This is a genomic window from Pseudonocardia sp. McavD-2-B (assembly GCF_024124365.1).
Lineage (GTDB): Bacteria > Actinomycetota > Actinomycetes > Mycobacteriales > Pseudonocardiaceae > Pseudonocardia > Pseudonocardia alni.
Map to the genome: position 1 here is coordinate 1 of NZ_JAMXSG010000006.1, position 56,543 is coordinate 56,543.

37 protein-coding genes are annotated in these 56,543 nt (G+C 71.7%); 16 read left to right on the plus strand and 21 right to left on the minus strand.

Annotated features, from left to right (window positions below):
- Both NH602_RS02030 and NH602_RS02035 read right to left on the minus strand, forming a co-directional pair.
- Positions 1–1,176, minus strand: a 1,176-nt coding sequence (locus tag NH602_RS02030) for an MFS transporter (RefSeq protein WP_253066833.1), incomplete at its 3' end; no start/stop codon positions are given.
- Positions 1,173–1,808 (minus strand): DUF3159 domain-containing protein, encoded by a 636-nt coding sequence (locus tag NH602_RS02035; protein ID WP_145983051.1) that lies wholly within the window; start codon positions 1,806–1,808, stop codon positions 1,173–1,175. The genes NH602_RS02035 and NH602_RS02030, both read right to left, overlap by 4 nt.
- A gap of 138 nt (positions 1,809–1,946) precedes the next feature.
- Between NH602_RS02035 and NH602_RS02040 the strand changes: the two genes are divergently transcribed.
- Genes NH602_RS02040 through NH602_RS31735 form a run of 3 tightly spaced genes read left to right on the plus strand, consistent with a single transcriptional unit; the run spans position 1,947 to position 4,091 of the window.
- On the plus strand, positions 1,947–2,672 hold the full coding sequence (locus tag NH602_RS02040) for a MerR family transcriptional regulator (RefSeq protein ID WP_100878274.1): 726 nt from the start codon (positions 1,947–1,949) through the stop codon (positions 2,670–2,672).
- A gap of 27 nt (positions 2,673–2,699) precedes the next feature.
- Positions 2,700–2,882: a DUF4177 domain-containing protein gene (locus NH602_RS02045; protein WP_073577255.1), complete on the plus strand. Its 183-nt coding sequence runs from the start codon at positions 2,700–2,702 to the stop codon at positions 2,880–2,882.
- Between the two features lie 45 nt (positions 2,883–2,927).
- The gene (locus NH602_RS31735; RefSeq protein WP_253066834.1) at positions 2,928–4,091 is read left to right on the plus strand and encodes a DUF1990 family protein; all 1,164 of its coding nucleotides are present in this window, start codon (positions 2,928–2,930) and stop codon (positions 4,089–4,091) included.
- Between the two features lie 148 nt (positions 4,092–4,239).
- Here the strand turns inward: NH602_RS31735 and NH602_RS02055 are convergent, their stop codons facing one another.
- The 9 genes from NH602_RS02055 to drmD form a co-directional block, all read right to left on the minus strand.
- Entirely contained in the window at positions 4,240–6,150 is a 1,911-nt protein-coding gene (locus NH602_RS02055) for an AAA family ATPase (protein WP_253066835.1), read from the minus strand.
- Positions 6,151–6,230: 80 nt separating this feature from the next.
- Positions 6,231–9,620, minus strand: coding sequence for a helicase-related protein (locus NH602_RS02060; protein ID WP_308292799.1), 3,390 nt, complete (start codon positions 9,618–9,620; stop codon positions 6,231–6,233).
- A gap of 141 nt (positions 9,621–9,761) precedes the next feature.
- Positions 9,762–11,309 (minus strand): serine/threonine-protein kinase, encoded by a 1,548-nt coding sequence (locus tag NH602_RS31740; RefSeq protein WP_308292800.1) that lies wholly within the window; start codon positions 11,307–11,309, stop codon positions 9,762–9,764.
- Positions 11,306–13,144, minus strand: coding sequence for an N-6 DNA methylase (locus tag NH602_RS02070; RefSeq protein WP_253066836.1), 1,839 nt, complete (start codon positions 13,142–13,144; stop codon positions 11,306–11,308). The genes NH602_RS31740 and NH602_RS02070 overlap by 4 nt, the downstream gene beginning before the upstream one ends.
- Positions 13,141–13,911, minus strand: a complete 771-nt coding sequence (drmC, locus tag NH602_RS02075; RefSeq protein WP_253066837.1) for a DISARM system phospholipase D-like protein DrmC — start codon at positions 13,909–13,911, stop codon at positions 13,141–13,143. Before drmC ends, NH602_RS02070 begins: the two co-directional genes overlap by 4 nt.
- Positions 13,908–15,812 carry a DUF1998 domain-containing protein gene (drmB, locus tag NH602_RS02080; protein WP_253066838.1) on the minus strand — a complete coding sequence of 635 codons (1,905 nt, stop codon included), beginning with the start codon at positions 15,810–15,812 and terminating at the stop codon, positions 13,908–13,910. The genes drmC and drmB overlap by 4 nt, the downstream gene beginning before the upstream one ends.
- Entirely contained in the window at positions 15,809–19,582 is a 3,774-nt protein-coding gene (gene drmA, locus NH602_RS02085) for a DISARM system helicase DrmA (RefSeq protein WP_253066839.1), read from the minus strand. Before drmA ends, drmB begins: the two co-directional genes overlap by 4 nt.
- A gap of 25 nt (positions 19,583–19,607) precedes the next feature.
- Positions 19,608–23,654, minus strand: a complete 4,047-nt coding sequence (locus NH602_RS02090) for an Eco57I restriction-modification methylase domain-containing protein (protein ID WP_253066840.1) — start codon at positions 23,652–23,654, stop codon at positions 19,608–19,610.
- Positions 23,651–26,794 (minus strand): DISARM system SNF2-like helicase DrmD, encoded by a 3,144-nt coding sequence (gene drmD, locus NH602_RS02095; protein WP_253066859.1) that lies wholly within the window; start codon positions 26,792–26,794, stop codon positions 23,651–23,653. Before drmD ends, NH602_RS02090 begins: the two co-directional genes overlap by 4 nt.
- 314 nt (positions 26,795–27,108) lie before the next feature.
- Here drmD and NH602_RS31745 point away from each other — a divergent pair, with 314 nt between their 5' ends.
- Genes NH602_RS31745 through NH602_RS02115 form a run of 4 tightly spaced genes read left to right on the plus strand, consistent with a single transcriptional unit; the run spans position 27,109 to position 30,674 of the window.
- Entirely contained in the window at positions 27,109–27,267 is a 159-nt protein-coding gene (locus tag NH602_RS31745) for a hypothetical protein (RefSeq protein ID WP_253066841.1), read from the plus strand.
- Positions 27,264–27,962 (plus strand): DUF6218 family protein, encoded by a 699-nt coding sequence (locus tag NH602_RS02105; protein WP_253066842.1) that lies wholly within the window; start codon positions 27,264–27,266, stop codon positions 27,960–27,962. The genes NH602_RS31745 and NH602_RS02105 overlap by 4 nt, the downstream gene beginning before the upstream one ends.
- Positions 27,959–28,504, plus strand: coding sequence for an exonuclease domain-containing protein (locus NH602_RS02110; RefSeq protein ID WP_253066843.1), 546 nt, complete (start codon positions 27,959–27,961; stop codon positions 28,502–28,504). The genes NH602_RS02105 and NH602_RS02110 overlap by 4 nt, the downstream gene beginning before the upstream one ends.
- 55 nt (positions 28,505–28,559) lie before the next feature.
- Positions 28,560–30,674 (plus strand): UvrD-helicase domain-containing protein, encoded by a 2,115-nt coding sequence (locus tag NH602_RS02115; RefSeq protein ID WP_253066844.1) that lies wholly within the window; start codon positions 28,560–28,562, stop codon positions 30,672–30,674.
- Here NH602_RS02115 and NH602_RS02120 read toward each other — a convergent pair.
- Positions 30,661–32,943: a DUF262 domain-containing protein gene (locus NH602_RS02120; RefSeq protein ID WP_253066845.1), complete on the minus strand. Its 2,283-nt coding sequence runs from the start codon at positions 32,941–32,943 to the stop codon at positions 30,661–30,663. The genes NH602_RS02115 and NH602_RS02120 overlap by 14 nt on opposite strands.
- 271 nt (positions 32,944–33,214) lie before the next feature.
- Here NH602_RS02120 and NH602_RS02125 point away from each other — a divergent pair, with 271 nt between their 5' ends.
- From NH602_RS02125 to NH602_RS02135, 3 genes are read left to right on the plus strand one after another with little or no spacing between them, the layout of a single operon-like run.
- Entirely contained in the window at positions 33,215–35,134 is a 1,920-nt protein-coding gene (locus tag NH602_RS02125; protein ID WP_253066846.1) for a hypothetical protein, read from the plus strand.
- A complete protein-coding gene (locus tag NH602_RS02130; RefSeq protein WP_253066847.1) occupies positions 35,131–36,066 on the plus strand; it encodes a hypothetical protein in 936 nt (311 codons plus the stop codon). The genes NH602_RS02125 and NH602_RS02130 overlap by 4 nt, the downstream gene beginning before the upstream one ends.
- Before the next feature lies 1 nt (position 36,067).
- Positions 36,068–36,883 carry a DUF6339 family protein gene (locus NH602_RS02135; protein ID WP_253066848.1) on the plus strand — a complete coding sequence of 272 codons (816 nt, stop codon included), beginning with the start codon at positions 36,068–36,070 and terminating at the stop codon, positions 36,881–36,883.
- A gap of 42 nt (positions 36,884–36,925) precedes the next feature.
- Here the strand turns inward: NH602_RS02135 and NH602_RS02140 are convergent, their stop codons facing one another.
- Genes NH602_RS02140 through NH602_RS02165 form a run of 6 tightly spaced genes read right to left on the minus strand, consistent with a single transcriptional unit; the run spans position 36,926 to position 50,038 of the window.
- Positions 36,926–38,071 carry a DNA cytosine methyltransferase gene (locus NH602_RS02140; RefSeq protein ID WP_253066849.1) on the minus strand — a complete coding sequence of 382 codons (1,146 nt, stop codon included), beginning with the start codon at positions 38,069–38,071 and terminating at the stop codon, positions 36,926–36,928.
- Positions 38,072–38,112: 41 nt separating this feature from the next.
- The gene (gene vsr, locus NH602_RS02145) at positions 38,113–38,514 is read right to left on the minus strand and encodes a DNA mismatch endonuclease Vsr (RefSeq protein ID WP_253066850.1); all 402 of its coding nucleotides are present in this window, start codon (positions 38,512–38,514) and stop codon (positions 38,113–38,115) included.
- A gap of 46 nt (positions 38,515–38,560) precedes the next feature.
- Positions 38,561–40,387 carry a DUF1998 domain-containing protein gene (locus NH602_RS02150; protein WP_308292801.1) on the minus strand — a complete coding sequence of 609 codons (1,827 nt, stop codon included), beginning with the start codon at positions 40,385–40,387 and terminating at the stop codon, positions 38,561–38,563.
- Positions 40,388–40,389: 2 nt separating this feature from the next.
- Positions 40,390–43,575, minus strand: coding sequence for a helicase-related protein (locus NH602_RS02155; RefSeq protein WP_253066852.1), 3,186 nt, complete (start codon positions 43,573–43,575; stop codon positions 40,390–40,392).
- A complete protein-coding gene (locus NH602_RS02160) occupies positions 43,572–45,407 on the minus strand; it encodes a UvrD-helicase domain-containing protein (protein WP_253066853.1) in 1,836 nt (611 codons plus the stop codon). Before NH602_RS02160 ends, NH602_RS02155 begins: the two co-directional genes overlap by 4 nt.
- An 8-nt stretch (positions 45,408–45,415) precedes the next feature.
- Entirely contained in the window at positions 45,416–50,038 is a 4,623-nt protein-coding gene (locus NH602_RS02165) for a DEAD/DEAH box helicase (protein ID WP_253066854.1), read from the minus strand.
- A gap of 408 nt (positions 50,039–50,446) precedes the next feature.
- Here NH602_RS02165 and NH602_RS32125 point away from each other — a divergent pair, with 408 nt between their 5' ends.
- Together NH602_RS32125 and NH602_RS02170 are read left to right on the plus strand one after the other, a co-directional pair.
- Positions 50,447–50,797, plus strand: a complete 351-nt coding sequence (locus tag NH602_RS32125; protein WP_374210115.1) for a DUF1275 family protein — start codon at positions 50,447–50,449, stop codon at positions 50,795–50,797.
- Positions 50,794–52,146, plus strand: coding sequence for an MFS transporter (locus tag NH602_RS02170; RefSeq protein ID WP_253066855.1), 1,353 nt, complete (start codon positions 50,794–50,796; stop codon positions 52,144–52,146). The genes NH602_RS32125 and NH602_RS02170 overlap by 4 nt, the downstream gene beginning before the upstream one ends.
- Positions 52,147–52,155: 9 nt before the next feature.
- On the opposite strand, the gene NH602_RS02175 is transcribed toward NH602_RS02170, so the two are convergent.
- On the minus strand, positions 52,156–52,752 hold the full coding sequence (locus NH602_RS02175) for a hypothetical protein (protein ID WP_073577260.1): 597 nt from the start codon (positions 52,750–52,752) through the stop codon (positions 52,156–52,158).
- 116 nt (positions 52,753–52,868) lie between these two features.
- A complete protein-coding gene (locus NH602_RS02180) occupies positions 52,869–53,303 on the minus strand; it encodes a MarR family transcriptional regulator (RefSeq protein WP_073577261.1) in 435 nt (144 codons plus the stop codon).
- 58 nt (positions 53,304–53,361) lie between these two features.
- Here NH602_RS02180 and NH602_RS02185 point away from each other — a divergent pair, with 58 nt between their 5' ends.
- The 4 genes from NH602_RS02185 (at position 53,362) to NH602_RS02200 (ending at position 55,793) form a co-directional block, all read left to right on the plus strand.
- A complete protein-coding gene (locus NH602_RS02185) occupies positions 53,362–53,883 on the plus strand; it encodes a phenolic acid decarboxylase (RefSeq protein WP_253066856.1) in 522 nt (173 codons plus the stop codon).
- A complete protein-coding gene (locus tag NH602_RS02190) occupies positions 53,880–54,755 on the plus strand; it encodes an alpha/beta hydrolase fold domain-containing protein (RefSeq protein ID WP_218899369.1) in 876 nt (291 codons plus the stop codon). Before NH602_RS02185 ends, NH602_RS02190 begins: the two co-directional genes overlap by 4 nt.
- Positions 54,756–54,765: 10 nt before the next feature.
- Positions 54,766–55,209, plus strand: a complete 444-nt coding sequence (locus tag NH602_RS02195; RefSeq protein ID WP_179762230.1) for a hypothetical protein — start codon at positions 54,766–54,768, stop codon at positions 55,207–55,209.
- Between the two features lie 92 nt (positions 55,210–55,301).
- The gene (locus tag NH602_RS02200) at positions 55,302–55,793 is read left to right on the plus strand and encodes an inorganic diphosphatase (RefSeq protein ID WP_062396543.1); all 492 of its coding nucleotides are present in this window, start codon (positions 55,302–55,304) and stop codon (positions 55,791–55,793) included.
- A 37-nt stretch (positions 55,794–55,830) separates the two neighbouring features.
- Here NH602_RS02200 and NH602_RS02205 read toward each other — a convergent pair.
- Positions 55,831–56,543 (minus strand): MmpS family transport accessory protein (locus NH602_RS02205; protein WP_253066857.1); only part of this gene is annotated, 713 nt, incomplete at its 5' end.

Sequence of the window (56,543 nt, forward strand, 5' to 3'; positions counted from 1 at the left end):
GACCGCGACCGCGGCGAGCGCGATCCCGGCGGCGCCGAGGCCGACCGCGGAGGCCAGCGCCGCGACCGGCGCCGCGGTCAGTGCGGGCGCGGCGAGCAGCAGGGTGTTCTGCGCCCCGAGGACGCGGCCGCGCAGGGCGTCCGGGGTGGCCTCGATGGTCAGCACACCGAGCACCGCGCCGACCGGGGCGTTGGTGAACCCCACGAGCGCGGCGGCGCCGAGCACCACCCACGGCGAGGCCAGGCTCCCGACCAGCGCGAAGCCGGCGCCGAAGCCGAGCATCCCGACCACGAACCAGGTCCGGCGCCGCACCCGGTTCACCAGCGCCGCGTACAGCACGGAGCCGGCCAGCCCGCCCGCGGCGAGCGCGCTCAGCGTCAGCCCGGCGAGCGCGGGAAGGCCCAGCGCCGTGAAGTAGGCGGGCATCAACGTCGTCTGCAGGGCCGCGATGACAGCGACCAGCACCGCCGACACCAGCGTCGCCCCGAGCACCAGCCGCTGCCCGGCGAGGAACACCCACGACACCGCGAGATCCCGTACGGCCCTGCGCACCACACCCCCCGGAGCGGTGCGCAGAACCCCCTCGACCCGCCCGGCCCGCGGGTCCAGCAGCGCCGCGGTCAGCGCCGCGAGCAGGCTCGTCGACGCGGTCACCACCAGCACCGTCGACGCCGGGCCGGCCAGCGCGACCAGCAGCCCGCCGATCGCCGGGCCGGCCAGCAGCAGCACGTTGGACAGGTTCTCCCGCAGCGCGATCAGCCGGTCGAGGCGGCCCGGCCGCGGGTCGAGCCGGATAAGCGCCGGGAGCAGGACCTCCTGCGCGGTCATCGCGGGCACCCGCACGACCGCGCCCAGCACGCCGAGCACCAGGAAGGCGGTCATGCCCAGCCCCCACAGCGCGTCGACGACCGGCAGCGCCGCGACCACCGCGGCCCCCAGGACCCCGGCGACGACGGTCACCAGCCTGCGGTCGATGCGGTCGACGACCAGCCCCGAGACCAGCCCGGTCAGCGCGGACGCCGTGGTCGTCACCGTCGCCAGCACGCCCGCGGCCAGCACGTCCCCGGTGCGCTGCAGGACCAGCAGCGGCAGGACCGCCGCCATGATCCCGCCGCCGAGCAGGGTCAGCCCGTAGGCGGCGAGCCACAGCGCCGGGCTGCGTCGCAGCGTGCTCACCGGACCAGGGCCTTGGTGCTGCGCCGGAACGCCCAGACGACCACCAGCGCGGCCAGCACGGTCAGCGGGGTGCCCATGGCGACCCGGGCGATGCCCAGCCCGCCGGTCGCCTCGGCGACGTAGAGCCACTGCTGGATCCCGAACCGCGCGCCGAGCACCAGCGCCGCGGCACCGGTGGCGAGGTCGTGGGCGCGCAGGACCGCGGGCGTCGAGCGCCAGGGGTGCGTGCCCCCGTGGACGGCGTTCCAGATCACGCCGGTGATCGGTCGGCGGGCCAGCAGCGACCCGGCCGTGACGACGAACCCGGCCAAGGAGGCCCAGATGCCGATCACGAAGAAGTCGCGCGCCGACCCGGTCCACGCGACGATCCCGGCCGCCAGCGCGACGCCGAGCAGGCTGCCGACCGCCGAGCTGAACCTCTCCCGCTGCAGCAGCCGGTACCCGAACAGGGCCAGGCCGGTCGCGACGGCGATGCCGATGGTCAGCGGCAGGGACAGGAAGGCGTTCGCCGTCACGAACACGATCACCGGGATCGTCGAGTAGACGAACCCCGCGGTCCCGCCCATCTGGTCGAGCAGGCTCGGGGTGGCGCGGTCGCGGGTCCGGTCGTGCTGCGGCTCGGTCATGGTCATGCCGTCCTCCCTCGTCGTGATGTGCTGCAACGAGGGAAGGCCGTGCCGCCACGGCACACTCAAGCCCGAGGGCCCGTCGTGTGGTCCAGGTCACTGTCGGCTTGACCGTGCCGCGACGGCACGGTGTGGGCTCGCCCCATGACGTGGAGCACCCGGGAGATCGCCGAGCTGGCCGGCACCAGCCTGCGGGCGGTGCGGCACTACCACGAGGTGGGGCTGCTGGCCGAGCCCGCACGACGGGCGAACGGGTACAAGCAGTACGGGGTCGAGCACCTCGTGCGGCTGCTGCGGATCAAGCGGCTGGCCGACCTCGGGTTCTCGCTGCCGCAGATCGCCGACACCCTCGACGACCGCAACCACCCCGAGCAGGCGCTGCGCACGCTCGACGCCGAGCTCGCCGCCACGATCGAACGGCTGCAGCGGGCCCGCCTCGAGCTCGCCACGATCATCGACCGACGTGCTCCGGCGGACCTGCCGGTGGCCATGGCGCCGGCGCAGGCGGCCGCGCTGACCGAGTCCGACCGGTCGGTGATGCTGCTCATGAGCCGGTTCATGGGGCCGCGCAAGCTGACCGCCTACGGCGAGCTGCTGCGTGACCTGCCGGCCGACCCGACCGACGGCGAGTTCGACCGCCTGCCCGCCGACTCCGGTGAGGAGGTCCGCGCCGGCCTCGCCGAGCGGATGGCGCCGCACGTGCGCCGGATACGGGAGGCCCATCCGGGCCTGGTCGGCCCGGACGACGACGCCCCGCGCGGAGCACAGGTCCTCGCGGAGACGACGAGCGCGGCGATGCGGGAGCTCTACAACCCGGCCCAGGTGGACGTCCTCGTCCGCCTCGCAGCGCTGCTGCGGGCCCCCCACTGACCACCCGTTCACGGAGAGGAACGACCGATGTTCGAACACAAGGTGCTGCAGTACAAGCTCGGCTGGAAGGGCTTCGACTACCCGGGGATGGAGAAGGAGCTCAACGAGCTCGGCGCGCAGGGGTGGGAGACGGTCGGCACGATCGTGCCCGCGGTCGGCGCGGGCCAGACCATCGAGATCGGGGTGATCCTCAAGCGGGCGCGGGGGTGACCTCGGCGGCCCGCGTCGAGCCGCGCGCACCGGGTACCCGCGGGCGTGCCCGACTTCGCCGCGTCGCCACGACGCCACCCGTTCGACCTCGACCCGCGCTTCGGCGCGGTGCTGCTGCCGTTCGGGGTGTGCGATCCCACCGACGCCCACGTCGACCTCGACGACGACGGCCTGCGGGTCCGCTTCGGCCACTTCTCGCTGGTCACGCCGGTCCGCAACCTCGCGGGCGCCCAGGTCACCGGCCCGTTCCGGGCGGCGAAGGCCCTCGGTGCGCGGCTGTCGCTCGCCGACCGGGGCGTGACCTTCGGCAGCACCACCGAGCGTGGGGCGTGCATCCGGTTCCACCGCCCCGTCCCGGCGCTCGACCCCCTCGGTGCGCTGCGCCACCCCGGGGTCACCGTGACCGTCGCCGAGCCGGAGCGGCTGGTCGCTGCGGTGGAGCACTACGCCACGCAGACCCGGCTCACCACCGCGCGGCGCTCGGAGCCGACCCCCCAGCCGGGCCCGGTGGCCCGCGCCGGGGCCGTACTCCGCTACCCCGCGGGCCTCGCACTCACCGCCACCCGCTACCTGCGACGCCTCCCGCACGTCGACCGCGCCGAGGACACCGGTGACGCCTCCGATCTCCCGCCGCCGCTGCCGGAGGAGTTCGTCGACGCGCACCTCAAGACCGTCGGCGAGGGCTCGGGTCCCCTGCTGCACCGCATCTTCACCGTCGACGTCCGGGACAGCGGCCTCGACGCCGCCGCGCTGATGGACCGGGTGTGCGCCGATCTCGACCGTGCCGCCCCGTCGGAGGTGGTGACCTTCCGCAAGAAGCGCGGGCGGCTCGGCGAGGTCGCGGTCGGTGACGAGTACGTCGTGCACATGCCGGCGCCGTGGAACGGGCCGGTACGGGTGGTGCACCGCGACGCGACGTCGTTCCGGTTCGCGACACTGGCCGGGCACCTGGAGGCCGGGCAGATCGAGTTCTCCGCCCACGACACCGGTCGGGGCGTCGCGTTCCGGATCGAGACGTGGTCGCGGCCCGGGGACCGGCCCTCGGCGCTGGTGTTCGACGTGCTGCGGGTCGGGAAGGAGGTCCAGCTGCACATGTGGACCCACTTCTGCCTGCGCGCGGGGGATCTGTCGGGCGGCCGGGTCACCGACGGGGTGCGGGTGCGGACGCGGCGGGCGTCGTGGCCGTTGCGGGTGGGGCGACGCTCGTGAACGGAACGACCCGGCCGAGCGCAGCCGGGTCGGCACCGTCGTCGGGTGGTCCGACGCCGCACCTGGACTGGCCACGGACACCGCGAATGCCTCACCGGCAACCGGATGATCGGTCCACGCATCCGGACGGACGCAACCCGTCACCAGCTCACCTGACGGTGCCCCGCCCACACAACTCGGTCGGCAGCCCCTTCGAGTGGACGACTGTCAGGGCTCTGTTCGCACGGGTGAGAGAGGTGTAGAGAAGGCCGTGGCGATCCTGCCGTGGGGGGAACGCACCGGGCTCGACGACGACCACACCGTCGAACTCCAGGCCCCGCGCCTGGTGGGGATGGAGGACCCGGATCTCCCTTCCCGCCTTGCGCACCCGGTCCGGATGGCGGCTGTCGGCGAGGAATCCGCGGTTCCGCAGAGCCACCGTGATGTCCGACGGCCGCATCCCTATGATCGCGACCGTCCCGTTCGGATGCGCCTCGAGAAGATCCTCCGCCTCGCGGACGACGTTCACCGGGAGGGTCCGGGAAGCACAGCGCACCTGTCTCGGACGGCTTCCGTCCCTCTGCAGGGACTGCACCTGCCGTTCCGCGACCGGGAGCAGCCGCGATGCGTAGGACATGATCTGCATGGTGGTCCGGTAACCGACAGTCAGGGTCTCCAGCCCGGCGGTGGGCACCTCGATCGCGTCGCGGACGTCCGCCCAGGTCGGGCAGCTGTAGTCGGACCGCCGCTGCGCACCGTCCCCGAGCAGGGTCCAACCACCCGCGCTCAGCCGACGGAGGAGCGCCCACTCCAGTCCGGTGACGTCCTGGGCCTCGTCGACGACGATGTGTTGATAGCGACCGACGACGACACCACGGACGGCGACGGCGCACGCGGCGAGCACGCCCAGCAGACGCCGCGCGGCCACAGCGCTACCGAACGCGGGCAACTGGCTCAGGTACAGCTCCCACGCCAGGACCGACACGATCGGTTGTCCGGCGACATCGTTGGCCCGGAGCGACTCGTAGATGCGCTCGACGGCGTCGGCGTGCGCGATGCTCTCCGGCAGCTGCGCCGCCTCCCGCAGCATATGCTCGGCTCGTTCGGCGAGCACCAGGATGTCGGGGTCGACATCGCCCTTCTCCTCGGCGAGAGTGTCGTCGACCGGCACGTCGATGCCGCGCAGGTAGAGCATGATCGTGTCGAGCGAGGCCGTGCGCACGGTTCTCACGTCCGCCACCAGCTCGGCGATGGCATGGTGCACATGTTCGATGTACTGGCGGGTGGGGCCGACCACGAGGACCCGGCGACACGCCCGAAATCGCTTCCCCTCGTCGTCGTCGACGAGAAAGGCCGCACGGTGGGCGGCGACGATCGTCTTTCCGGTCCCGGGCGGCCCCTGGACGATCGACGACGCGTCCGGAGCGGCCGTCACGATCCGGTACTGGTCGGACTGCAGAGTGGCGAGCACACTGCTCAGGTGCCTGCGGCGGGGAGCAGCCATCGCGGCGCGTACGGCCGCCTCGGCGCGCAGCACGACCGGTGCCGACCCGCTTGTCGGAGAGGAGGCCGGCCGCCGTTCCGGGAACCGGGACGCGTTGTACGCCCGGGGACGTACCGGTTCGGGCGTCGAGCGTGTCGGCCCGCCGATCGCAGGAACCGGGGGCTCGGTCGAGGCTCGGGGGGAAGGAAGCGCACGTCGTCGTGATCCCGCCACCCGCAGACCGGGACCGGTGAATCCGGCCGTACCCCCGATGATGGGCTCGTCGTCGCAGGCGACGATCTTCCCGGCATCGCGGCGCAGGGTACGACGGATCGCCACGTGGTCGCAGTGCTCGTGGTGTCGGGTCCCCTGGTAGAAGGTGCAGGCGATCTCGGTGGTCCAGCTGAAGACCACCAGCCCCGCCTCGTCGCAGTACCGGTGTCCGATGTAGAACTCGGTGCCGTTCACCAAGTCGCTGAAGCGGTCCAGCTTGACCCGGCCGATCAACTCGTCGCCGTTCCTCCCGCGCCCTCCGCGGGACTGCCGACCACGGCCGTGGGCCACCGGCAGCCGATGGGCGTCGTCACGGTGCAGCACACGACGGTAGGTCTCCTCCGCCGCCCGTTCGTCGGCGACGCCGGTTCCGTCGGTTCTCCCGGGACCCACCACGGAGGCGCTCATCGCACGATCTCCAGGTAGCAGACGGCGAGCGCCGTGAGTCGCAGGTCCGACGCCCCGGTCCGGTCGAGGGCGCGGAGGGCCTCCTCGTGTCGCTCACGGGCACGACGCCGCTGGCCCTCGAAGAGTTGGCGGCCGCCGCGGCCGCGCTGCAGCGCCGTCTCCATCCGCCGTTCGATCACACCGAGCTTGCGGTCGAGCTGCTCCTGCAGACTGACCCGTCGGGCGTCGGCGAATGCGGCACTCTCCCGAACACGACGCTCGCGCTCGGCGCCGTGCCGCTGTTCCAACAGGTCGGTCGCCAGCTCGACCGGCCCCTCGAGGGCATCCGCATCGAACGCTTGTTCAGCAGGCAGGAGACGGCCCTGGGCGAGACCCGCCAGCAGCACGTCGACGACCTCCGGCGGCGCCTCCCGACCTCCCATGTCGACGGCGGCTCCCCAGATCTCCCGCGACGCACGCTCCCCGGTCCCCTCGGCCTGGACCACCACGACCGCGAACCGTCCTTCGCCGGCGGTGCTCTCGGAGTCGACGACCCGGACCGCTGCGAACCGGGCCTGGCGGTGCTCGGGAACGTGCACCGCCGCGAGGACGAGCGGATGCGTCGCCGTAAGGAGGGTCCCACCCCCGATCCGTGCCTGCTCCTGGTCGAGGAGCAGCTCGATCTCGTCCTCCTCCCGCAGCGCGTGGACGAGGTCTCGGACCTCGTGGTGGCTGCGTCGACCACGTTGGACGACCTGGTTGACCTGCTCGGCGAGGACCCCGTTGCCCCGTACCCGGATCCGGTCGGCACCGATGGTCCGCGCCCCCGGGGATCCGCTCGCGACGGCCCAGTCGTGTACCAGATGCGCGAGTTCGCGCTGTCCCACGTAACGCCCGCCGCGAACCAGATCCCGTTCCAGTCCGGAGATGTCGACGTCGCCACTGACCAGTAGGTCCGGGGCTGCGCCGGCCAGGCGCTCGGCCTCTGTCCGCTGCATCTCGATCGCGGTCGCGATCTGGTCGGTCTTCGCCTCGCGTTCGGCTCGGCTGAGAGTGAAGTCGAACGCTGCCTTCTCCAGGTCGACCAGTTGCGCCTGGACGATCGGCTCGAGGGCACCGAGAGCGCGCTCGAAGACGCCGATACGGTCGAGCACGCGCTTCAGGATCCGCTCGTCGATCGACTCCTCGTTGTAGAAGTTGACGACATGGATCTTCTCCTCCCGCTGTCCGATCCGGTCGATCCGCCCGATGCGTTGCTCGATCTCCATCGGATTCCACGGCAGGTCGTAGTTGACGACTGCGGAACAGAACTCGAAGTCGAGCCCCTCGCTCGCCACACGGTTGGCGAGCACCATGTCGTAGTCCCCTGCCCGGAACGCGGCCATGATCCGGTTGCGTTCGTCGTGCGGGACCCCGCCGTGCAGGACTGCCACACGTGCGCGCCCGGCCAGGCGGCGGTGCAGGTAGGCCAGGGTGGGTCGGGAGAACGTGAAGAGCAGGATCTGCTTGTTCAGGGCAAGCAGTTCGTCGACGGCTGTGTGCAGGAGGTCGAACTTCGAGTCGACCGTGTCGCCGAGCGCGGCCGCGGCCGCGATCAGTTCGGCGTGCGGCGGCAGGGTCGACTCCGGGATCTCGTCGTCGCCCGGGTGATCCTCGTCCCGTGGGACCCGGGTGTCCGCGGAGAGCACGGCGGCCCGGGCCATCGGGAGGCAGGCACTGGCCAGACGCAGCGGCATCTGCATGCAGAAGTGGACCGGCATGCCGATGTCGTCGGCCCGCCGCCGGCACCATTCGACGAACTGCTCGTAGAAGGCGCTCTCCGCGTTCGTCCAGACGACGGATCGGGTCCGGGGATGGCGAACGGCCTTGCCGTCGTCGATCTCGGCCTTGCGGGTGCGTGTGATCACCGACGAGAGCGCATTGAGCTCGGCCAGGTGCCGACGGGCGGCGACCACCTGCTTCGGGCTGAGGACGTCGTTCGTCAGGATGCCCCGCAGGGCTGTCGCATCGGGGCGACCCAGCAGGGGCCGCCCGAAACGCATCGTCCTCATCTCCTCGAGGATCGACAGTCGTTGCGCGCCGGTGGCCGTGCGGTCGAGCAGCGTGCGCTCGATCCGGTGCAGCACGTCGTTCGGTTCCAGACGCAGCGCAAGCACATGGGGATCGTCGAAGTCCTCCGGCGCGAGCAGTTCCAGCATGCTGGAGAGGTCGTCGTGCCCCAGGTTGACCGGCGTTGCCGTCAGGAAGACCCGTGCGTCCGCCCAGTCGCCCAGCTGGGCACCGAGCGCATGGCTCCGGGTACCCGGATTCCGCATCTGGTGTGCCTCGTCGACGATCACGAGATCGAGCTGCGGAGGGGACTCCTCCAGCACGTCGAGACCGTTCCAGGAGCGCAGGCGTTCCAGGCTCGTCACGTAGCCGAAGCGACGGGGCAGTCGGTCCTGGGTGTGCTGCTCGAGGAATCGTCGCAGGCCTGCCGAGTCCAGTTCGGTCAGCTCGAACCCGAACCGTTCCTGCATCTCCCGCTGCCACTTGCCGACCAGGGACGACGGCGCGACGACGAGCACCCGGTCGGCCGTGTGCCGGGCTTCCAACTCGGTCCAGATGAGACCGGCCTCGATCGTCTTGCCGAGTCCGACCTCGTCGGCGATCAGGATGCGGGTCGCCCCGGTCTGCAGAAGACGCAGGACAGGCTTGAACTGGTAGGGCCTGAAGACGGTACGGGTCGCACGGAAGGAGAAGACGGTGTCGGTGAGGGACGAGTGCAGCTTCGCCCGGGTCAAGGTCGCACCGAATCGCTCCACCGTCGCCGGCTCGAGATGGATCCAGTCCCCCGGGCTGCCGCCGTCGGGAACGTGGTCCAGGTCCGGCTCGACCAGAGTGATGTTGCGGTGATCGAGCCGCACCTCGTAGCGCCAGTGGCCGTGTCCGAACTTCCGGGACGTGATGCGGGTGTCCCTGCCGTCCGAGCGGGTCACGACACCGTCGCCGACACCGAAGCGAGGTGCCGGCACGACGACGGCCGACTCCCACAGGTCCTCCGCCCGGTCCCAGGCGATACCGAGGGAGTCCGACTCCTGCAGCTCGACGAGGGGGACGGCGACCCCGGCGACCGTCTCGGCACCGATGTTGACGGCGACAGCGAGCGGTTGGTCGAAGCCGGCGAACCAGTACAGCCCACGTGGGAGATCGGTGTCGACGTTCGTGCTGCGCACGGAGTCCGCGAGGTCGCAGAGGTCGGGCACACTGCCTCCCACGACGAGCAGTCGGGGGAACCGCACGATCTGGACCAACCCGGCCAGGTCCCTCGGATTCGGGTGGTAGCCGAACGAGCCCCGGACCTCCTCGGCCTCCCGCACGAATGTCCCCACCGATCCCCCTGACACCGTCGTCCCCGCTGCGCGCACTCACCGGTTCGTCACCGTCTGCGTACGTGCGGGAGATCGACAGGAGGGAGCGGGATGCGACAGCGCTCGAGTCGATCTCAACACTTCTGATGATCGACGACGCCTTCCTACGGGCGTGACCGGTGAGCGCGGACGAGCCGCTCAGCTGTCCTTACGAGCGCTGCCCGCTGCCTGCCGCAGCTTCTCCACGGTTCGGGCCTCGGCGGCATCGTGTCCGTGTGTCTCTCGAACGTCCGCGAGCAGGTCGGCGAAGGTCTCCTCCGCGGCTGTGGCGTCTCCGTGACCGAGTTGGAGGAGTCCTAGCTGCTTGCGGAGGTCGAGGACACGGTCGTCGCCGGAGCTGTGGTCGGCACGTTCGTCGTCGAGCAGCGAGGTGAGGCGGGTGAGCGCGGTGGCCGTGTCGCCGCTCAGGGCGAGACAGGTCGCCTCCTGTCGCCGCCAGCGACGGCCCTCGACGGTGGCGACCGCGCGGATGCCTGCGTCGACGAGTTCGCTGTAGGCGTGTGCGGCATGTCCGAAGTCGCCCTGGTCGAAGAGCAGGTCGGCCATCCTGGTGCGCAGACTGATGACGTCGGGGTCGGCGCCGCCGAAAGCTTGCGCGGCCGGGGGAACACCGGCGGCCAGGAGTTCGACAGCAGCCTCCCGTCGGGACTTCGCCACGAGGGAATCAACCTGTTCGCGCAGTCGTCGAAGATCCGTGCGTCGGGCCGTCTGCGGTGTCCTCGACGAGCGGCGTGGCACAGGCGCCGGGGGCGGATCCGGTGCCGGCGTGTCCGGAGGAGCGAGAACGGTGGCGAGCGCCATCGCGTACATCCGTGTCGGGGAGGGCCCCACATCGGGGACGGCCCCGGGGAGAGCTGCCAGATCGCGCACGTGGGGGGTGAGCGACGCGAAGGCTTCGGCAGCCGACGGGGGTCGGTCGTCGGGTGACTTGGCCATCAGGGACCGGACGAGCGCGGCGAGTTCCGCGGGTACGTCCGGTCGAAGGGCACGGACATCCGGGATGCGGCCGTCGACCTGCTGGTGCATCACCGCGTAGGCGGTGCCCCCGGTGAAGGGACGGCGCCCGGTGAGCATCTCGTGGAGTGTGCAACCCAGCGCGTAGAGGTCGGTGCGCGGATCGGTCAGGCCTGCCATCACCAGCTCGGGTGCCATGTAGGCCGGCGTGCCGAGGGCCTCGCCGGTGCGGGTGATGCGGCTGTCCCCCGAGGCGAGCGCGACGGCGAGTCCGAAGTCGAGCACCCGTACGGTCCCGTCCGGGCCCAGCATGAGATTGCCGGGTTTGAGGTCCCGGTGCACGAGGGCGCGGTCGTGGGCGGCGGCCAGGACGGCGCAGGCCTGGGCGGCGATCCCCGTGGCCCAGCCGACCGGCAGCGGCCCGTGTTCGGCGACGAGATCGGCGACACTCAGGCCGTCCACGCGCTGCATGACCATGTACGGCGTGTCCCCGTCGGTACCGACGTCGTAGACGGCCGGGACACCGGGATGCTCCAGCCCGGCCGTGATGCGGGACTCCCGCACGAAACGTCGGACGAGCTCGTCCCGCTGGTCGTCGTCGGGGAACCGGACGAACTTGACGGCCACCGCACGGTCCAGGCGGACATCACGGCCGAGCCACACCTCCCCCATCCCGCCGCGCCCGGCGGGCAGGGGTTCGAGCCGGTACCGGTCGGCGAGGACACGGTTCATCCGCTGGCCTCCAGGGTGCCCGCACCCAGTCCCTGCACGGCCCCTCGGACCAGGGCCTCCCCCGACTCCCGTACCTCGCGCAGCGCCGTCTCCAGTTCCGCGAGCGTGCGGAACGCCGATCCGATCTCTCGTTGACGCTCCATCGGCGGGACCGGCACGACGAGACGACGCACGTCGCTGCGCCCGGTCGTCCGGGTCTCGCCGGCGGCCGCCGCCCACAGGAGCCCGGCGAGGTAGTGCGGGTCGAGCCGGTCGGGGTCGGTGCGCAGCAACTGGGTCCGGGGTCCGAGGACGGCGCCGCCCTCGGCCACGACGACCGCTCCCGCACCCCGGGCCGCCGGGAGCGGGACGACGACATCGCCCGGGCGGAGCGGCACGTGGCCTGGTGTGGTGGCCGCGGTGCGTCCGGTCGGCCCCCGACGGGCGTGCACGTCGTGCACCGTCAGCACGGGCACGGAGGCGCGGGGAGAGGTGGCCTCGTCATGTCGGATCGGCCCCTGGTGCACGGACACGACCCCCGCCTTGACGAGGTCGCCGATCGTCGTGACGGCGTGCGCGGACCGGTCTCCGGCCGCTTTCAGGCGGGGGGCGCGGGGCAGCGCGGCCAGTGCCGCGCGGAACCGGGCGTCCGCCGCGGCCACGTCCGGAAGGTCGGGCTCGAGACGGACGTGGCGCTCCGGCGAGAGGTCGACCTCGTCGTCGAGCAGGTCCAGGATGGGGACGGCTCGCGCTCCCTCACCCGCCGGTGCCCCGTCCCGGTGTCGTCGCCAGATCGCCGGAAGGTCCTCCACCGCCGTCGCGAGCGCGATCAGCAGGTGTTGGGGAGGACCGCTGCCGGGTTCCGGCCGGTGCAGGACCCAGACGTCGGTGGGCAGCGCGCCGTCCCGTGGGAGGCCGACGACCGCGTCGAGCGCCCCCGCTCGGAGCAGCTCGTTGCGGATCCGTCGGCCCGATCGTCGGAAGGCGACGCCCGACGGGAGCTGGACGACGACCCGACCGCCGGGAGCGACGTGGGCCAGGCAGTGCTGGACCCACGCCAGCTCCGATTCCAGCTTCGGGGGGAGCCCGAAGAGCCAGCGCGGGTCGCCCGCGAGTTCCTCGAAGCCCCAGTTGCGGTCCGCGACGGGGGGTACCGACACCACCGCGTCCACGAGGCGTCCGTTCCAGGCGTCCTCCCGGAGTGCGTCACCCACTGCGACGTCACCGTCGGCGCGCGGTGCGAGTCCCACCCGGTGTGCCGCGATCTCGGCGGCCACGGGGTCGCGTTCCTGGCCGAGCGCGAGATCGGCACCGGCGCGCACCGCAGCGCGCAGCAGACCCCCCGTACCGCAGGCGGGGTCGAGGACGCCGCCGCCCACGACGACGGCCACGGTCGCCATGGCGGTCGCCAGCTCCTCGGGGACGACCGCGAGCCGCCGGGACAGGGCGCCGAGGTACTGGCCGACGACGAACTCGTGCACCACATCCGGGCCGTCGTCCTCGGCGGCGAGGAGCAGCAGGTCACGGACGTCCGGGGCGAGTCGGGACTCGTCCCTGCCGAGGAGCACCGCGCCCGTGGCGGCGACCGCGGACCCGAGATCGAGGTCGGAGGCCCCGGCCCGCAGCGCCTGCCAGGCGCGTTCCACCGGCGGCACCGTGGCCAGTCGCTCGTGGGCGGTCAGCCAGCGTTCCACCTCGTCGAGCCGGTACAGCGGGCTGGCCGCCGAGCCGCCGACGGGTTCGGGGAAGTCGGTGAACCGGCGTCGCCAGTTGCTGACCGCTGCCCGTCCCACCCCGGCGAGGCGGGCGATGTCACCGGCGGCGACGGTCGGGGAGGCACCCGGATCCGCGCTCATCGCCACTCCCCCGTGCTCAACCGTTCCAGCTCACCCTCGGCGACGAGACGGTCGATGTGCTCGACGGTGCGACGCGGGGCGGTGCCACCGCGCACCAGGATGCCGGACTCGATGTTGTGCTCGATCCCGGACCGGGTCAGGTTGGTGCTCGACACGAGCAGGATCGAGGCGTCGGCGACGGCGATCTTCGCGTGCATCCGCGCCGACGGGTTCGGACGTCGACCGGTCGGCCAGTGCCAGAGCTGGACACCGGGGATGTCACGGAAGGCCGCCGCCGGTTGGACGTCGGCGAGTGCGCTGCCCGCCCCCTGCAGCGTCTCGACGACCGCCCTGATCCGGACGTTGCGTTCGCGGGCACGGTGCAGAGCCGCCTGAACCGGTGGGTGGGGGCGGGCGGAGTAGGTGGTCAGCAGCAGGTCGTCGTGTGCCGCGTCGATCAGTCCGACGAGCACCGCGGCGGTGCTGCGGACCGGGACCGTGTGGTGCCTCGGGCCGCTCCACACGGTCTCGACCCGCTCACGCGCGGAACCGCGTTCGTGCCCGTCGGCGACGCCGCGCAGATACGTCGCGGCCGATCGTTCGTCGACCTCGTCCGTACGCTGGGCCGCGCGGATCGTGGTGACCGCGTCGGCGAATCCGGAGCGGCTGCTCAGGGCGCGCAACGCCGTGTCGCCCAGCCCGTCGTCGAGCCCGCCGGCGAGCAGGCGGACGGGCTCCGGGCCGAGCTCGTCGACGGCGCGTCCCGCCGCCTCGGCGAGGAGTCTCACGGCAGGTCCGGGAACAGGGCGGGGGTGGTCGGGTCGATCGGTACGACGAAGCGACGGTCGAGGAACCGGTTGCCGCGCTCGCAGGTCGTCTCCGACACGAACAGGCAGACGTGGCAGGCCGCGCCGTGCAGGAAGTCGGCGGTGTGGGCGGGCAACCGCTCCGCGCAGAGCGGGTCGGACGAGCAGCGCAGGGCGTCCCGCAGGGCACGGCGCACCAGCCGGGTCAGGTCGCGTTCCTCGCCGAGGGAGACGAGCCCACCGAGCGTGCCCTCGGCGTCCGGCACCGCCGTGTAGATCAGGATGCCGCTGCGGGGGTCGTCGGGGTCGCTGCTCGCGTAGATCCGTTCGGAGAGGCTCGCCGAGGAGTAGCCGCACTCGATCGAGATGGCCCGCACCATGAGGTGGGCGAAGGTGTGCATGGCGAGGTAGCGCGCGCCGGGCCAGAACGCCATGGGATCGAACGGGCCGCTCAACCGGCTCGACCGACGCTTCTCCCGGAACAGCCCGTACGCCCGCTCGTGGGCCTTCAGCGCCTCGGACTCCGCGACCTCCGCCTCCCACGCCCGCAGGCGCTCCTCCGGAAGACGCAGGAACAGCCCCTCACCACGCACCTCGGAGGCGGGGACCCACGAGGGGAGCTCGTCCCGGCTCAGTCGCACCGGGGTGACGAGGTTCGGGTCGTCCGGGTCGGGGGCGTCGAGACGGGTGAACCCGACCAGTGCACGGACCTCCCGCAGCCGCTCGGCCTGCACGACGTCGTCGAGGATCGGCCCGAGCACCTCGGGGACACCGGGCCGGTGCAGGGTGAAGTCGGTCGACGGCGGCGGAGCCTGCTCGGCGGAGAAGATCTCCCACTCCGCGGTGTGCAGGTCGGGGTAGCCCTCCTCCTGCTCCTCCTCGACCTCGGCCGCCTCGATCGCGCGCTGCGCCTCGATCGCCGCCCACAGCTCGTCGTCGTCGAACGCCTGGAACTCGGCGAGTGCCGGGACGTTGGCGCGCGCGTAGGGCAGCATCGCCTGCGGCAGTCCTTCGAGCGAGGTCCAGTTCCTCTCGACCTTCGCCGCCAGCTCGCTCGCCCCGGTCCGGGGCACGGCGAGTGCGGACAGGGTGCGCGCGAACCACTGGTTCGACGCGCCGACGACCAGGATCTGGGTCTCGCGGTCGCACCCGGCGTCGTAGGTGGTCAGGTGCGGGTGCCGTCCACGGCAGCGCGGCAGGTTCTGCTTGCCGCGCGGTCCCATCGCCTCGCGGATGTTGCGGGGCTTCACATCGCAGTGCAGGCAGGCGATGGCGACGTTGGCTCCGAGGTTCCCGCCCCGGTCCTGCATCCGCAGACGGGGGTGGCGGGTCTTCTCGCACTGCGCGCCGTGGTGCACGAAGTGCCGGTACGGGAAGTCGTCGAGGTGTCCGTCGCCGCAGGCGAGCACGAAGCGCGCCGCGACGGCGAGGGGGCGGCGCCCGCTCTTCTTGCGCGGACACTCGGCGTGGAAGAAGCGTGCGTCGTGCGGTCGGCTCGGCACGTCGTTCTCGAATCCGAACACGGTGCCGCCCGCCGGCGCCAGCTCGTCGCAGACCGTGCAGCGCAGCCAACCGGGGAACGGCACCACGGGGACACCGACGCGGGCCGCAGGCCCTCTGGGGTCGGAGTCGAGGCCGTCCGCCCAGGGTGCCGGGCGGAGCTCCTCGACGCTGCGCATGTCGCGCAGCCGGCGGATACCGGCGAGCAGCCGGGGCTCGGCGATCGTGGTGACCTCGGCGTTCTCGTGGCTCCAGTCGTCGATGCCGCGGACCAGGACCGAGAAGTTGGGGAGGTCGACCAGCGCGCCGACGCCGCTGGTGAACATGAGGTGGCTGGGGCGGACCGCGCCCACGCGGCGCCGGTGCTGTCCGGTCGTGCTCATCGCCGGGCCCTCCCGATCGGGGTGCTGTCGCCGAGCTCGTCGCCCGGCGGGTCGGTCTCGTCGTCGCCGGGGTCCTCACCGGGGGGGTCGAAGGACCAGTCGGGTCCGCCCGCGTCGCCTGCCATCAGGTCGGCCCCGACGAGCAGGTTGATCTCGTTCTCGGTCTCGCGCATGGACATCGCGATGGTGCGTTCCCCCCACGGCCCGCTCCCGGCGCGGCGCAGCAGGCCCTCGAGCGGTTCGCCCTTCTTGCGTTCCTCGTAGCCGAGCCGTTGGGTGTCGTCGTCCACGAGCCGGCCCCAGGTGTCGCGGAACGTGTTGATCCGCTCCTCCAGGTAGCCGCGGGCACGGCTCGACCCGACGTGTTCCGCCCGCGTCAACATCCGCGCGATCACGGCCTCGGCGTCCGGGCCGTGCAGCTCCACGTCCTGGGCGTCACGGTTGCGCGACCAGTCGTCGCGCCGGTGCCGGATCGCCGCGACCAGTGCGCCCGCGGTCGTGCGGTCCAGGGACCGTCGGGTGTAGGGGGTGACCGACAGCGGTTCGACCTGCCGGTAGAAGGTCGCGTGGTAGTGCTCGAAGTCCTCGAAGTGTGCGAGGTCCCGCGGGCGGGTCCAGTTGTAGAGCGTCACGACCAGGCCGGGACGACGCGGGTCACGGCCGACGCGCGACGACGCCTGGATGTACTCGGCGGTGTTCTTCGGCTGGCCGTTGACCAGCATGAGTCCGAACCGGGACACGTCGACACCGACCTGCAGCATCGAGGTGGCGAGCACGGCGTCGACCGGGGTCTCGGGGTCGCGCTCCCGGAACCTGCGCGCGAGCGGGTGGGGGTCGACGCCCTCCTTGTAGGACTGGGCGAGGTTGCGGCCGACCGCGGTCCGCCGGGCGGACGTGTCCAGCTCGGGGTCGAACCGGGTCTCCAGCCGGGTGAGCGCCTCACTGATGTCGGTCGAGGAGATGCGGGAGGTGAGCTCGGCGATGCGCAGCATCATCGTCGCGCTGTGCAGCCGGTTCGACATGCCCTTGCGGGTGCCGTGGCGGCGCAGGCGGACGGCGACGTCGTCGTCGAGGTAGCGGCGCATCCCGGCCAGCTCACGGGTGGCGTTGTAGTAGCCGACCATCGTCAGGTAAGGGTCGGCGGCGACGCCGTGCCGGTCGAGCAGTGTCTGTCCGGCGAGCAGGAGGATCTCCGCGACCCGGATCTGTGCGGACTTCTGCCGCACCCCGTGAGCGCACAGACCGAGGTACCGGCGCCCCGGGACCTCCGTCGTGGGCTGCTGGGCCGAGAACCAGTTGTCGGCGACGTCGAGGACCTGCGGCGGGAAGATCGCCAGCTCCCGGGCGAACACCCCGCACACCTGCTCGCGTGCGCGCTTGGTCGTCGCCGTCGAGGCGACGATCTTCGGTCCGACCTCGCCGCCGCGGGGACTGCGCCAGGTGCAGAGTTCGTCGACCGCGGACTCGAACAGACCGACCGTGGTACCGAGCGCACCGGAGATGAGGTGCAGCTCGTCCTGGATGATCAGGTCCGGTGGCCGCAGCCGGACGACGGGGCGAGCGGTGACCGCGGGGAGCCTGCCCTTCGCGGTGTGCCGGGAGGCGCACCCGACACGCTGGTCGAGGTCGGGGTGGCGGTAGCCGTGGCGCGGGCACTGCTCGGTGACCCGCCCGAAGAGCGATCCGGCCATGCCCCGCCACGGGAGCTGGGCCAGCTTGTCGACGGTGGCGATGACCAGGGCGGGGGTGTAGCGGTAGATCTCCTCGTCGATGGTGAGGACGGGGACCCCTTCGTCACGTCCCTCCCCCGCCGACCCGTTGCGGGAGAACGGGCACGGGGCGGTGCCCTCGCCACGCGAGCAGTAGAGCCGGGCCCGGCGCAGGGTCTCGTTCGCGTCGAGGTCGCGGTGGCCGGCAAGTCCGGTGCCGCACCACGGGCAGGTCAGGGTCTGCAGGACGTTCACCCGGCGCCCGCGGCCCGCCTCGCGCGCCTCGGTGATCTGCTCGGAGGCCTCGTCGAACCAGTTCGGCGAGACGCCGCCCCCGACCCACAGTCCGATGCGGAACGGCGTGTCCCCCCAGGTCGCGGGGTCCTCGCGGCGCACCACCTCGGCGGCGCAGACGAGCGCGGCAGCGCGTTGGAACTGCTGTGCTGTCAGCAGCCGCAGGGTGTAGCGCATGAGGACGGCGACGCCGTCGCCGCCGTTGCGGGCGTCCGCGCCCTCCCCCACGAGTCCCTGGAGCCGCCGGATCGCGAAGGTGTAGGCGGCCAGACCGAGGTAGGCCTCGGTCTTCCCGCCACCGGTGGGGAAGAACAGCAGGTCGACGAGTGCGCTGGGGTCGGCGGCACGTTCGGGGTGGTCCGGGTCGGTGAGCGACGGCAGGTTCAGCAGGACGAAGGCCAGCTGGAACGGCCGCCAGGTCGCTGCGGCGGGGTCCTGCACACGGGCGAGGGCCTCGTCGTAGTCGAGGCCCTCGGTGTCGCGCAGGCCGGCGAGCGCGGTGTGGCGGCGCTGCAGCGCCATGACCCGGTTCGCGAACCGGAACGCGGTGAGGGCATCGGCGTGCCCCTCCCGCCTCGGGTCGGTGAGGAGGTCGACTCCTGCCCGGATGCGGGTCGCGGCGATCCCGGCGGTGTGCACGGCGTGCGATCCCCGATGGGCCAGTGCCGGCGGCAGGTCGTGGCACGCCAGCGCCCGACGCTCCAACCAGCGGCTGTAGCCGTCGACGAGCGGGCGCAGCCCCCGGTCCAGGTCGTCGGCCCCGGCGACGGCCAGTGCGTCCATTCCCAGCTCGGCGCCGTCGACCGACGCCGACGCGGTGGTCGCCGGGACGTCGAACGTCGGGACCCAGGTGGTCTCCAGCCGGTGGGCACGCTCCTCGTCGTCACGCCGGTGGGCGTGGACGGCGACGTTGTGTCCCGACGCGAACCGTCGCTCGTGCCGGTAGAGCAGGCGCAGGTGCAGCTCCTCGTCGTCGACGTCCGGTCCGACGTCGCCGGCCGGGTCGTCGACGGGCTCGAAGACGGAGCGGTCGCCGTCGGCCGCGGCGACGGCGATCCGGGACTGGAAGATCCAGGCCGTGTCCTTGCTCTGCTCGGACTGGATGCGGGCGTTGACCAGAACGATCCGCACGACCCGTCGGCCCAGGCGTTCGCGCACGTCGACGGCGAGGTAGGCGCCCGGCGCCCGCGGGTCCTCGGACTCGAGCGGGATGCGGTGTCCGGGCTCCACGTCGAGCGGGACGGTGATCGTGCGGGCGACGGGCTCGCGGACCCAGATGCGGGTGGCCCGTTCGGTGTCGGCGTCGATCTCCTCCTGGCGGCGGTAGTCGCCCCAGGAGACGTCGACGGCGAGAGACACCTCGTCGCGGCCGACGGTGAACGACAGACCCATCGACGACGCCCACATCCGGCCCGCCGCCTGCGGGGTGAGGATCTCGGGCAGTTCGGCCTCGCCGACGTCGTGCGCGCCGGAGTCGGTGTCGAGCGGCAGCTCCGCGTCGTCGGCGCTCTCCAGCGGCGACGGCCGCGGGCCGAGCAGCCCGACGAGATAGCGCTCGCGGGGGCCCATCGCCCGCGGGGCGAACCGTTCGCGGTCGCCGTCCCACGGTCCGAGCAGGTCGGCCCGGATCAGCCGCTCCAGCTCGTCGCGGACCTCCGGGCTCGACCGCTCGGTGATGTCCTGCACCGCGTCGAGGACGTGAGCGGGGTCGGGGAACTGCTGTTGTTCGCCGTTCGGGTTCGCGAACAGGCCCTGTGCGCGGATCATCGACGCGCCACCTCTCGTGCTCGGGTCACTCGTCGTCCTCAGGACGGGGGCGGCGCTTCTTCCCCTCGTGCAGGCCGCGGGCGACCTCGTCGGCGTAGCGCTCGTGGTTCAGCTCCAGGAGGCGGTCGAGCACCTCGCGCTGCGCGGTCGGGCCGATCGTGTACCGCAGGTCCCGGCCGGCGGGGTGGAAGCCGTGTTCGGGGTCGATGTCGCCCCACCCGTAGGCGGCCAGGACCGCCAGGTCGATGTCGCGGTGGATGCGGCGGAGCTCGACGAGGTCGGCGTCGTTCTCCTCGGGGTCGAACACGAGGTTGTAGGTCTTGGTCAGTCCGGTGCGGCGGGACTGCATGACCGAGCGACGGTGGGTGTCGAGTTCGTCGCCCAGCTCGCGCATGCGGGTGGTCGGCTCGGGACGGGGGAAGGTCTCGAACACGTCGGACGGGGTGTAGCGGAGATCGGCCTTCATCGACGAGGCGCGGGCGACCGTCCACCAGTAGTGCGGGGCGCTCGACAGCAGCGCCAGCGTGTCGGTGGCGTCGGTGGCGAAGACGCCAAGCATGTGGGAAAAAACTTGCCCGGTCGGGACCAGGGCGGGCATCACGGTCTTGCTGACCAGTGTGAGCGCGATGGCCTGCTTCAGCCCGGCGATCGCGTCGTACAGCTCCGGGGCAGGTCGCGTAAAGCGCCACCAGATCTCGCGACGGCGACGATCGTTGTTCCTCTCGCGCTCCGGCTTCACCAGCTCCCGGACCTGCCGGTAGGGCTCCGGGTACTGCCGCGCGCGCCCCTCCGACCAGTCGTGGAAGTTGATCACCCAGCGGCTCGCGGCACAGTCCGGATCGGAGTTGAGGTCCTGCCCGTTCAGGTAGGGGAACAACACATCGGCGTTGCGCGGGGCGGCATCGATCAGCTCCCGGGCCCGCTCCGGCTCCATCGTGAACCCGAGCCCGAGGATGTTCGATCCTTGGAAGGCCAGCCCGGTGTTGGCCACCAGCCGGTGCGGGTTGCCGACGACCCGTGCCTGCGCCTCCAGCGACGCGGTCACCCCGGACACGGGCAGCCCGTCGGCGTACCGGGAGACGGCAGCGTCCACGACGGCCCGACTGGTCCAGACCGCCGCGTACTCCAGGACCGCGCTCCTGGACGGCCACGGCTCGCTCTTCACCGCCCGCCGGATCGTCGTGCCCTCGGCGACCAGCCGGTCCAGCCCGACCTCGCGCGTGTCGCCCTGGGCGAGCGTGTTCGTGGCAAGCAGCCCGGTCTGCCCGTTCGGGGTCAACAACCGGTGCGCTTGCAGCACGAAGTAGGCGACCAGGTCGGCGCTCCCCCGCGTCCCGCCGCCGAGCCCGCTCACCAGCAGCTCGCGGTAGGCCGTCCCGAGCGAACCGGTGAGCTTCTGGCCACCGAGGAAGGGAGGATTCCCGATGACGGCGTCGAAGCCGCCCCGCTCGACCACCTCGGGGAACACCAGCGGCCAGTGCAGCGGCGACCGAGCGAACGCATCGGCCGGACGCCCGGTGTCCAGCCACTCCCGCGCCCGCTCCCGGGCCGTCATCTCCCCCTCCCCCGCGGCGACCTTGTCGGCGAGGATCTCGGCGTCGCTGACCAGCGACTCGCGCTCGGAGTTCCTCAGCCCCTTCCGGCTCGCCGCCAGCGCCGCACCGACGACGAGGTCGGCGAACAACCTCTGCTGGCTGGTCTGCAGTTCGGCGTCGGCGAGCAGTGCACGCTTCGTCTCCAGTGCATCGAGGGCGTCCTCGGCACCACCGTCGACCGCGACGTCCCGCAACCGGCGCCGGATCTCGGCCGCCTCCGACACCACCGACCGGGCGCCCGTGGAGAAGTCGAGAGTTCCCTCGCGCTTCTTCCGTGCCGCTACCGGATCGAGGTGCAGGTATTCCAACTGCTCGGTGCTCGTGATCCCGAGCAACGAGTCCCCCGCGACCAGCCGGTCGTCCAGAAAGGTGAACGGCCGGCGCGGGTCCAGCGAGACCAGCCACAGCGACAGCTTGGCCATCTCCACGGCCATGGGGTTGATGTCCACCCCGTAGAGGCAGTGCTCGATGACCTCCCGCCGCGCCCGCACGGTCAGCTCGTCGTCCTCAGAGTCGGGAGCACGGTGCTCGTCGACGGCGGGCGCGGCGGCCCTGCCCTCGCGCACCCACGCATCGACCAAGGCCGCCCCGAGGTAGCGGGCGGCGGCCACGAGGAACGCCGCCGATCCCATCGCGATGTCGGCGACCGACAGCTCCAGCAGCTCGGCCGACGACCTCGGGACCCATCTGGTGCTGTCCTCGGTCTGCAGCGGCCCGTTCTCGTGATGGTAGAGCAGCGGGTGCAGGGCGTGCCGCACGACCTCCTCGGCGAGCTTGCGCGGGGTGTAGTGCGTGCCGGTGCTGCCCCGCAGCGACGACTCCGTGACGTAGAGGGCCCCGGGGAGGATGACCACGGGGAGGTCCCGGAGGTCCTCGCGCACCAGCCCGTGGAAGGGCAGCAGCCGCTCCACCAGCGCGGCATCGCCCTCGGTGACGGCCAGCAGCTTGCGGCGGCGCTCCTCCTGTCCGGCCGCGTCGGGCTCGGTGAGCCGGCGCTCGATCGCCCTCGCCGACCCGATACCGGTCCCCTTGTACTGCTCGGCGATCGCCGCGGCCAGCAGGGGTCGACCGCGATGGCGCCGGGCGAGGTCCTCCAGCGCCGACAGCGGGACCTCGGCCTCGGTGCCGACCTTCCCGACCAGCCCGAGCACGACGTCGCCCGCCCGCAACCCCTCGAAGGACAGCAGACCCTCGTAGACGTAGCCGATCTGCTCGACGTCGAGCTGGCGGAAGGACAGCGTGCGACGCTCCCGGTTGCGGCCGGTACCGACCTCCACGTGCTGCACCGCGCGCAACATGTGCAGCACGGTGCGGTCGTCGACCCCGAGCGGCATCCACGGGTAGGTCTCCGGGTCGAACAGCGACCCGTCGTGGGCGTGCAGGTGCAGCCGCGGGTGGTCGACCCCGCCGTGGACGGCGGTGAACAGGGCGAGCAGCCGGTGCCAGGCGGCGGTCGAGTTCTCCAGCTCGTCCTCGGAGCCCTCCTGCGCGCGCCGCTCCAGCTCCGCGCACAGCCGCCCCGCCGAGTAGACGCTCGCGTACAGATCGTTGTCCGACGGCAGCAGCCCGCGTTCCTCGGCGTAGAGCAGGAAGACGACCCGCATCATCACCGACACCGCACCGCGGTAGACCTCGTGCGCGTCGACGCCGGCCAGGCCCGGTCCGCCCGCGGCGCGCTCGGCGACGTCCGCCCGCCCGATCTGCGCGACGAGCAGCTCCACGGCCCGACGGACCTGGACACCGAGCGCCTCGGTGATCTCCTCCTGGCTGCTCTCCGACTCCCGGAGCAGCGCGGGCAGCCGTTCGTCGACCGGCACACCGAAGAACCGGGTCCGGCCCAGGATCGACGTCCACGCGCGGACCACGCCGCGTTCGGCGGCCTCCGGCCAGGCGATCGCGTCGAACACCGCCGTCGTGGTGACACCGCCGCGCGGCGCCCACACGAGAACCCACCAGCGCCCGTCGGTGACCAGCCCCAGCTCGACGTCCACGGCCCGGCAGAGCTGGGCCGTCCGGTCGACCGGCGTCGCGGCCCACGACGAGTCGGGGATCCGCGATGTCGGCGTCGACCCGTCGGACAGCACGGTGACCAGCAGCTCCGGGCGCTCCGGGGCGCTGTCGGGGGCGACCAGCGCGTGGGTCGGAGTGACGACGGTGTCGTGTTCGGGGACCTCCCAGCGCAGGACCGGGGCGACGTCGTCGGACAGCTCGGCACCCCAGCCGAGCAGCTCGGTGAGCACCCAGCGGACCCACGCCTCCCGACCGCCGGTCGGGTCGTCCCGCCATGCACTGTGCTCGCGGCGCAGCGCCTCCCGCTGGGCCGGCTCCAGCGCCTCCAGCGCGGGCCACACCCGACGCAGGACGGGCAGCGACAGGAACGGTCCGTCGACCTCGACGAGGGCGAGCCAGTCACGGTGCTGGGCCACGGCGTCGACCGGCGGGGCGCCGGTGCGGCGGCGGGTCGTCGTGCGGGTCATCGGACGGCCTCCCGGGTCGGGACCACGAGGACGACCGCGACCGGGAACCGGTGCGGTGTGGGGTCGGCGTAGCGGGCCTCGATCGCCGCGAGCTCGCGGTCGCGCTCGGCGTCGAGGCCGGCGAGCCGTTCCGCCCACTGCCTGCGGTCGCGGCGGTACTGGGCGAGCTCCTCGGCGGTCCGGCTCGCCTCGGCCTGACTGAACAGGGCGTTCTCGGCCTCGGCCCCGGGTTCGTCGAGTGCGGTGCGCAGCACGTGGGCGAAGCGGTCGAGCCCCTCGGTCGTGCGGTCGACCTCCTCCCGGCGTCGCTCGGCCAGGACGCGGTCGAGCGAGGCCTGGCGGGTGTCGGCGCGCCAGTCGATCGCGCTCACGAGACCGTCGCGGACCTGCGGCCACCGCTGCGCGAGCCGCTCACGGACGTGCGGCGCGGCCGGGGTGCCGGACCCCAGTGCGCGGGAGACCGCGGCGCCGAGCCCGCCGAGGTTCTCCCACCGGCGGAACCGGCCCTGTCCGGGGATCCACCCGCCGGCGTGCAGCACCTCCTCGTGCAGGCGCACGCCATCGGCGCCGACCAGCACGAACCGGGTGTAGGCGACGGCGAGCACGTCCTCCAGGCTGGGATCGTCCGACACGACGGCGGTGACCCGGTTCAGCCCGATGTCGGGGTTGGACACCGCGGTACGCAAGAGCCGGGTGGACATCGCGACGAGCGGGTGGTTGAGGTGGGCCAGGACGACGTCGTCGCGCCCGGCTGCCACCGCGGCGTCGAAGGTGACCGGCAACCGACGGGGCTCCCGGTCACCGGTGTCGAGCTTCTCGACCAGTCCGGCCGCCGCACGCTCCCACGAACCGGTGAGGGTGGGGACCTCGAACAGCCCGTCGCGGAACTCGCGTTCGTCGACGACCTCGCGCAACGGCTGCTGCCGGGCCAGCTGCAGGGCGGTGTCGACCACGCGGCGAACCGAGGACGGGGTGATGCCCAGGTCCTCGACGGTGCGGTCGAGCGTCTCCCGCAGCCGACGGACCTGCCGGGGGACGTCGGTGTCCACGGGCAGGTCGGGGCCCGGGCCGCCGTCGACCCCGTCGACGTCGAAGTCGGCGATCTCGCCCAGCATGCGGCGCTGGACCGCGTCGGCGAGCACCGCGTTCACCGAGCCGAGGTCCGCCTGCATGGTGGAGATCTTCTTCGCGACCCGGGACAGGAACTCCAGGTCGGCGGCGTAGGAGTCGACAGCGGTCCGCCACCCGGTCCCGACGAAGTGCCGGATGTCCGGCGGGTGCTCCTGGCCGTAGCGATCGACACGGCCGATGCGCTGCTCGAGCCGGTTCGGGTTGAAGGGGATGTCGTAGTTGACCAGCCGGTGGCAGTGGTTCTGCAGGTCGATGCCCTCGCTGGCGGCGTCGGTGGCCAGCAGGATGCGGACCGGGTGCTCGGTGGGGTCGGCCTGGAAGGCGAGCCGGAGCTGCTCGCGCTCGTCGGCGTCGACCCCGCCGTGGAGCTGGGCGAGCTGTGGGGCGTCGATGCCCTGGTCGCGCAGCAGCCCGGCCAGCCAGCGCTGGGTGTCGCGGTACTCGGTGAACACCACCACGCGCTCGTTGGTCCAGAGCTCGCCGTCCGGCCGGCAGACGGCGGTGAGGTAGCGGAGGAGTTCGCCGGCCTTGGCGTCGGGCTGGGCCTCATGAGCCAGGGCCCACCGCTCCATCCGACGCAGCAGCTCGATCTCCCGGTCGACGCCGGACACGGGGTCGGCAGGGGTGTCGGTCTGCAGCGGGATCGCCCGCCCGACGGCGTCGTCCTCGGCTTCGCCGAGCTCCTCGTCGCCGTAGGTCTCGGTCTCGTCGAAGAAGTCGTCGAGCCACTCGGGGACGTCGTCGCGGTCGTCGATCTGCTGCGCGGCCGTCGGGCGCCCCGCGCGGCGGTTCAGCGTCTCCAGGTAGACGCCGACGGTGTGGGCGAAGGCGGCCGGGCTGGAGAACAGCCGCTTCTTCAGCAGCAGCGTGATGAGGTCCGCCGCCCGCCGGCCGCGACGGCGGGCGGTGCGGGCCCGCCGGAGCTGCGCGAACTCGGCGAGCAGGGCGTGGACCTCCTGCTCGTCGGCCGGGTACTCGACCGGGATGGGGCTGGTGTGCCGGGCGACGAAACGCGATGTGCCGTCGGCGTTCACGATGTCGCGCTTGAGCCTCCGTACGACGGTGCGCCGGACCGCCTCACGGTCCGGTTCGACGCCACGGGCGAACCGCTGGTCGTCGAGGATCTCCAGCAGCGCCGTGAACGAGGACTGGTGCCCGTTGTGCGGCGTCGCCGACAGGAACAGCCGGTTCGTGAAGTGCGGGGCGATGCGTCGGACGAGCTTGGTCTGCTGGGAGTCGACCGCGTAGACCTGCTGCGGTGACGCCGGAGCGGCGTGATGGGCCTCGTCGAGGATCAGCAGGTCGAACACGCGCTCGCGGTCGGGCCCGGCGGCGGGCAGGACCTCGTCGAGCAGCCGCTGCGCCTTCGGTCCGCGCAACCACGGCAGACTCACGATCGTCAACGGGTACACCCGGAACGGGTTGGCCCCGCTGCCCAGCTCGCGGCGCACGCGGGCGCACCGCTCCGAATCGACGACCGCGAAGTCGAGGCCGAACTTCTCGGCCATCTCGTCGCGCCACTTCACGGTCAGGCCGGCCGGACAGACGATCATGATCCGGCGTGCGCGGTTGCGCAGCAGCAGCTCCTGCGCGACCAGGCCGGCCTCGATGGTCTTGCCCAACCCGACGTCGTCGGCCAACAGCAGGTTCACACGAGGGGCGCGGACGGCGCGGGAGACCGGCTCGAGCTGGTAATCCTCGATCGCGACCCCGGACCGGAACGGGGCCTGCAGGGTCGAGACGTCGGCGGACGCCACCGCGGACCAGCGCACCGCGTCGAGGAACGCCGCCAGCCGCTCGGGTGGATCGAAGCCATCGGCTGTGACGTCGGGCAACGAGCCACCGGGCATCACCCGACGACCCGGCTCCAGCCCCCAGATGACGTCCAGGGTCCGGCCGTACTCCCCGTCCTCGACGCTCTGCAACGTCAACAGGGTGCTGCCGGGCGCCGGATCGACGGCTCCGACGACCCATCGGCGCCCTCTGACCTGGACCAACGACCCGACCACGGGGGACCCGGCGTCGGTTCGACCGGCCTGGACGGCAGTCAACGGCGATCTCCTCTCGCATGGACCTGCGTCACAGTAATGGATCGCAAAGGCGACGCGTCGAGTCGTCGTACGGCTTGTGTAATGGATTCACAGTTTGCCCTACTGGATACACGCGAATACAAGCCAGCACCTCCGTGGAGTGACCGATCGTGAACCCCTTGTACGACGCCGCGTCCGACTCGAACCTCCCGTCGCGGGCCCGCCCCCGAGTCGACGTCGGCACGGCGCAGGCGCCCGTCGGGCGTGGCCCCACCGTGTCCACCGGTCCGGCGGTGACGCGCCCGTCCGCCGGCACGGCGTTCCCGGACCGCATCCCCGACGACGCCGCGGACGGTGCGCCGCGACCCGTCGTGCCGACGGGGCCGCACCCGACCACGGTCGAACGGCGCGGCCCGCTGTTCTCCCGCGCTGCCGCTGTGGCCCTGCGGTGAGCGGCTCCTCGGCTTTCATCGGCACCGCGATCATGGGCGCCGGTGACGACCGCGGCGTCCCCTCGCTGGCGCTCTGGCAGACAGACCGGCGAGGGCGCCCGGGGGGCGCCTGGATGGTGCCGACCGCGGAGGCGTTCACCGATCCCGCGACGGCCCGTTCGGTGCTGGAGCGGCTGCACGGGCGTCCGATCACCGGTACGTCGGTACCGCTGGTGCGCACCCTGGTGGGCCGCCTCGGCCCGGTCGCCGGGCACGACCTCTCCGTCGAGGACGTGCGACGCAGGACGTTCTCCGTGCTCGACGCCGTCGAGGACACCGTTGCCCGCCGAGCACTCGTCGAGACCGCTGTCGACCGGGTGCGATCCGTGCGCCCGTCGGTCACCCCGGTCGAGTGGCGGCGCGGGGCGTCCCTGATCGCACCGCCACGCACTCTCGACGAGCTGCGGCAGATCGTCGGGATCGCGGTCTCCGGGGCATCCGACGTCGCGACCGAGCTGCTCGGCGTCGCGCACTGCCTGCGCTGGGTGGTCGATCTCTGGGACGAGATCGCCGCTGCCGTCCGACGCCGCACCTACCTCGTCGGTGAGGTCGGCCCCGTCGGCGACCTGCCGGCCCGTTGGTCGGCGGCGCACCGTGCTGCCGCGGGCGCACGACCGACTCCCCCCACCAGCAACCGTGAGAGGACCGTCCCGTGAGCATCGACTTCGTCGCCCTCGACGTCGAGACCGCCAACCGTCATCGGGGATCGGTGTGTTCCGTGGGCGCGGTCAGAGTCCGTGACGGCCGCGTGATCGAGCGGTTCGCCACCCTCGTCCGTCCGCCCGTGCCCGGCTTCGAGCCGATGAACGTGCGGATCCACGGCATACGCGAGCCCGACGTCGTCGACGCGCCGACCTGGCCCGCCGTGCACCGCACGCTCGTCGACCTCGTCCGCGACGACGTCGTGGTCGCCCACAACGCCTCGTTCGAGACGTCGGCACTGCGACAGGCGTGCGTCGCGAGCGGTATCCCGGCCGCCCCGTTCGGCGTGCTGTGCACACGTCGACTCGCGAAGGCGCACCTCGTCCTCGGCGACTACCGGTTGACGAGCGTGACCACCCACCTCGGCCTGGGTCCGTTCACCCACCACGACGCGTTGCAGGACGCGACGGCCGCGGCACGGATCGTCCTCGCACTCGCCGGCATCGCCGGTGTCGACACGACCGCGGAACTCGTGTCGACACCGGCACGCCCGTAGCGTGACGTCGCGACCGCCCCGGTCCACGTCCACCACAGAATGGAGCGGCACCCTCGTGCCCACTCTGGCTGTCGGGGTCGACTTCCTCAGCGAGTTCGGCCGTCTGCAGAAGCCCGTCCAGAAGCTCACCCGCGACGCACTGGGGAAGTTCGCCGAGCACACCCACGCCGGCCTGCACCTCGAGAAGATCTCCGGGTCCCGGGATGCGCGGGTACGGACGATCCGGATCGACCAGGGGTGGCGCGGCATCGTCCTCGCCCCGGAGAAGGGTGACCGGTTCGTCCTGCTCCACGTGATGCCACACGACAAGGCCAACAGCTGGGCGAAGACCCACACCGTCTCCGTCAACGAGGTGTCGGGGGTGGTCGAGGTCCGCGACGTCGAACGACTCGCGGAGATCGCCGACGCCGAGGCCGTGTCCGACACCGCGGACGGCGGGGAGCAGCGTCTGTTCGCCGAGGTGTCCGACGCCGATCTCACACGGTTCGGGATCGACGCCCAGATCCTGGCCGTCGCGCGGACCATCCGGGACGACGAGGGCCTGGACGCGGTCGCACCGATCATGCCGGAGAACCAGGCCGACGTGCTCCGAGCACTCGCTGCCGGCTTCTCCGTCGAGCAGGTGTGGTCCGACGTCGTCGCGCCACGGCTGGCCGAGGGACCGGTCGACACCGACGACCTCGACGCCGCCGTCGAGCGCACCCTCGGACGCATCGCCCTCGTCGACGGCCCCGACGACCTGTTGGCGTTGTTCGACAAGCCGCTGGCGATGTGGCGGGTGTTCCTGCACCCGTCGCAGCATGAACTGGCCTATCGGCCCACCTTCTGGGGCAGTGCGCAGGTCACCGGCGGACCCGGTACGGGCAAGACGGTGGTCGCGCTGCACCGCGTCAAGCACCTCGCCGAGACGCGTGACCTCCCGCCGAAGTCCGTCCTGCTCACCACCTACACCCGCGGCCTCGCCGACGCCCTGGAGCGCGACGTCGCCCGTCTGCTCGACGAGCCGCAGCGCGCGGCGGTGCAGGTGCTCAACATCGACCGGTGGGCCTCGGCCGTGGTCCGCGAGCAGCGCGGTGCGGTCCGGATCGCCACCGAGGACGAACTGCGCGATCGGATGACCCACGCGGCGCAGGCCGTGGGCCTCGATCTCGGTGCCTCGTTCCTGCTCGAGGAGTGGCGGCACGTGGTCCTCGCGCACGCCGTGACCGACGTCGACGGCTATCTCTCGGCTCCGCGCCGCGGGCGGGGGCGCGGGCTCACCCGCAACCAGAAACACCGTGTCTGGGAGGCGGTCCACCGGTTCGCAGACGGGCTGCGCACGGACGGGCTGTGGACCCACCTGACCGTCGCCGACGAGGCCGCGAGGCTGGTCGCGGCCCGCCCGGAGCGCCCGTTCCGCCATGTCGTCGTGGACGAGGTGCAGGACCTCCACCCCACACAATGGCGACTCCTGCGGGCCGCGGTGGCGACAGGTCCCGACGACCTGTTCCTCACCGGTGACCCGCACCAGCGCATCTACGGCAATCATGTGAGCCTCCGCCAGATGGGCATCTCGGTCGGTGGCCGGTCGACCCGCCTGAAGGTCAACTACCGCACCACGGCCGAGATCCTGCGCTGGTCCATGGCCGTCATGAGCGACGTCGCCGTCGCCGACCTCGACGAGGGGATGGACTCCCTCTCCGGCTACCGGTCGGCACTGCACGGCGCGGAACCCGAGATCCTCGGTGCGCGTACCCCGGACGACGAGGCGGAGGAGCTCGCACTCGCCGTCGAGCAGTGGCGCATCGACGGTGTCTCCCCCGGCGACGTCGCCGTCGTGTGCCGCACCAGGCGCCTCGCCGAGAAGCTCGCCGCGCGGCTGCGGGCGCACGGGGTGACGACGGCGGGAATGCACGAGACCGACGTACCGGCGGAGGCCGTACGGATCGGGACGATGCACGGCATGAAGGGGCTGGAGTTCCGTTGCGTGGCCGTCGCCGACGCCGGCGCGGCCCACCTCCCGCTGCCCGTGGCGGTCACCGACGCCGCGGAGGATCCCGTGCGGCACGCGCTGGACGTGCAGCAGGAGCGCTGTCTGCTCTTCGTCGCCTGCACCCGAGCGCGGGAGCGGCTGCGGGTGTCCTGGTCGGGCACCCGCAGCCCGCTCCTTCCCGAGGTCAGCGCGCCGTAGCTCCCGTGCCGTACTCGTCGAGCCGCAATCGGGCGATCCGCACCTCGTCGTCGTCGAAGAGACGGCTGAAGCGCGGATCGGCGACCAGCGCCTCGGCGGTGAGGTCGAGGCGTCCGAGCTGCCACAGCTTGACGAACCCGTCGCTGACCGCGGGGGCCCGTAGGAGCCTGCGGGTCGCGCCCATCGCCCCGTGCTGGTTGACCATCACCCGGAACCAGCGGGGGTTGTAGCGGAGCTCCTCACGACAGGTGTCGATGCTCGCGAGGACGGCCCGGTCGAAGTCGGCGTCGACCTCCTCCGCGACCGCGTCGGGGTCCACCGCGCGCAGGCCGGCGCCGGAGGTCGTCTCGGCCCCGGCGTCACCCGAGACGACCTCGGACCGCCGCTGCACGTAGCCGCGCAGGGCGTCGACCGACGTGAACACCTCGCAGCCCAGCTCCGCGAGCCGGGGCAGGTCCGCCTCGTCGGGGTCGAGCTCGAGCACGACCGGCGCGCCCTGCCCCGGCTGCAGACCGTCGGCCCAGAAGGCCTCGGCCACCGCGAGCGGTCGCCCCGTCTCCGGGTCCGGGATCTCGGTGTCGAGCGCGGGGCGGGCGAAGCCCATCTCGACGAGTTCGTCGAGCAGGGACCGGACCTGCGCGGCGCGGGCATCGGTCTCGTCCGGCTCGTCGGTGACGACGATCTGCTCCAGGCGCCCCGCCCACGGGCGGGTACCGGCGTGCAACGCGTCGAGGAACTCGTTCGCCGACCGTGCCAGCAGTTCGCGACGCGCTGCCAGGAACTCCGGGAACGCGTCGATGCTCCACAGCGACGGGTCCTCCGGGATCCACTGGGAGCGGAGGACCTCCGGATCGAGCTCGGCGAGGTACTGCGCCGGGTCACGGCCGCTGAGCCGGGTACCCGACGCCGGGGTGACGAACGCGAAGTTCGCGATCGCGTTCACCTCCGAGCGTCCCAGCCCGGCCCGGGACAGCCAGGTCTTGGGGAAGATCTCGTGCACACCCACCGGGGACGAGGTGCGGCCGAGCTCGGTGCCGGAGACCAGGTCACGTGCCCCGTTGACCCGAGCCAGCAGGTACAGCAAGGGATAGGAGCGCGATCCGCGGCCCACCCCCTCGAAGTCCTGTGCGTCGATCGCCAGGTTGCCCTTGCGGGACCGGGCCAGGGCGGCGATCACACCGTCGATACCCGACTTGTCGACGGTCTCCAGGTCCTTGGCGAGGAACGTCTCGGTGGACCCGGCGAAGCGGCCGCGCAGCGCAGCCTGCAGGTACCAGTAGAGCGCACGGTCCGCCTCGGCCCCGTCGGCGAACCGACCACCTCTGTTGGAGAGGTGCCGGGCCAGGACGGGCACCGCGTAGCGACCCATCAGGACCCGGTCATGGTCGAGGCCGAGCCGCCCGACGGCAAGGTCGGAGAGGAAGTGGTCGATGGCCGGGAGGGTGACGTTGAGGGAGTGCTCGAAATCCGCGGAGGACACGTCCTCCAACGCGGAGAACGGCGCCCGCCCCGTCGCGACGGCGTTGACGGTGCGCAGGAGCCAGTCGGCCGTGAAGTGGAACCCGCCTGCCGCCCAGCGGTCGAGATTGCGACGCATCGTCGGGCGGGCTTCGCCCCACTCCGAGCAGATCCGCGCCAGCGCGAGGTCGCCCTTGGACAGCTTGGTACCGCCGGAGTTCACGCGGTTGAAGATGTCGACCACGACGTCCACGGTCTTGTCCGCGCCGGTGATGGCCTCGACGTGGAAGTCCTTCTCCAGCACGTTGCGGAGCTGCTGGATCCGCTCCGCATAGGTCGGGAAGTCCTCGGCCGTGTCGGGGTGCGCTGCCAGCGCCTTGTAGGTCGCGCGCGTCCCGTCCACGAACAGCTCCGTGACGTCGATCCAGAACGGGTCGTCCTTCATCTTGACCGGGGCGTGGAACTGGAATGCCTCGGTCAGCACGTTGAACCGGAGCTCCTCGAAGACCGAGGGGTCCCCCTCGAAGAAGACCGGCGCCCGCCCGCGCACGATGCCGTACAGGGTAGTGACCCGTTGTTGACCGTCGAGCAGCAGCGATTTCTGGCCGGTGGCGCCTGCGGCCGCCCCCCGGATCGCCTGGTCGGTGCTCTCGGTCTCCCAGACGAGCAGCGCCCCGACCGGATACCCACGGTAGAGCGAGCGCATGAGACCTCGGACCTGATCGCGGTTCCAGACGTAGCCACGCTGGAACTCGGGCAGGAGCATCGTTCCCGCGTCGATCTGGTCCAGGATGGTCGTCAGTTTTGCCATCCGGCGTGCTGCCTTCCCCTCGTGCCGCGACCGGTCGGACGGGAGCCGCCGCTGCGGTCGCCGCTACCTCCGGTCGATCGGGTCACGCTAACGCCCGCACTCACCGCGCGCGATCACCTCCCCACTCCACGCCACGGAACAGTCGGGCCGCCCGGACACGATCCGGTGACGATCGGACTGTCCCGTTACAGCGGCGGCGCTCCCGCGATAGACGGTGGGTGGGCCGTCCGACACAGGGGGTGGCCTGACGCAAACCGACGAGGGAACGTGCATGACCGCTACGTGGTGCTGGGAACGTCGCAGCCGCAACTACGGGAACTTCGGCAATGCGAACCAGTGGACCGTCAACGCCGGTCTGTCCTCGCTGGCCAGGGAGAGCACCCAGAACTCCGCTGACGCGCGCATCGACACGCCGGCCGAACTGGTCTTCACCTTCATCCGGCTCGACGGCAGTCGGCGGCGAGACTTCGAGAACGCCGTGGGCTGGGACGTGCTGGGGACCCACCTCCGCTCGATGGGCGGCGAGTCGTCGGGTGCGGTCACCGCGGGACAGATCCGGGCCGGGCTCGAGGCCGTCGAGGAACAGGACTCGCTCGTCCTGCTGCGAGTCGCCGACTACGGCTGTCGCGGGCTCACCGGGCCGGAGTTCCCCGAGGACGGCGTCCCGTCGTCGGAGTACGGCAACTTCATCAAGCTCTGCCGCCTCGACCTGTTCAGCGGGAAGGACGAGGCCTCCGGCGGATCCTTCGGTCTCGGAAAGGCCGTCTACTGGCGCTTCTCCCGACTGCAGACGGTCCTCTTCAACTCCGTCCTCTCCGAGGACGACGCCGTGGCCGGGCTACGCCGGAACAGGCTGTTCGGAGTGAACCAGGGGGTCGTGCACACGACCGACGGGGTCGGCTACCAGGGCCGCGGCTACTTCGGCGATCCGGTCGACGACGACGGCGTGGCCTCGATCTGGGGGGACGAGCGACTGGCGCACAAGCTGTACCTCGACCGTCGCGATCCCCGCCCCGGTACGTCCGCCCTGCTCCTGGGCTTCTACGACCCGGACCGTCCCGACCTGGGCGGCGGCGAACTCGCGGACCTGGCGAGGGAGCTGCGCGAGGGCATCGAGGAGAACTTCTGGCCGCTCCTGGCCCGAGGAGGGATGCGGGTCCGCATCGAGATCGAGGACGGACCGCACCGCGAGGAGATCCACGTCGACCCCGAGGAGACCTACACCGAACTCGTCCGGGCCCTGCGGCGGTTCGACGAGGGCGACATCGACGAGGTGCTCGACGAGCCCTATTCCGTCGTCGTCCGGGACGTGCCGATCGACATCTCACGGCGGCGGACCGGTACCCGCCACAACCGCTTCACCCACACCGCCAAGCTGGTCGTGACGGCCTCGGACAAGCAGCGGGACTCCCTGGAGAACAAGGTCTGCCTCTTCCGCAGGCCGGAGATGGTGGTGCAGACCATCGACAGGGCCTTCGAGTCGCAGACCTACCACGCCTTCCTGGTGGCCGGGGCGGCGATCGACCCGGACTCGCCGGCCACGGAGGACATCCATGCGGACGACTTCCTGCGGTTCTCCGAGCCCCCCGCACACGACCGGTGGATCCCCGGACCGCGGGGCAAGCAGGCCTCGCAGGCCAACCTCACCGCTCACTACGTCGCCCCGTGGGTCCCCAACCTGCGGAAGATCGAACGCGCGGTGCTGGACGAGCTGCTGCTGCTGTTCGGCGCCCCACCGCCACCCGCCGGAAAGGCCCCGGAATCGGTGATGAGACACCTGCGGTTCCTGCGCGGAGACCCCGGAGGGAAGGGCGGCGGGGTGTCGGCACCGCGCAAACCCGACACCCAGCTGGTCGAGTGGACCGTCGTGGACGGATGCTGGGACGTCCACTTCGAGGTGAAGGCCCGCAACCGCGCCGAGGGGTGGTCCATGCGTCCGCGTCTCGCGCTCGCCGGCTTCGACGGCGGACTCGACACGGTGGACTGGGCCTCCCTGGACGTCGTCGACGGCGGGGGCGAGATCGTCGACGGCGAGCTCCGCCTCGCCGGAAAGGACCGGGGACGGTTCGTCAAGGTCGTCCTGCGCGGCCGCTCCACCGCGGAGCTCCCCATTCCCGCGGAGGAGTCCGGTGTCGACGTCGTGCTGCGCGGCACCGGTCCGCTCGTCGACGGCGAGGAGGGCACGCGATGACCGTCCGCTTCCCGTGGCCGACCCTGAAGGACGACCTCCAGCTCATGATCGACGAGGTGCTCGTCGACGGCGTCCCGGTCGACCCCTCGCTCGTCGACGGCGAACGTCAGAGGGTGGCGCTCGACGACACGTCGGCGTGGCGTGAGCTGCGGATGGCGGTCTCGATCGATCCCGAGGCGCTCTCGTCCGTCGCGGGGGCTGCCGCCCACGCGGTCGTCGAGTGCACTCCCACCAACGTACGGATCCCGTTCCCGCTCGACACCGTCACCGGAGCAGGGCAGATCACGCTCGACCGCGACGAGATCGCCGAGCGCTTCTCGGTACGGGTCGAGGCCGTCGCCACCGTCGAAGGCAGGCTGCGCCACGTCGGTGCCGGGCCCGACTGGACCGCGGTGATCGACCGCGCCGCCGCGCCGGTACCGCCCGGCATGCCGCCGTTCGAGACCGTGTGGATCGACTTCCGGGACCCCGCCGCCCCCCTCGGCGCCCGGAGCATGCCGGAGTCCCCCGCCTACATGGATCTGCAGGGTGATCCGCGGCTGCTCCTCAACGCCGCCGTCGACGGGTTCCAGCATCTCTTGCACGCCAACACCGCCCAGCTCGAGCGCCGACGGCTGCGGGACCTGCTCGGGGCCGACGTCGCGCGGTACGCGGTCACCTGCCTGTTCCGGGCCGCGGCCGTCGAGGTGTCGGTGGACGACGGCGTCGTCCAGCCCCCGGAGCGCCCCGTCTACCGCCAGGTCTGCCAGGCCGTCGCCGACCGGATGCCCGGAATCGGGGACGTGGAGGAGCTCTACGAGAAGCTGCACGCCGCCCGGGACTCCGCGCTCGTGGCTCAGGAGATCTGGGGTGCCGTGGATCTCGCGATCGCCGCACTCAGCGGTCGCGACGACGCACTGGTCACCGCGTGCCGTGAGGTGAAGCATGCATGAGTTGCAACGATTCGTTCGTCGTCTGAGCCCGGACGAGCGGGTGCAGATGATCGCCGACCCGAGCCTGGTCGAATCCGCCTCGGAGGTGGTGACGGGCGACGGCGGCCGACCGGTCCCCCTCGACCGGTTCGACGAGCTCCTCGCCGAGACGATCGGGCGGTCCGAGAGGTCGCAGTGGCCGAAGGAGTCGGCCAGCGACGCCTGGTTGGCCCCGCACCTGCACAATCTGCTCCGGCTGACCCGGGCCCAGGCGTCCGATCGAGCCACCTGGGAATGGCTTGCGGTGCGGGCGGCGCCCTACGTCCGGTGGCGTTGGCAGGACAAGGGCGGGGTCGTGGCCGAGGACCGTTGGCGTGGTCCGGTCCACAAGCAGGCCCTTGCCCGCCTGTGGTGGGGAGCCGAGATCTTCCGGGACGGTGACGACTACCGACCGGTGCAGCAGGCATTCCGCAACCAGGACCTGCCCAACAGCCTGTTGCACCGTCCCATCGTCCGGTGCAGGCCGCTCGCCCTCGGCCTCGTGCAGTCCCTCCTGTCCGACGACGAGCCTCCGACCTCCCGGCGGATCAACGATCTCGCACGGGCGGTGAATCTGGCGACGGCCGGGAGCCCGCCCGAGGCCGAGACGGGCTTCTACCGAGACGACCTGGGCGGCTACCGCCGGTGGGTGGCGGACGGCGCGCCACCGGTCGAGGACTGGGACGCGGGCGTTCCGGGGCCGTCGGTCCCGGCGTTGCCGGAGCGGAGTCGAACAGCTGGTCTGGCCATCGCCGATCGCGGTCGGCAGTACGCCGAACGGGCACGATCGGCGCGGTGACGACGGGTCGTGTCGCGACGGATCCCGTCGCGACACGACCGGTCACCCGATCGGCTGCGGATCCTTCTCGGATCCGACGGCATCGAGATCCGTCAACAGCGATGCGTCCTCCTCCTCGGGATCCTCCCGGGTCGGACCCCATGAGCGGGCCACGAACTCGTCGTAACGCTCGGGCGCCGTCCCGAGGCCGAGGACGGCATCGAGGACATGAGCGGCCAGCCGGGGTGGGATGGCATTGCCGATCTGCTGGTCGATGTCGCTCCCCCGCCACGGGAAGTCCGCCGGGAAGGTCTGCAGCAGGCCGGCCTCGGCATGGCTGAAGCGTTCCGCCGGGCTGCCGTCGTACGGGAGAACCTGATTGCGACCGACCTTTCCGGTCACCGTCGCTGCCGGTTCGTACCACTCACGGGTGCCCCGGTCCTGGGGGTTGCCGCCGGTTCCGTAGTTGGACCGGACCCGGAAGTCCCGCCGTCCCAGTGCGTCTCCCATGGACGTCCACGGTGCGAAGTGCAGGTCGCCCTCATCACGTGGGACGCCGCGGCGATAGGTCTGATGGGTCGGAGCGGGAAGCCGGACCCGGTCGACATCCGATCGAAGCCGGGCCACGAGGATGGCTCGGCGACGGGTCTGCGGGACCCCGAACTGCTCGGACCGCAGTACCCCCACCGCGGTCACGTAGCCCTCGGTCCCGAGCAGCTCGGCCATGGTCTCCCACAGGGGCAGCACAGCGGGCACCTGCTCGAGAACGACCGCCCGGAAAGCCCTGCCTCCGTCCTTCGCCCGCAGTATCCACCGAAGGGGTTCGAGGACGAGACGTGTGCGTTCGTCGTGGAGGGCGGCGAGGGTGTCCGGGGACAGGACGCGTTCGCGGACCAGCCGATGAGCGAGCTCGCGTACCTCGTCGAGTGCCCGCCGCCCCGATCCTCCGCCCGCGACGGTGAACGTCTGGCAGGGCGGGCCGCCGCACAGCACGTTCGCATCGGGGAAGGCGTGCGGCCCGTAGCCGCGCACGTCGCCGAACTCCGAGACCAGACCGGCCGCCCGCCGGGTCCGGTGGGCGTTGGGGTCCCACTCGATCCCGATGGCGGGGACGTCGAGCCATCGCGCCGCGACGTCCAGTCCCCCGGGGCCGGCGAACAGATCGACGATCCTCGGGTCGGCGACGGGAGCGAGCGTTCCGGGCGGCACCAGATGAGGTTACCGCCGGCCTCCGGGACGGCCGGCGGACGTCACGACCTCGGCAGACCACGGTCGGCGCCGTCGTCCAGCACCGATTCCACCGCGTCGGCGGCAGCGCGGGGGTCCTCGTGTTCCCAGAACCGCACGACGTGCCACCCCGCCGATCTCAGCCGCTTGTCGGTGTCCCGATCGCGGGTCACGTTGCCGGCGAGCTTCGTCTCCCACCACGCGCGGTTGGCACGGGGCCGGGTCGCGTGGACCGGGCAGCTGTGCCAGAAGCAGCCGTCCACGAACACGGCGACCCGCTGTCGGGTGAACACGACGTCGGCCCGACGCCGGGGCAACCCCACCGAGCCGAGGGCGAAGTCGACCCGAAAGCGTCGCCCGCGACGGTGGAGCTCCCGACGCAGCGACACCTCCGGCGCCGTCCCGGTCCTCGCCTGCCGGGACATGCGGCGACTGACGTCCGGGCTGCTCGCGGGGACGCCGGTGTTCGGCTCAGTCGAGGGCGAGCTGCTCGAGATAGCCCCGCACCCCCTCCTCATCCGATCCCACCACGACCGCACGGTCGAGGAAGACGTTGTTGAGCTCGCAGCTCGTCTCCGGCAGGAGCAGACACGAGTGGCAGGCCGCGAGGTTGAGCCCGTCGGAGCCCGCGGCCTCTGCCTCCATGCACAACGGGTCGGCCGAGCACCACCGCGCCCTCTCCACGGCCGAGGCCAGGGCAGGCCCGAGCTTCGCCAGCTTTCCCTGCTCGACGAGGCCTCCGAGGCTGCCTGCCGAGTCGCTGCTCGCCGTGTAGATCAGCAGACCGGCCATCTGGTCGGAAACGTAGAGGCGCTCCCGCAGGGCGGAGGCCGGGTAGCCGGAGTCGAGACTCCACTCGTTGATGATCATGTGGGCGAGGCTGTGCAGCAGGATCAGCCGGGAACGGACCGGCGACTCCGGCACCTCCCGGCCGGACACCCGTCGCCGCAGCGCCGCTTCGTGTCGCGCGCGGACGAGCTCCGATCGTGCGGCTGCACCCGAGGTGGGGTCCTCCTCCCAGCGACGCAGCCGATCGGGATCCAGCCGGAGGAAGACACCCTCGCCGCTGACCTCGACACCGGGCAGCCAGTCCGGCATGGAACTCCTCGAGAGCGGCGCGAAACGCTCCGCGGCATCGCTCTCCAGCGGCGCCTCGACCCGGGTGAAGGTCTGCAGGACGCGGACCTCACGGAGCCGGGAGACCTGCATCACCCGATCGAATCCCTCGGGCAGCCCCACCTCACCGGAGTCCGGGGGCGGCGCACACTCGAAGTGTCCCTCGTCGCGTTCGTGACCGAGCTGTTCGTACTCCTCCTGGCGGATCACGTCGGCCGGCTCGAAGCCGGTGACCACGGATGGGTCGGGCGCCTCCCCCGCGGCGTGCTTGCGGAGCTCGGCCACCGCGTCGAGAACCTGTTGCTCGGTGTACTCCGATCGTCCCCCCACCAGATTCAGGCTGCGCGCCTGCTGGGCGACGACGTCGTCACCGACGTCCTTCCACATCGCGAAGTACTTGCCGACGGTGTCGAACAGCTTCTTGCTGAACGGCGGGATCGACAGCGCGGACCGGACAACCGGGAACCACGCTGCGGACGAACCACGCTGCAGTGTGCGGACATCGGCCGTGCATCCCTGCTCGGCGGCGTCGTCGGCCAGCCAGGGACGACCACCGCGGCAAGTGTAGCCGATCGAGACGAGCGCGCCGCGTCCGAACGCGCCCTCCATGGAGGCCTCGGCACCGCAACTGCAGCTGATCACGATCGAGCGCAGGGCGGACGACCGCCCGGTCGCCCGGTAGCTCAGCTCGCACTTCCCGCCGGACGCCTCACGACCGGAGTGCACCCACTGCCAGTAGGGGAACTCGTCGAGGTGGCCGTTGCGGCAGGCGACGACGAACCGTGACGGGGTCAGGCTCCCGTCGCACGCCGCGCACCTGTTCCTGCCGCGTGGGGAATTGAACTGCCGGTACCGACGCAAGGTGTTCTCGTGGTCACCGGGGCACGTGTACAACTGCGGGAAAAGACGCACCGGTACCGACGCCCCCGGGGGCAGGTCCGGCGCCGGGGGACGTACGAAGCCCCGGACACCGAGGCGGGACTGGAGCCGGACCTCGATCAGGTCCGGGTGGTCCACGACCCTCCAGTCGTCCAGTCCACCGACGACGAAGGAGCGCTCACCGAGCGCGATCATCGATCCGACGCCGTAGGTGGAGACGAGCTGGGTGCGGCGGACAGCACCCTCCTTCGTCGGCCTCGGTGTCCGAGGAGTTCGTGTCGTGCGGGTGCGCGGTGGGGCCACGATCAACGGCTCGCTCTCAGCTCGGTCTCGACGTCGACGTCCCGCAGACTCCAGAGGGTCTCGGCGGCGTTCTCCAGGTCCTCGTCCGAGGCGAACGCGCGCAGCAGCGCGTCGTCGGCCCCTCGGGGCGGACGACGTCGCGCCTCGTACACGAGACCGGGGTTGATCTCCGCGAGCTGCCGCCAGTGGTCGACGAAGTCGTCCAGGTCCAGTGCGGTGCCTTCTCGGGCCTCCGGCTCGACCGCCGCGACGCGCTCGAGGATGCGTTGCTGCGCGCCCCGGACGTCGTCGAGGAACGACTCGATCCGGGATGCCGCATCGTTGGGTCGCGCGATCGGGTGCATCATCCGAACGATGCCGACAAGGACGGCGTGCAGTCCGCGGTCGCGGGCCCGCGGGGCGAACGGGGTGACGCTGGTCGACTCGACCTGTCGGTAGAGCGCGCTGTGGAACGCGGTGAAGTCCTCGTAGTGCGACCGGTCCCGACTACGGGTCGCGTTCAGCATCGCCACCACCAGGCCGGGATGCTGCCGACCGACCCGACTGGTGGCCTGGATGTACTCCGCGGTGGTCTGGGGCTGGCCCATCACCGCCATCAACCCGAGCCGGTCGACGTCCACACCCACGGAGATCATGTTCGTGGCGAGGACGACGTCGACGGCGTCCGGCGACGGGCGCTCGACGAACAGGCCCGCCAGGTGGGCGGGGATCCTGCTCGACGGCTCGCGGCTGGTGAGCTCCGTGAGGTTCTCCGGGTCGCGCGGCTCCACGCCGTCCCGCCGGGCCAGCTGTTGCAGTCGTTCGACCACATCGGCCCGGGTCTGCAGTTCCGCCGCGGCCAGGAGCCGGAGGCTGTTGAAGTAGCCGACCAGCGTCCAGTACGGATCCCGCTCGGTGTCGTCGCCGTCCAGGGCGGACGCCGCGTGCAGCAGCGCCGCGTAGACCCTGATCAGGAGCGAGGCCTGGCTCGTGGCCGGGGCGAGGACCCCGACGTAACGGCGGGCCGCCTTGCGCCCACGACCGGTCTCGACCGCGAACCAGGAGTCCCGGGAGTCGATGCCGGCCGGGGGGAACTGCCGGACGCTCCGACCGAACAGACGGACGCCCTGTTCCTGAGCCCTCCGGATCGTCGCGGTCGATGCGACGATCTTCGGTCGATCCGCGACCAGGTCGACGGCGGTCTCGTAGAGGCCGGCCATCGACCCGAGCGGTCCCGAGATGAGATGGAGTTCGTCCTGGATCACCAGCTCCGGTGGCCGGGTCCCGACCGGGGCACCGGCGCGGTTGAAGACGTGGGCGACGTCCTCCCGCCAGGCGATCCGCGCGAACTTGTCGGCTGTGGCGATCACCAGCGTCGGCCGCGCCGCGTAGATGGTCTCGTCGACGACGTGGACGGGGAGGCCGTCGTGGAAGGCGCAGGTCTCGTCCGCGCAGCGGATCTCCATGCGCCCGGCGGCCCGCAGGACGCGGTACTGCCGGTGGTCGATGGGGGTACCGCACCAGGGGCAGGCCCGTAGCTGGACCGGGTTCTGCTCGTGGAGGGTCTCCGCGCGACCGAGCTTGACCAGACCCTCCTCGGCCTGTTCCAAGGTGTTGGGGGTCGCCGCACGTCCGACCCACATGCCGATCGACACGGTCTCGGTGCCGAGGTCCGGCTCCGCGCGGCGCAGCGTCTCCATCGCGCAGATCAGCGTGGCCGCGCGCTCGAACTGCTGCAGGGTGAGCAATCGCAGCGTGTAGCGCATGAGGACGGTGACTCCACCGCCGGCCTCGCCGTCACGCATCCTTCGGAGGAACGTCGTGAAGGCGATCAGGCCGAGGTAGGCCTCGGTCTTGCCGCCACCGGTGGGAAACCACAGGACGTCGGCCAGCTCGCGGTCGGCGTGCTCGACGTCGACGATCCCGTCGAGACACAGCAGGACGAAACCGATCTGGAACGGGCGCCACCTCCCGGCCGCCGGGTCCGGGGAACCCCGTCGTCCCGCCCTGAGCCAGGCGCTGCGGGCCCGCTGCTCGGCCATCACACGACAGGCCAGGCGGAAGGCACGCTCCGCCCGCGGGTCGCGACGGAGGAGAGCGACACCGCTCCTCATCCGGGCCCGTGCCTCGTAGCAGGCGGCGAGCTGGGTGGACGCGGTCTGTTCGTGCTCCGATCCGAGCAGAGCCGTCGCGTCCGTCGCCCGCTTCCCGATCCAGTCCGCGTAGAGCTCCACGAGGCCGTCGAGACGTTCCAGCAATTCGGTCCGCGGTGCCTCGGCCAGCTCCAGCATGCCGAGTTCGGGGGCCTCGGGATTGCTGTCCGCGAGCAGGACCTCTCGGGTGGGGACGAACGTCGTGCGCACCTCGTCGATCGCGGCTCGACTGACGGGTCGAGGGCCCCGTGGTTCCGGCGGCTCCCATGTCCACTCCACCGAACAGCCGTGTCCGGTCGCGAACACGGGGGCATGCCGGTGGAGAAGATCGCTCAACGCGAGTTCCTCCTCCACCGCATGGGATGTGCGGGGTCGCTCGACGAACGCCGCGACGCCACCGGCCCGCACCCGCATGTGTGCTTGGAAGCAGCAGTCCGGGTCGACCAGCGCCCCCTTCCGCACGACCCGCTCGTTCACCAGGGTCAGCGTGACCGCGACGACGCCGGCAGTGGGAGGGCGCACCCGACTACGCAGGACCAGACCGTCGACACCGGGGACGGGCAGGAGACCGTTGCCCCCGGTGAGGGGGACGTCGAGCCGCTCCTCGAACGGGTCCCTGTGCCACCGCACCCCGTCGGCGGCGTCGGTGTGCCCGCGCTCGACGCGTTGCGGCTGCACGCGCGTTCCGTCGGGAGAGCAGGGGATGTAGAAGGCCCCGGAGACCGTCACCTCCAACGAGGAGATGCGCGCACCGTCGACGGCGACGGTCAGTCCCATCGCGCGCGGCAGTTGCCTGTTCGTCATCGCGACGCCGGTGTCGGCCACCTCGTCCACCGTGGAGACGGCGGGTGCCGCCCCCTCCTCGTCCGATTCCTCGGCCCGCTCCCGAGCCCGCTCGGGTTCACCGTCGGCGGGGAACAACATCCCCGTCACGTACGCGTTGGCCGGGTCGTCCGTCAGCACCTCCTCGGGCCCGTGGACAGGTCCTCTCAGGTCGGCGACCAGCAGATCCGTGATCTGTTCGGGGAAGCGGTAACGGGCATCGAGTGCAGTCACTCGGCAACCTTCCAGTCGAAGCGGCTCAGGCCACCGAGTCGGGGGGCGAGCCAGACCCCCGCGGCCCCGAGTCCGGCACGTTCACCGGATGCGACGCTCCCCGCGACGGTCTCCACGGCGTCGATCCGCACACGCTCGATCCGTCCCGGGTAGCGGTTCGGCGTGTACTTCGCGTGTCCGCCCAGGAAGCGGAACAGCGCCGTCCCGAACCCGTCGGAGGTCCGTCCGATGTCGATGCCCTCGAAGAGGATCCGGTAGACCGGCCCGCCCGTCGTCGACAGGTCGTCCGGGTCGAACCACAGTTCCACCTCGTCACCGACCGACACGTCCCCCGACAGCAGCTCCTGGATCTCCTCGGCCCCGTACCTGCGATGCGCTCCGGCGGGTTCCTCGGCGAACACGTCCCCGCCCACGATCTCGAGACCGAAGTGGTTGCGGCGGTACCTGCCCGTCCCGTAGCGCCCGATCCGGTCCCCGCGATCCCACCTGCGCACGCCTCTCAGGCGGAGAGGGTTCATCCGCCACAGGTCGTCCCGCGGACGGGTCATCGCGACGTAGAGGAGCCGGGCCTCCTCCTGCTCGGGGGTGTCCGACCTCTCCCGCAGCGGCCCCGGGTCGACGACCACGACGCGGTCGAATTCCAGACCCTTGGCGCGGTGGAAGCTGGACACGACGACGGCCGATCCCGGCTGCGCGGTGAACTCGTCGGGCAGCCGGCGTCGCGCGACGGCGTCCCGGAGCCGGTGCATGTCGACGGCGCGGCCCCGGTCACCGGCTACGCGTCGCAGCTGCCTCCAGACGGTGTCCACGTGCTGTCCCGCTCCCCCCGGCACCGACGGGAGGAGCTCGGTCAGTCGATCGCGCCCGAGCGTGCTCCCGGGGTACGAGCGGAACAGACCGGCGAGCCAGGACGGCGCGACCCGGTCCTGCGCCGTCCGACGCAGACGGTGCGGTACGCCGGCGTCGGCGAGTCGCTCGGACACGACCAGGGTCTCCGCATTGGTGCGGCAGAGCACCGCGGTGGTGAGTTCCTCGTCGTAGAGTCCGAGCAGGGCGTAGTCGTCATCAATGTCACCCACGACCGGGACATCACTCAGGACGTCGCGGAGGTCCTCGTAGTACGACTGCGAGGTATCGGTCGGATCGACCCTCAGCACGGGTCCGAACGCGAGGGCCGGACGAGCCTCGTCCCGCTGTGCACGGAAGTTGCGCGTCAGTTCCCGTTCGACGAGGACCCCGTCGAACCGCTCCCTGATGTGTCGGAAGCAGGCATCCGCGCTGTGCAGCCGTGTCTCGGCGTCCTCGATCTGGAAACCGTAGATGGACTGCGCGATGTCGCCGACGACCGTGAACGCGCAGCCGGTCCGGTCCAGGATCGCCTCGACGAGGACCAGCCGATCCCCCACCAGGTCCTGGGCCTCGTCGACCACGAGGTGCCGCAGGTCGTCCAGACGGTCGACCGGTTCATCCGAGGCGATCACCTCCGCGGCTGCCCGGATCCGTTCGTCGAACGGCTGCTGGGTCCAGTCGAGGGTGGCGTCCGTGGACATGAGGACATCGAGGGCGAAGGAGTCGAAGGTGCTTACGGGGACGAACCTCGTCGCGGTACCCGCCCTGTCCAGTCGTCGGGTGAGCTCCCGCACGGCGCTGCGGGCGAAGCTCAGCACGAGCACCTCGTCGGCGCCGAGCTCGTCGTCGCGGACCAGGCGGGCGACACGCTCGATCATCGTGTGCGTCTTGCCGGCACCGGCACCGGCCGTGACGAGCAGGAAGGTGTCCGCCGCGAGGTCGACGACGTCCTGCTGCTCGTCGGTCAGTTCGGGTCCCGCCACCGATGCGCTCACTGCTTCCGCCACAGGTACTCGAACTCGGTGAACGCGAGCTCACCCCGGTAGTTCTGCACGTTGTCCCGGACGTCGAGGATCGTGCAGCTCTCGTTCCCCCCGTTGCGGGGGCCGCGGAGGCCCCGTCCGATCATCTGCTGGTAGACGTTCGGGCTGAAGGTGGGACGGGCGATGACGACCGCGTTCGTGCGTGGGGCGTCGAACCCCTGGGCCAGGACGTTGTAGTTGACGATCGTCCGGTACCGCCCCGCCCGATAGCCCTCGATCTTGGTGCGACGCTCCCCGGCCGGGGTGTAGCCGTCGATGGAGGTCGCGGGCCTCCCCCGCTGGTTCAGCAGGGCGGTGAGCAGCTTCGCATGCTCGACCGAGGCCGCGAACACCAGGACCGACCATTCCTCTGGGAGGCCGGTAATGGCGTCGAGCAATGTGTCGTTGCGCTGCACGTCCTGCGCCAGCTCGTCCTCCGCGGAGGAGGGCAGGGTCGAGAACTGCGTCGCCGACGTCAGTTCGCGCTCGTCGAGCTGGATGGTCGCCCCCTTCAGCTCGCGGTGTTCGACCCTGGCCAGCACCCCGAGGTCCTGCAGGGTCTCGTACTCCCGCCCCTCCTCGAAGATTCCGATGTCGAGCCGGCGCGCCCCGAATCGGTTGACCAACCAGCTCGTCTGCTGTTCGCTGCGCCCCCGGAACGGCGTCGCCGAGAGCCCGATGAGAGGCCTGGCGGTACGGGAGCGCTCGATACCGAGGTGGGACAGGATCTGCGTGTAGCTGGTGGACACAGCGCGGTGCGCCTCGTCGACGATGACGACGGAGGCCGCGCGCAGCCACCCGTGATCGATTTTCCCGAGGCGGCTGTTCAATGTGGCGTCGGTGGCCACGACGAGTTGGGTCGCGTCCGTGACCGGTGCCGCGTCGTTGCCACCCCAGAAGCGATTGATCACAAGTCGCCCCGCAGGCCCGGCCTTGCCCCAGACGAACTTCCAACTCTGGACGGCCTGTTCGCACAGTTCCTCCGACTGCGCGATCCAGAGCACCGGACCGATGGGTGTACCGCGTTCACGGACGAATCGGGTGACCGCTTCCACCGCGACACGGGTCTTGCCCGCACCCGTGGGAAGACTGAGCATGGCTCGGGCCGGTTCCGGTGCCAACAGGTGCTCGACCATCCGGGCCGCCACCCGTTCCTGATAGTCGTGCAGCGCGGGAAGATCTGTCGGGCCGTCGACCTCCTCCATCTCGGGTGGATGGACGACGGAGGCGCCGGCGAACTCCTCCGGTAATCCGAGCTCCGCGACATGGCGTCGCGCGCCGGTCGAGCCGTTGAAGGTCCGCGGTGACGTCTCGTCCTGCTGGGCGATGTCCTTGGCGTGATGTCGTAGGACCGACCCACCGTGTGTGTCCAGTGCGAGCTCGGCGATACGAAGGCCGGTCGGTGTGTGACCGGACTTCCGACGCTCGGCTTCCTCGAGCCCACGGGGTAGTCCAGCGCGCAGCTGGTCCTCCCCCACCATCTTCAGGACCTTCTCCGCAGGGCTCTCCGCCCTACGGATCGCCCGTTTACGCTCGTTCGCCGCCTGCTGGTGCTTCTGGTCGAGAACCGAACGGCGCCCTCCGGGTCCGAGCCCCAAGCGGAGCGCCTCGTCCACGGCGACCAGAAGAGCTTCGTCGTCGTCAGGACGGAGAACGAGAAGGGCACGATCCTCCACGGCGTGGCGCCGTGGGGCGGCGGTGATGCCGTTCGGAGTCCGGGTGATCTCCTCGAGTTCGGTGCATCGGACGACGAGGATCCCGTCCACGGACTGCCGATGACGCATCCTGAGCACAGGGAACAGCTCTCCCAGGGGCTGCCCGGGAGCCTCCGCGACGTGGCGCAGCTCCCGGCTGATGACCTGCTCGGGAGCCAGCATCTGCCACTGTTCGATCATCGTGGCGGCGTCGTCCTCGGTCGGGACCAGGAGTGCGGGAATTTGTTCCTTTCGCAGGTCACGATAGACCGTCGGCGATGCGGTCACCGCGATCTCGGTGTCAGGCCGGTCGCAGACCCACTCGTCGCCGACCCGACATCTCGTGGCCGCCCCCTCCGGCCACTCCGCATCGGCGCGGAAGAGCAGGGCGTACACCGCACCGGGAAACGCGTCGTCGGTGCTCTGCGACGCCTCCTCGACCAGGTCCGCCCACACCACCGGGCGGACAGCGTCGAGCGAGTCCGGGAGGCGGAGAGCGGCGGCGACGCCCTGCCCGACAGCGACCACCGGGAGCAGATGGGAGTACTCCTTCAGAGCCGGTCCCACCGAGCGGACCACTCGCCTGAGCCCCCGGGAGGTCGCGACGACACCGATGGACCGGCTCATCCACGCCAACGGGGACAAGATCTGCTGACGGGTCTGCTGCTGCTTTCCCACCTGCATCGTCCACGAGGCAGCGGAGGTGGCTGCCGGGAGTGCGCCGACGAACGCAGCCCGCCCCTCCTCTGACAGTGCTCGGAAGATTCCGAGGGGACCGGGTGGCGGCGGACCGTCGAACCGCATGAACTTCCGCAGAGGGCGTGGATCCCCCTCGTCCAGCCTCTTCAGGTACAGCCGGTGGTAGTGATCGCAGTAGTCGTCGAACCAGTCGTCCTCCTGCGGAGCTCGTTCAAGGACCGGCTTGTCGAGCAGTCCCAGAGCTCGGAGCACCGTGAGATCTGCGGTGTGGAACCGCATGTCGACAGCGATCTCCGCATCGCGGCTTCCATCGGCGGGGACCACAGGCCCGGGGAGCAGACAGTGTTCGGGCAGGCAGAAGACTCCGGCGACGGTGCGCACACGCAACGCGGTCCGGAAACTCTTGGGTCGGGTGCGCAGCGCTTCCAGGACGGCCGTCGTTCCCGCAGTTCGGGACATCTCCCAGAACGCCGTCCATCGGGCGTCGTCGTAGCCTTCGAGGCCCTGATCGACAACAGCAGCGAACCGACCGGCCGCATCGGCCTCTCGAACTCCGAGGACGTCCAGCGCGCCCGCGGCTCCGAACTCGGCGACGACACGCTCGTCGACGTAGGTCAGACCGTCAGCCAGGGTGTCACCAGCACGCCGGAAGACCGACCCCGGCTGCGGTGACACCAGTTGCCCCGACTCGGTCAGGAGAATCCTGGCACTACGCGCCTGATCGGCGAGCGGGTGACCCGCGACGGACATCTCGGAAGCGATCCGCAGCGCCGCCGCGCAGGTCCGTGGGGAACATGGACCGACCAGCGCCTCCAGCCATTCCACTACCGAGGACGCATCCTTCCGCCCCGCCTGCGCCAGTACGATCTTGACCCGTCCGCGGCGTTCCCGTGTGTCGGCGCGGTGGTGCACCCAATCGACCGGGCGGTCGGGGCAAGCGGCCCACTCACGGAGCCAGTCTTCGCGCAGGTCCTCGGGGTGGATCTGCATCTCGGAAGGTCGGCGCAACACACCGTCCTGATCGACCAGGGAGGGCCGTTCCGCCGCCGCTGCCCAGATGGCACGTGTCAGGCGTTCGTCCGCGAACTGCGGGGCCTCCCTACCCCGGCCGGGAAGGAAGTCGATGTACGCCGCCGGGTCCTTGGCGTCGACGAGCGCCGGGAGCGAGTCGACCACGAGCCGCGCCGCGATCGAGATCAGCTCTTCGTTGAACGCGTTCCCGTCGAAGATCGCCTGGCGATCCTCGGAGGTCTTCCACGGGGCGTTGAGGAGCCCTCTCAGTGTCGTCGCGAACTTGGTGGGGAAATAGGACCAGAACAACCCGCGGGCCCCGCTGCTACGGGGTACGGCCCACGAGATGTCGATCTCGGGTCGGTCGTGGAGCTCACCCGCTGAGCCGAGGGCCGTGCGGCTCGGTCGATGCGTGACGGTGAAGACACGCCACTCGTGCTCGACGACGCTGCCGTCGAGCCGGGACTCCTGGATGAAGTGCTTGTTCCCGGACGACCGGTGGTCGATCTGGCGCTGTTGGGGACGGCCGCGCCGGTCGACCAGCGTGATCGTCCCCACGTGCGAGGAGAAGAGCGGGAACTCGACCGGGAACTTGTGCAGGTCGATTGCCAGCCGCCCGGCCACCCCTGCCACGAGTGGCAGACGAACAACCGTCGTCGCCCATCGCAACAGATCGTCCAGAACCGGGTCCGTCGAGCGACTACCTGCGACATCGAGAAGGCGGGCCATCCTCAGAACCGGGGTGTCACGCGCACCGTGCACCACCGATCGAACCTGCCGCGCCGACCACTCCCGGTCGAAGCCGAACCCGAACAGCTCGCCCCGGTACGTGCTGAAGAACTCCGGGGCATCGGAGATGGCAAGAACCGATTTGATTCCGACGCCGAATCGACCGATCTGGCCGCCTCGCTTCTTCGAGGTGCTCATGCGAAGGATGGTGTCGATGCCTTCGGCCGTCACCGGGTTCCCCTCGTTGGCGCAGTAGAGGAACTTCTCGGTCAGGACGACCGCGATCTCACCGCCTGTACGGTCACGCAGCTCGTCCGCGGAGTTCTGCACCAGTTCGAAGATCTGGCGATCACCGTAGCCGCCCTGCGCGATACGACGCTCGTTGTTCGCGTGTTCCTCGACCAGTCCCCCATCGGCCTCGTAGGACCTCAACACGCGCAGCGACTGCTCCAGAACCACGTCGACAGGGCGAGCCGGGATACGCCGTTCCACTACGAGTCACCAATGCCTTCGCCGTCGCACCGACCACCCACCGGGGCGGGATCGAGATCATAGCGAGAGGCTCCCACCGAGTGCACGTATCCGACCAGGACCGTGTCCCGGAGGTACGTCGTCCATTCACGAAGGCCCGCAGCAAGTATCGGGTCCGCCCCCGTCCGGTCGGAACCACCACTCATTCTCCCCGACAAAGTCATGCGGACCTGGCGCACCGAGGTTCTCGGCGCCACGCGCGCTGCACGAGCGGACGCCGCGACGGGTGAGCTGATCATTGCCCACCACTTAGCGTCGCCTTAGGCCGAACGGCCGAATGCTGCCGCCGTGCTCGCCACAGATCATGACAAGCAGACGGCCCGGATCTTCGCGGCGGTGCCGCTACTGCTGGCCGCGGCGGCGGGCGCCCTGGACGGGGCCTCATTCACGGCGTTCCACGACGTGGTCGTCAGCGCCATGACCGGCAGCTTCGTCGCGCTCGGCCGGGGGCTGGGGTCGGTCGGGGCGCTCGCCCCCGCGGCCTGGGCGGCGCTCGCCGTGGCCACGGCGCGCTCCCGGTCGCCCGTCGGGCTGCACCCGGGCGACCACCCGCGGACCGGACCCGGTCGATGGTGGTGGCCCCGACCGGGGCGTGAGCCGTGGACGGTGACGGATTCGTCCCCGTCGGGCAGTCTGACCGGCGTGGCCGCAACGGGGCGGCCACGCCGAGACCGGGGGGTCACATGACGACCGAACGGGAACGCTTCCTGCCCACCGAGCAGGGCGAACAGGCCCCCAACGCCGGCCGGGTGCTGGCGCTGCTGTTCGCCACCAACACGTTCAACTTCTACGACCGGGCCGTCCCGGCGATCGTCGCCGAGCCCGTCAAACTCGAGTTCGGGCTCTCCGACCTGCAGATCGGCGTCCTGGCCGCCGCGTTCACCGTCGTCTACGCCCTGTGCGGGCTCCCCCTCGGGCGCCTCGCCGATCACCGCTCGCGGGCCCGGATCATGGGGTGGGGCATCGTCGCGTGGAGCCTGCTGACGGCCGCGAGCGGCGCGGCCTGGAACTACGTCTCGCTGCTGCTGATGCGGGTCGGCGTCGGTATCGGTGAGGCCAGCTACGCGCCCGCCGCGAACTCCACGATCGCCGACCTCTACCCGGCGGGGAAGCGGGCGCGGGCGTTCGGGCTGTTCCAGCTCGGGCTGCCGGTCGGGCTCGTGCTCGCCTACTTCTCGGTCGGTGCGATCGCCGAGGCGTTCGGGACGTGGCGGGCCCCGTTCGTGCTGGCCGCGATCCCCGGGCTGCTCATCGCGGCCGGGTTCTTCCTGGTGCGCGAGCCCCGCCGCGGGGCGTCCGAACCGGCGTCGACGACCACGGTCGAGGCGACGCCGGCTCCGGTCGACCGGCCGTTCCGGCGGATCCTGGCCGTCCCGACGATGTGGTTCCTGATCGTCGCCGGGATCGGCGCGAACCTCGCGGCCTACTCGGTCAACACGTTCACCGTGCCGCTGTTCCAGCGCTACTTCGGCGCGTCCCTGACCGGGGCGGCGGTGCTGACCGGCGTCGTCGTCGGCGTGACGGGGCTGGCCGGGTTGCTCGTCGGCGGCTGGGTGTCGGACCGGGCGGCCCGCCGCTCGACGGGTGCGCGGGTGCTGGTCGGTGCGGTGGCGACGCTGGGTTCGGTCCCCCTGACCTGGTTCGCGCTGTCCGTGGGACCGGAGGCGACGGGCACATTCGTCGTGCTGTTCGGCGCCGGCTGGCTGCTGCAGTACCTCTACTACACCTCGGCCTACCCGGCCGTCGCCGACGTCGTCGGGCCGCGGCTGCGGTCGACGGCGACGGCGGTGTTCTTCGCCGCGTTCTACCTGCTGGGCGGCGCGGTCGGGCCGGTGATCGCCGGTGCCCTGTCGGACGCGTTCGCCGCGGACGCCCTCGCCGCGGGCGCGAGCCCGGCCGACGCCGCGGCGAACGGGCTGCGGCAGGCCCTCGCCGTGATCGTGCCGCTGTCGATGGCGATCGCGTCGGCCGGGCTGTTCCTCGCCGCCCGCACGGTGCGCCGGGACAACGAGCGGATGACCGCGGCCGCCGGCTGACCCGGGCTCTCAGCCGGGCAGCCGGGTCCAGTCGCGGTCGTCGACGTCGGTGCCGAACGCGTCGAGCGTCACCGTCGTCGAGTCCTGGCGCTGCTCGGGCAGCCGGATCCGGCGCACGTGGGCGCCGTCGAGCCACACCTCGCCCGGCTCACCGTCGCCGGTGGTGACGGTCAGGCGTCGCCACCGCTCGCCGCGGTCGGCGACGACGCCGTGATCGTGGGCCTCGGTGACGTCGGCGAGCCGGTCGAAGGCCGCCAGCGGGGTGACGATCCGGCCGGGATCGGTGAGGCCCAGCCGGTCGAGCCTGCGGCCGGGCCGCCCGCTCCAGACCCGGTCCTCGATCTGCACGAACGCGATGTGGTCGTGGCCCACCATGGCGCGGCGCCGGGTGAGGTCGAGGACTCCGCTGGTGACGACCTCCCGCGGCACCCGGCGCAGGACGGCCCGCGCCAGGGCCGGGAGCGGGCGCCGCCGCCGCGGGAGCGCCTCGCCCACGGCGCGGGTCCCGGACATGTCCATCAGCAGGGTGGCACGGGCGGTGCCGGCCGCGAGGGTGCGGCCGACGGCGTCACGCAGGCGGACCATGGCCGGGCTCTCGGTGGTCATCGTGGGGCCTTTCGCCGGTAGCTCGGGGACAGACACCTGCGAGCCTGCCCGTCGGCGCGGCCCGGCGAATCGGTCCGGAGGACGATCCGTGTCTCCACCGCAGGGAGGAGGCGGGGTCAGCCGGCGTCGAGCGCGCCGGTCAGCCGGGCCAGTACAGGAGCGGCGGCGGCCAGGGCGGCGCGCTCGGCGGGGGCGAGGCGGTCGAGCGCCGCACCGAGCAGGGCCTCGGCCGCCGCGTCGTAGCGTTCCAGCGCCCCGGCCGCCCGCGCGGAGACGGCGACGACCACCGTCCGCTGGTTCGCCCCCGCCCGCCGCTCGACGAATCCGGCGGCGGTCAGCGTGCGCAGCAGGTTGCTCACCGTGGACCGTGCCAGACGCAGCGCCGCCGCCAGTTCGCTCGGCGCGAGCGGCCCTTCCGCCGCCAGCGTGCGGAGCAGCTCGATCTGGGCCTCGGACAGGTCCGGCAGATCGGCGGCGATACGGGTACGGCGCAGCAGGGTCCGGCGCAGCGGGCCGAGCTCGCGGCCGATCAGCGCGGCGGTCGTCGTCACCGGGGCAGTGTCGCACGACGCATTGCCCACAAAATAGTTTTGTTGCAATACTATCGCCATGGACGAAGAGGATCTGACCGCCGTCGTCGGGCACCGGTTCATCTACACCTACGACACCGGCTGGCAGTACGAGATGTACGTCAAGAACGACCACACCATCGACTACCGGATCCACAGCGGTCACGTCGGCGGGCGTTGGGTGCGCGACCAGGAGGTGGACCTGGTCCGGCTCGACGAGGGCGTCTACAAGCTGTCCTGGAACGAGCCGACCGGCACCTCGGTCGTGGTCTGCGTGATGCCGGCCCGGCGGCGTCTGCACGGCACCATCTTCTTCCCGCGCTGGGTCGCCGACGACGGCACGGAGACCGTCTGCTTCCAGAACGACCACCTCGACCGCATGCGGGAGCTGCGCGACGCGGGGCCGACCCACCCGATCGAGACGATCCCCGAGTTCGCGAAGATCACCCTGTTCGAGTTCGTCGGCGTCGACGACGAGACCGTGATCGCCGTCGGCCCCGACGAGCTGCCCCCCGGCTTCGCCGCGCGCACCGATCCCGGATCCGACCGGGTGCACGCGTGAATCCGCTGCTGGTGCGGGCCGCGATCGGACTGCTCCGCCACGCGCCCGGTGGACCACGGTCGCGGGTCGCGCCCGCCGGGACCCGCACGCTGAGCGCGCCCACCCGGCACGGTGCGGCTCCGGTGACGGTGTACCCCGGCGGGGACGGGAGCCCGGTGCACGTCAACCTGCACGGCGGCGGCTACGTCCTGCCCGGCCGTCACCAGGACCAGGAATGGTGCCGGACACTCGCCGCGACCGGAGTGACCGTGCTCGACGTCGAGTACGTCCTCGCTCCCGAGCATCCGTTCCCGGCTGCGGTCGAGCAGACGCTCGACGTCCTGGCCTGGGCCGCAGCCCCGGAGACGGCGCACGGCGGCGACGGAGGCCGCCTGACGGTCGGCGGACAGAGCGCGGGCGGCGGTCTGGCCGCCGCGGCCGCACGCCACGTCCTCGCCACGGGCCGCGGACCCCGGATCGCACTGCAGGTGCTGCACTACCCGCCCCTCGACCTCGCCAGCGAGCCCGGGACGAAGCGGGCGCGGACCGCGAAGCCCCTCATCGGACCGCGGATCTCCCGGCTGTTCAACGCCGCCTACCTCCCGGCGCCGGAGGCCGCCCGCAACCCGCTGGCCTCCCCGGCCGCTGCGGGCGACGACGCCGACCTCACCGGAATCACGCCGGCCGTCGTCGTCACCGCCGAGCTGGACACACTGCGCGACGAGGCCGTCCGTTACGCGAACCGTCTCCGGGCGGCCGGTGCGCTGGTCGAACACATCGACGTCCCCGGCGCCGACCACGCCTACGACCTGCGCGGTGGCCCTCCGGGCGTCGTGGCGGACGTCCGGGCCCGGCTGGCAGCGCACATCCGGGGGGCGCACCACGGCGCCTAGGCTTCGTCCCATGGCGGAGGACGCGGTCCTGTTCCGGGACGTGGTGGCCGACCTCATCGGCGGACGGGCGAACCGGGACACCGCGGTGGCCCGGTTCGCCGCGCCGTTCCGGGCCCACCGGGACGGCCCGGCAGACCGTCTGGAGGAACTGGCCTGGGCCGGGTTCGGCGAGGTCGCCGCCGCGGCCCGCACCGTCGCCGTCCACGACGCCCTCGTCGCGCTGCTCACCGGAGTCCGTGATCTCGGCCCCCTGACCGGTGCCGACGACGCCGTGCGCACCGTGTGGACGCGACGACTGTTCACCGACCTGCCGTGCCTGGGGCCGCAGCTGCGCGAGTCCCTGGACGTGTACCCGGACGACTGCCCGGCGCTGTTCGCCTTCGCCCGACGGTTGACCCGGGCCGGGCTCGGCGACTTCTCCGCATGGGAGTCGTGGGAGCCGAATCGCCCCTGACCCGGCCGTCCGGCGCGCCGGGACGTGCATCGGGGCGGCCGACCGTGTACTGACTGGACCTGCCGTTCCGCTGCCGCGTCGAGGAGGACCCCGTGGAGTTCGACATGCTGGTCGAGGTGCCGAAGGGCAGCCGCAACAAGTACGAGGTGGACCACGAGTCCGGGCGCATCCGGCTCGACCGCACGCTGTTCACCGCCACCCAGTACCCGGGCGACTACGGCTTCGTCGAGGACACCCTCGGGGAGGACGGCGACCCGCTCGACGCCCTGCTCGTCACCACCGGCGAGCCGCTGTTCCCCGGCGTCCTCGTGCTCGTGCGCACCATCGGCATGTTCCGGATGACCGACGAGGCGGGCGGCGACGACAAGCTGCTCTGCGTCCCGGCCCACGACCCCCGTCTGGAGAACCTGCGCGACATCCACCACCTGCCCGAGTTCCACCGCCGGGAGATCCAGCACTTCTTCGAGATCTACAAGGACCTGGAGCCGGGCAAGAGCGTCGAGGGCGCCGACTGGGCGAACCGGGCGGCGGCCGAGGCGGAGCTGGAGGCGTCGCGGAAGCGGTTCCGGGAGACGCCGCACTGAGCACTCCGGGGCGGGCGGCCCCGGTGACCGCCCGCCGTCAGCGGCGTCCGTTGCAGGAGACCGCGGAGTAGTCGCCGTCGGCCGACTCCTCGGAGATCACGGCGCCGTCGACGAGGATCCGGCAGGAGAGCTCACCGGACCCGCCTGCGGCGGTGACCGAGTAGTCGGTGGGCTCGCCGGCGGCCGGGGCGGTGCGCTCCCACGGCAGATCCGCGCCGGAGACCTGGGCGACCGAGGTGCCGCGGCCGAACGTGATCGTGACCCCCGAGCCGGACCCGGTGACCTCGTAGGTGATCTGGGCCGCCGCGGGCGCCGTGGGTGCCGCGGGCGCCGCGGACACCTCGGTGGCCGGGACGACGCCGGGCTGACCGCCACCGGTCGACGCACCGAACGCGACCGAACCCTCGCGCCACGCCGCCGGGGTCTCGTCCCCGGTGCCACCGAACACGGCGAGCCCGATCGGCACGGCCGCGGCAGCCGCCGCGGCGACGCCGACGACCCACGGCCATCGGCGTCGACGGGGGTCCTCCTGCACGGCGCGGCGGCGCCCACGGCGCGGCGGGTCCTCGACGTCGTCGGGACCGGGGGCCGGGTCGGGTTCCGGTCCGTCCCCGTCGGGATCGAGGTCGAGGTCGCGCGGGTCGTACCCGAGGTCGTGCGGGTCCACCGGCCGGGCCCGGCCGTCGCGGGGGTCGGGGCCCGGTCCGGCCTCCGGGCCGTCCCACGGGGCGGGGGCGTCGCCGGGACCGG

Bases quoted from the DNA above. Each gene is read 5' to 3' on its own strand.
- NH602_RS02035 (WP_145983051.1), bottom strand. From the start codon at position 1,808: ATGACCATGACCGAGCCGCAGCACGACCGGACCCGCGACCGCGCCACC.
- NH602_RS02125 (WP_253066846.1), top strand. From the start codon at position 33,215: ATGACCGCTACGTGGTGCTGGGAACGTCGCAGCCGCAACTACGGGAAC.
- NH602_RS02120 (WP_253066845.1), bottom strand. From the start codon at position 32,943: ATGGCAAAACTGACGACCATCCTGGACCAGATCGACGCGGGAACGATG.
- NH602_RS02040 (WP_100878274.1), top strand. From the start codon at position 1,947: ATGACGTGGAGCACCCGGGAGATCGCCGAGCTGGCCGGCACCAGCCTG.
- NH602_RS31740 (WP_308292800.1), bottom strand. From the start codon at position 11,309: ATGAACCGTGTCCTCGCCGACCGGTACCGGCTCGAACCCCTGCCCGCC.
- drmB (WP_253066838.1), bottom strand. From the start codon at position 15,812: ATGAGCACGACCGGACAGCACCGGCGCCGCGTGGGCGCGGTCCGCCCC.
- drmA (WP_253066839.1), bottom strand. From the start codon at position 19,582: ATGATCCGCGCACAGGGCCTGTTCGCGAACCCGAACGGCGAACAACAG.
- NH602_RS02045 (WP_073577255.1), top strand. From the start codon at position 2,700: ATGTTCGAACACAAGGTGCTGCAGTACAAGCTCGGCTGGAAGGGCTTC.
- NH602_RS02130 (WP_253066847.1), top strand. From the start codon at position 35,131: ATGACCGTCCGCTTCCCGTGGCCGACCCTGAAGGACGACCTCCAGCTC.
- NH602_RS02070 (WP_253066836.1), bottom strand. From the start codon at position 13,144: ATGAGCGCGGATCCGGGTGCCTCCCCGACCGTCGCCGCCGGTGACATC.
- vsr (WP_253066850.1), bottom strand. From the start codon at position 38,514: ATGTCCCGGCAGGCGAGGACCGGGACGGCGCCGGAGGTGTCGCTGCGT.
- NH602_RS02175 (WP_073577260.1), bottom strand. From the start codon at position 52,752: ATGACCACCGAGAGCCCGGCCATGGTCCGCCTGCGTGACGCCGTCGGC.
- NH602_RS02090 (WP_253066840.1), bottom strand. From the start codon at position 23,654: ATGACCCGCACGACGACCCGCCGCCGCACCGGCGCCCCGCCGGTCGAC.
- NH602_RS02170 (WP_253066855.1), top strand. From the start codon at position 50,794: ATGACGACCGAACGGGAACGCTTCCTGCCCACCGAGCAGGGCGAACAG.
- NH602_RS02185 (WP_253066856.1), top strand. From the start codon at position 53,362: ATGGACGAAGAGGATCTGACCGCCGTCGTCGGGCACCGGTTCATCTAC.
- NH602_RS02195 (WP_179762230.1), top strand. From the start codon at position 54,766: ATGGCGGAGGACGCGGTCCTGTTCCGGGACGTGGTGGCCGACCTCATC.